The following is a 55,093-nucleotide window of genomic DNA, read 5'->3' as shown; positions in this document are numbered from 1 at the left end:
TCGGGGCGTGCCTCGAGGAATGCGAGGGCGCGCACCACGAACGCGTCGTGGAACTGGAAGATCCCGCCGTGTCCGGCGTCCGGGTAGAGGGGGACGAGTTCGCCCCGGGGCAGTCGTGCGGCGAGGTCGAGGGTGTTCTCGCTCGGCACCATCCGGTCGCTCTCGCCGTTGGCCACCAGGACCGGCTGGTGGATGCGGGACATGTCGGCCGGCGCCTGCAGGCCCCATCGGTGGATGGCCTTGAGCTGGGAGAGATAGGAGATGGGGGAGATCGCCTTGTCCCGGTGTTGCGTTCGCTCCTTCAGCCGGGCCAGGAACTCCTTGCCGGCCCGGCGTCCGTTCGCGGTACGGGTGAAGAAGAGGTACTGCTTCGGATCTTGGAGGGTGAGCAGTGCTCGGAGGGTGTCGAGGTGGGAGATCCGGGTCACGTTCTTAATACCCTTGCCACCGGCGGGTCCTGTGCCCGCGAGGATCAGCCTGCGAACGAGTTGCGGTTCGTTCTGTGCGATCACCTGGGCGACCATCCCGCCCATCGAGAAGCCGAGGATGTCCACCTGGTCGAGCTCGAGTGCCCGGATGAAGGTGACGGCGTCGTCGGCCATTTTCTCGATGGTCTTGGGTGTCGAACCGGTGGACGCGCCGACGCCCCTGTTGTCGAACGTGATCACCCGGTGCCTGGCGGCGATGCCGTCGACGACACGGGGATCCCAGTTGTCGAGTACCGCGGCAAGATGGGTGAGGAAGATCACCGGGATGCCGGACCGGGGGCCGAGGTCGCGGTAGGCGAAGGTCACTTGGTCGGCGGTGACGGTGCGGGTCGGTGCGTCCCGGTAGGACATCACCGTGCCGCCGCTACCTTCATGTGTGTCGTTCATGGGTGTGCCCTTCGGTCTCGGATCTACCGCGGCCTCGCTCCGGCCGCTTCGTCCTCGCGGGTGTGCGCAGGACGGCTTCCCGGTCTTCCGACTGCGGGCGCGGGGCCGGCGGCCGGATGAGTGGGAGGGGCGCGCGGTGCACCTCTGGTCGATTCCTGTGGTGGCGGGGAGGGGGATCCACTCGTCTGCCGAGGCCGGCCGGTCAGGTGGAGGCGGGGACCGGCCGGCAGACCTCACTCCATCGCGATGACGACTTTGCCGGCCTTCGCGTGGCCCTTCTCGGCGTACTCCATGGCGTCGCGGGTCCGGTCGAAGGGGAAGACCCGGTCGACGACGGGGTGGATCTGCCCGGCGTCGACGAACCGGGTGAGTTCGCGCAGCTGGCCGCCGTCGGCCTTCATGAACAGGAACGAGTAGGTGACGCCGTGGCGCTTGGCACGGCGCCGGGTCCTGAAGCTCAGCGCGTTCATCGCCTGCCGCAGGAGCGGGTTTGCGCCGAGCTCGCGGGCGAAGTCCGCGTCGGGCGGCCCGGCGATGCTGATGACCTTCCCGCCAGGCTTAAGGACCCGCAGCGACTTCTCCAGGGTCTCGCCGCCGAGGGTGTCCAGGACGACGTCGTAGCCGTCCAGGAGCTGCTCGAAGTCCTGGGCGCGGTAGTCGATGACCACGTCCGCGCCGAGTTCCTTGACCAGGTCGGCGTTGGCCGCGCTCGCGGTGGTGGCCACATGTGCGCCCAGGTGCCTGGCCAGCTGGAGGGCGATGGTGCCCACTCCGCCGGAGCCCGCGTGGATCAGGACTTTCTGGCCCGGCCGGACCTGCGCCTTCTCTACCAGCGCCTGCCAGGAGGTGAGGGCGACCAGCGGGAGGGAGGCGGCCTGCGCCATGGTGAGGACGGCGGGTTTGGGGGCCAGGTCGTCCTGGTGGACGGCGATGAGTTCGGCGAAGGTGCCGATGCGATCCTTGTCGGGCCGGGCGTAGACCTCGTCGCCCACCGCGAAGCGGGTGACCGACGAGCCGACCCGGACCACCACTCCGGCGAGGTCGTTGCCCAGGACGAGCGGAAGGCGGTACGGCAGGATCCTCTTGAAGGCGCCGTCGCGGATCTTGAAGTCCAGCGGGTTGACGCTCGCCGCGTGGATCTCGACCAGGACATCCTCGGGACCCGGCTGCGGATCGGGCAGCTCGGCGGCGTGCACCGCCGACTGGTCGCCGTACTTCTCGATCAGGTAGGTCTTCATCTCTCCGTCTCCGTGTCCCGTCCGTACCCGAACGCGATCTCCGCTCGCTTCCGGGCCTGCCCCGGTACGAGCCACTTTCTGCTAGTCACTGCTGGTTCACGGCGCCCCACGCCGATGCGGCGGAGTGCTTCTCACGCCGCGTTCGGCGACGTGGCCAGGCTCTGCTTGACGTACCGGGTGGTCTCGTCGGCGAGGACCTCGGGCAGGCCCGCCTCCACGGCGGACAGGGCCTGGGTGGCGACCTCGGCGGGGTTTGCCTTCTGGTCGGCGGGAACGCCGGCGGCCATGTCGGTGTCCATGTACCCGACGTGCAGCGCCGTCACCGTGATGCCCCGGGGCGCCAGTTCCTCTCGGACCGCGCCGGTCAGCGCCCATGCCGCCGCCTTCGCCGCAGCGTATGCGCCGAGGCCGGCCGGGTGCAGCCAGGACAGGACCGACAGCACGTTGAGCACGCCGCCGCCGCCGTTGGACTCGATGACCGGGGCGAAAGCCCGCGTCACGGCGAGAGGGCCGAAGAAGTTCACCTCCATTTCCAAGCGCACCGCGTCCGGGCTGCCCGCGATCAGCGGCGTTCCGGTGGAGATGCCCGCGTTGTTGACCAGCAGCGTCGCGTCGGCGGCGATGCGGGCCGCCGCCCGGATCGACTCCGCGTCGGTAACGTCCAGCCGCAGCGGGACGACGCCCGGAAGGTCCACCGTCTCGGGGCGGCGGGCCGCCGCGTACACCTTGGCCCCGCGCTCCACGAGCTGGGCGGCAAGATGCCGCCCGAGCCCCCGGTTGGCGCCAGTGACCACCGCGACCGCGTTCTTCAGTTCCATGAGCACTCCCGACGTAGTGGGCGGCAGCTGACCGCCACGATAGATTTCATCCAACATCTAAACTGGAGTCTAGAATAGATTCGACTCGACATCCAACTGAGAGGGTGACCGATGGGCCGCGTATCGCAGGCACAGGCACGGGACAACCGCCGACGGGTCGTGGAGACCGCCTCCCGACTCTTTCGGGAACAGGGCACCCACGTCAGCGTCGCCGACCTGATGAAGGCCTCCGGCCTGACCCACGGCGGCTTCTACAAGCAGTTCACCTCCAAGGAGGCACTCGTCGACGAAGCCACCGCCCACGCCTTCGCCGAACTCGCCCGCCACCACAAGGACGGCCTCGACCAGTACGCCGGACAGCGCGACGCCGCCCAGCGGGCGCTGATCGACGCCTACCTCTCCACCGAGCACCGCGACAGCGCCGCGGACGGCTGCCCCGCCGCCGCACTCGCCGGCGACATGGCCCGCGACGGCGCAGACGGCGAGGCCCGCCGCGTCTACACCCAGGGAGTCGGCGACTTCGCCGACTGGCTCGCCACCGAGGACCAGGACGGCATCACCCGGCTCTGCACCATGCTCGGCGCACTCATCCTGTCCCGCGCCACCAAGGGCTCCCCGCTCTCCGAGAAGATCCTCACCACCGCACGCGAGGCACTGACGGCCACCAACTGACCAAAGACGCGGTACAGGGCGGCACCGCGCAGGAAGGGCGCGTGCCGTCGACCTACCGTCATCCACTTCTCGCGATCGGCCTGCCTGCCTTGCCCGTTCCCTCGGCCTGCCCGATAACCCTGACCGCCTCCGAGCGGGAGCGGTTGAAGAAAATGGCCTACGGCCACAGGACCGAGCACCGGATCCGGCAGCGCGCCCACGTCGTGCTGCACGCGGCCCGGGGCCGGTCCAACGCCCGCATCGCCCGTGAGACCGGGCTGCACCTGGACACCGTCCGTACGTGGCGCGGCCGCTTCGCCGCATCTCGGCTGCCCGCCCTCGGCGACCTCAAGCGGTCCGGCCGTCCCGCCTCCTTCACGCCGCTGCAGGCTGCCCAGGTCAAGGCCCTCGCCTGCCAGTTGCCCGCCGAGAGCGGCACACCGCTCGCACGCTGGTCGGCCCCGGAACTGGCGCGCAAGGCGGTCGCCCGGGCCATCGTCGGCACAATCTCCGCCTCCACCGTGCGGCGCTTTCTCAAGCAGGACGCGCTCAAGCCCTGGCAGTACCAGTCCTGGATCTTCATCACCGACCCCGCCTTCCGCCCCAAGGCCGAGCGCCTCCTTGACCTGTACGCCCGCACCTGGCAGGGCGAGGCGCTCAGTGCGGACGAGTACGTGATCAGTGCCGACGAGAAAACCTCAGTCCAGGCCCGCTGCCGCTGTCACCCCACCCTGGCCCCCGGGCAGGCCAGGACGATGCGGGTGAACCACACCTACGGCCGCGGCGGGGCCCTGGCCTATCTCGCCGCCTACGACGTCCACCACGCGAAGGTCTTCGGCCGCTGCGAGCCAACCACTGGCATCTCCCCCTTCATGGCCCTGGTCAACCAGGTCATGAGCCAGGAGCCGTACGCTAGCGCGAAGCGCGTGTTCTGGGTCGTGGACAACGGCTCCTCCCACCGCGGCCGAAAAGCCGCCGACCGGCTGGCATCGGCCCACCCGACCGCCGTGCTCGTCCACACCCCCGTCCACGCCTCCTGGTTGAACCAGGTGGAGATCTTCTACTCCGTCGTCCAACGCAAGGTCGTCTCACCCAGCGACTTCACCGACCTGAAGCAGGTCTCGGACCGGCTCCGAGCATTCGAAGACCGCTACAACGCCACGGCACAGCCGTTCCAGTGGAAGTTCACCACCTCCGACCTGAACGATTTACTGGCCAGGCTCGACCGACATGCCGCCGATCACCCAGAAGAATCCTCCACAGCCCTCACAACCTGACCAACCCCCGAAGGAATTGCGACGCCGACCACTTAGCCAGCCCGGAAAGGCCGTCCAGTTCTCCGGCACCGCCGGCGGTCACCTCTCCCTGATGGGCGCCAGACAGGTCGACATCCCCGCGCTGTGGCCGGCCAACCTCCCCTTCCGCATCCCCTCGGACCCGAGCAGGCCCGCCGTCGCCGTCGGCTTCCTCAACGAGCAGATCACCACCGACAACCAGGGCCGGCCCACCCGGGACGAGACCGGCGCCCACGCCTACGACCCGCGCGCCACCAGCGGCTTCACCAACGCCGTACGCCTGATCGTCCTCGGCGACGAGAGGACCGAGGTGACCATCGGCCACGCCGCGGTCATCCGCACCCAGTAGGACCTCCGTTCCCCGAGCCGGGCGACCCGGCCCGGCCCGGGGATGATTCCGCGCTCCGGGTCAACCTGACCACGTTCCACGCCGGGTCATGGACCTGAGGTGCGGTCACACCGAGCCTCGCAACGTGAACGAAGCAGCGCAGCTGTGAGAGGTCGCGGGCGGGGGTAGGAGTCGAGGACCTGCGATGGCCTTCTCGAATCGGCGGGGTGGCGAGCGCCCTTGACCTCGATGAGCGTGCGGTCGGCCAGCAAGCCGGCGTCGGCAGCGAGCACAGCGGTGACGGTCACCTCGCCACCCTGGCGATCGCTGGCGTGTCCGGCATCGAGGTGCTGATCCTGCACAACGCCACCGGCACCACAACCCTCCGAGCAGCAGGCGCTTTCCCCCGGTGCACTTCGGCAAGGCTGAGAACCGGGAGCGCGGCACCGGCGGCGGTGGTGGCTGCGGCGGCTAGGAGGACATCTCATTTGGGGGCCTTTAAAGCGAGTGCGAGAGTTCCGGTCCGGGTGATACAAGGTCAGCGTGACTGAGCATCCCTACTTCCCCACCCTGCTGCGGATGATCGACGAGCGGTCCGCCGCGTTCCGCGCCGCCGTCGCCGCGGCCCCCAGCCTCGACGCCGACGTCCCGTCCTGCCCGGGCTGGACGCTGTACGACCTGGCGAACCACCTCAGTGAGGGGGACCGCTTCTGGGCCCACATCGTGCTGAACACCGCGCCGGGCGACGAGCGGCCGAGCAAGGACGGGCTGGCGGCGCCCAGGGAGCGCGAGGCCCTCACAACCTGGCTGGCCGATTCGACGGAGCAGCTGCTCATTGCTCTGCGCGAGGCCGGCCCGGACCGGGGCTGCTGGGCCTGGTGGGAGCCGCTGGCCTCGCCGCACACGGTGGCCGCCGTGGCCCGCCGCCGCGTCCCGGAGACGCTGATCCACACCTACGACGCCCAGCTGGCCTCCGGTACCCCTCAGGAGCTGCCGACGACCGAGGCGGTCGACGCCATCGATGAGTTCCTCGCCACCGTCTGCACCGGCACGGTCCCGTGGCCGGGCGAGCCCGCCACCATGGACTACCACGCAGCCGAGGCCGGCTCCTGGCGCCAGACGGTGGACGCCGCCGGTTCCCGCTTCACCCGCCTCACCGCGGCGGAGGCCGCCGAGAGCAAGCCCACTGCGGCCATCTACGGCACGGCGAGTGAGATGGCTCTGCTCATGTACATGCGCATCCCGGCCGGCTCGGCGCGGGTGGAGGGCGACGCCGAGCTGCTCCAGCAGCTGCAGAACTGGGGCTGACAGGACATCTCATTCGGAGAGTCTGCGGGTGCAGAGGATGGCTGCTGCGATGCTGGCGAAGGCGGCGAAGTGGTCGCCCGTGCGTTCGTAGCGGCGGTGGAGCCGGCGGAAGCCGCTGAGCCAGGCGACGGTGCGCTCGGTCACCCAGCGATGCCGGCCGAGGCGCTGGGAGGACTCGACGCCTCGGCGGGCGATGCGGGCTTGGAATCCGCCGACGGCGCAGGAAGGCGCGGACGAAGCGGTGGTCATAGGCTTGGTCGCCATGCAGTTTGCCGGGCCTGCGTCGCCTGGGGCCGCGCCCGGAGCCGATCGGCGGGATGGCTTCGGTGAGCGGGATCAAAGCCTGGCTGTCGTGGACGTTGGCCCCGGGAATCGCGAGCGACAGGGTTAAACCGGTGCGTTCGGTGAGCAGGTGGATCCTCGACCCGTACTTGCCCCACAGGATTCGGACCTGCCAGTTTCCCCTTTCAGGGCCCGCATGTTCACCGAGTCGACCGCGCACCTCGACCAGTCCAGCTCGCCATGCGCGCCGGTTAAGCCGGAGAGCGTCGCAGCCGACCCTCGGCGCCTATTAGGCCTACAGCAACGGTCCTTGCCGCGAGTATCTGCGGCGGCGCGGCATTCGGCACACGATCCCGGAGAAGGCAGACAGCCGGGCCGCCCGCGTGCGCAAAGCGATCACACGGCGGACGGCCACCCGGCTTCGACGAGGATCGGTGCAAGAAGCGCAACACTGTCGAGAGGGCCATCAACAAGCTGAAGAACTCCCGCGCCGTCACGACCCGCTACGACAAGCGCAGCTACGTCGTCCTCGGCACCGTCACCGCGGCCACCCTGGTCATCCGGCTGCGGGCTTGAGGCCATCTCACAGAGTGAAGGGCCGGTACTCCAGAGCCTGATCGACGACCTCGGCAGCTGTCAGCTCCCGCCCCGTGGGCCAAAAGATCAAGTTGCCCACGTAGCCGGCCGGACAGCCAAAGGCCCCGCCCAACGCCTCCACTACGCCGTACGCCTCGGCATCGTCGGCATAGTCCGCATCCATGATCTTCTGCACCAACGCAACGGCCGTTGCACGAGCCATCACCGTCACAGTGCGCCCTGGCGCGACGTTCCCATCCGCTACGGCGAGTGGGAGACCGTCTACGGCCTCTTTCGGCGCTGGCAGCGCGACGGCACCTGGAGTCGGATCCTCACCCAGTTGCAGGCCGAGGCTGACACGAAGGGCCTGATCACCTGGGATGCGAGCGTGCACTCTACGGTCGCTCGTGCGCATCAGCACGCCGCCGGAGCCCGTAAAAGGGGGATTTGCAGCGGGACAATCCGGGTGGAGTCGCAGTCGAGCCCGCCGACCACGGGCTCGGGCGCTCACGCGGTGGACTGACCACGAAGGTGCACCTGGCGGTCGAGCACGGACAGAAGCCGCTGTCGTTCCTGGTCACCCCCGGCCAGTGGCATGACAGTCCCCAGTTCCAGCCGGTCCTGGAGCGCATCCGGGTGCCCCGCGGGGGCGTCGGCAGGCCGCGCTGTCGACCGGACCGGGTGCGGGCGGACAAGGCCTACGGGTTCCCGAGCCAACCGCGACTACCTGCGCAAGCGTGGGATCCGCTGCACGATTCCGGAGAAGTCCGACCAGATCCGCAATCGCAAGAAGCTGGGCGCCCGCGGTGGTCGGCCGCCGAAGTTCCACAAGGCCGATTACCGCGAGCGCCACACGGTCGAGTGCGGGATCAATCGCCTCAAGCGGCACCGGGCCGTGGCCACGAGATACGACAAGCTCGCCGTCCGCTACGAGGCCACCATCACGATCGCCGTCATCAACGAGTGGCTCTGACCTTGCTCGCCAACCTCGGTCAGCGAGAAACGCGGTATCGCTGCAGGTAGCCAGCAACCTAACCTGTTGCGCATGCATCAGCCCCGAAGGCGCGACCGGCGCCCGGCTCGCCGTGTGCCGCCGGAGCCGGCCCAGCGCCAGGCGTCCCGACTCACGGCCGTGGGCGCCGAAGTAGTTCTGGTTGGCTACTTCTCCGCGAAGCAGAAGGACTTCGAAACACTCATGGCGTCGGCGGCGACAGAGCTGGCAGCGCGCGGCGCACGGGTCGTGGTGCAGATCGTGCAGCGACGAGGCGTCTCGGATGGCGGGGTGCAGAAGATGAGCCTGCCCTACTCCTCACGGACCCTGCTGAGCTACGGAAAGGTCCGCGAGGTAGCTCAGGCGTGCGCTCAGGCCAACGCTGACGCAGTGATCTTCGTTGCCGCCTTGACCGAGCGCCAGCAGCGCACGCTGACAGCCATGCTTGGTCGCCCCGCCGTGAGTCTTTCCGACATCCTCGCCGCCGACTGACCGCTCACTCGCAGCTGGCTTTTGAAACAGGCCATAGCTTGACTCTGTCGGGGATCTTGGGCGATCGGGCTCAAGTGCCGAGGGTTCGCCAGGACTTCGGCCGGGGAATGTCGTTCACATCCAGGTAGGTCTGGAAGGCGGTCGGCGGTCTCGATGACGGGACCTGCTCCGCGGTTGGTTGGCCGCTGAGTCGTTCGATGTTCACGGCGATGGCTGTGAGTACGTGTTGCAGGTGAGCCTTCGGTTGGCCTCGGTAGCGGCAGCGGCGCATGCCGTGTCCGTGGGCGCACTCGTTGATGGTGCTCTCGATACCGGAGCGGACCGCGTAGCGGGCCTTCCACTCGGGGGTCTGTTGCTCGGCGCGGACACGGATTTGCAGGTCGCGGAGTTCTCGCGGGGGAAAGCCCACGTTCCGGGCGTCGCTGGAGCTTGTGCAGCGGGAGCGGTCGGGACACGGCTGGCATTGGCTCTTGGTGAACCGTGCCACGATCAGGGGTGCCGCGGTGGGTGAGGAGGTCGGGTAGGGGCCGTGCCAGCCGGCGCTGACCTGGCCGTTCGGGCAGGTGACCTGGCGGCGGTCGAAGTCGATGTGGAAGTCGTCCCGGTCGAAGCCCTCGCTCCTGCGGTGCTGGCGGGTGGGGTTGCCCGGCAGCGGCCCGCTGACGGTGACCTGGTGTTCTCGGGCGGCGCGTTCCAGGTGGACCAGGGAGGTGTAGCCGCCGTCGACCAGGTGCTCGGCGGGCAGCATTGCGCGGCGTGCCAGGCGGGTGTGGATGCCGGGCAAGGCCTGGCCGTCGTTGGTGGCAGCAGAGGTGGTGGCCACGTCCGTGATCACGTTGACGCTGTCGGAGGCACACGTCTCGGTGACATGCGCGGCGAAGCCCTTCCAGCTGATGATGTGCCCGTGACGGTCGTAGCGCGCCGTCGTGTCGTAGGGGGAGACGATCGCCACCGACGAGGGCGGCAGGCCGCCGTCGTCGGCGGTGCGCGAGCGCAGTCGGCCTGCCGCGTCGCGGTAGTAGTGCTGGACGAGGATCTGCCGCAGGGCCTCGGCCTGCGGGCCGGGCCGGTAGGCCGGTCCATGCCGGTGGAGGTGCTCCAGCAGACGGCAGGCGTCGTCGCCGGCGGCGAGGATCCTGGTCTTGGGCCGAGTGGGATTCTTGCCCAGGCGGACCGGCCGGCCGTAGCGTCGCCCCCACTCCTCGCCGACCAAGCCGGTCAGCAGGTGCGAGCCGGCGCGGGCCACTTCTTCCAGCACGGCACGTACCGCCTCGGTGACCAGCTCCAGCCGGGTCAGTTCACGCACCGAGGCGAGGACGTGGGTGGAGTCGGTGCGCTGGGTGGTGCGCTCGCGTACGAGTCCGGCATCCTTCAGGCGCGCGAGTGCCAGATCGAGGAGGCGGTCGGCGCGGTCGTCCTGGGCGAGGCGCTCGCGGAAGTCGGCCAGCACGCTGTGGTGGAAGCCGGGATCGTCCAGTTCCATGGCCAGGGCGTACTTGAAATCGATACGGCACCGGATCGCCTTTGCTGCTTGCCGGTCCGACAGGCCGAGCAGGAACTGCAGCCCGCTGACGGTGGCCAGCTGGGCGGGCGAGATTCCGGGGCGTCCGTCGCGCGGGTACCAGCCCGCGAAGTCCTCGTCGCGCCACAGCCCGTCCAGCCGGTCTCTGACCCACATCGCCGTCGTACCGCACGGGTTGCTCGCCCGCGCGATCTGCGCGGTCAGAGAAGGGACCTGCTCGCCGGAACGGGGACGGAGCGACAACTGACACCTCGACAACTACACGGTCTTCGATCAGCCCGAGCATGCCCGCTGATCAGGCGGGCACACCGGGAGACTTCAAGATCCCCGACAGAGTCAAGATAGAGGCGCCGGCGCTGATTCACAGACTTGCTGCTCTCGACAGTAACCCGCGGCCTGGGGCGACGGTCGGTCATCTGAAAGCATCGCGGCCAGCAGGTGGGCGGCGGGAATCTCCGCGCACTCTCTGCCCTTCGCCACGAGCGTGTCCTGTCCGCACCCCTGGTGCACAGCCACGGCGTGGGGTAGCGCTATTCGGCGGTTCAACCGGACGAGAAGGCAATCGAGGACATGAGCTACGACTTCCACATCACCCGCGCACAGGACTGGACCCGGAGTCCGTCGAACCCGATCGAGGCAAGTGAATGGGAGGCACTCGCGGACGCCAGTCCACTCGTCGAAGAGGGCCCGCCACGGGAGTGGCTCGACATCGGTGTCCAAAAGGGCTACCCGGTTCCCGGTGAGACTGCGGTCTTCTCGTGGCGCCGCGGAAGGATCGACATCGTAGGACGCTACACGGACCACACCGAGACGGCAGCCGAAGCACTCGCGGAAGCCCTCGGGGCATTTGTGCGCGGCGACGACGACTGACGGGGCCACGAGCAACGGAACGGATGGGCACACCTACCTCTGGGACGCATCCGAACCCGGCCGGGAGTACGCCCCCCTCCCCCACTGAATCCGGCGGGCCGCTGCCGGCTCAGCGCCGCCCCGCCCCGCCCGCCCGGGCTTGAACAGGGCTGTCCCTCCGAGACGAAAACAGGGTGATCGCAGGCCGGTCGAGTGCGCACAATGGCCCATGCTCATCGACAACTGGCCCTTACTCGGACTACGACTGAACACCCCTCGGCTGGAACTGCGCCTGCCCTCCGGCGAGGAACTCGCCGAACTGGCCGACCTGGCGGCCGTGGGCGTCCACGAGCCGGACCGGATGCCCTTCTCCGTCCCCTGGACCGACCTGCCGCCCACGGAACGGGCGCGCTCGGTGGTCCAGCACCACTGGCTACGGCTCGGCAACTGGGCCCCCGACGACTGGGCGCTGAACCTCGCCGTCTTCGAACAAGGCCGGATCGTCGGTCTGCAGACGATCGCGGCCCGCAACTACGCCGCCGTGCGCGAGGTCTCCACCGGTTCCTGGCTCGGCCTTCGACACCAGGGGCGAGGCATCGGCACCGAGATGCGCGCGGCGGTCCTGCACCTGGCGTTCGCCGGGCTGGACGCGGCCGAGGCGACGTCGGGAGCCTTCATCGACAACCCTTCCTCGTTCCGGGTGTCCACCAAGCTCGGCTACGAACCCGACGGCGTCGAGCGCCTCGTCGTGCGCGACCGCGTCACCGTCCTGCGCCGCCTGCGCATCTCCCGCGCCCGGTGGGAGGCACACCGGAACACGGAGGTCTCGATCAGCAACCTCACCCCCTGCCTGCCGCTGCTCGGGCTGCCGGACAGGACACCGGATCGGTCCGGCACAGTGGGCCCTTCGCCGCTGCCGCTCGAGGGTGAGGACGGCGTCGGCTGCTGACGTCAGCCGCCGTGGTCCGCACCGGGTGTGACGGACGATCGGTCATCACTCGGGCGTGGCCCCGCCGCGTTCGACGGCCATCGGAGTCGGGCGTGGGCGCCGTCCCCGCCGGCGCCGGTACGGGCCATGGCGGCCACGGCCTCCCGGCCGGGCCCGGGTGAGGGGCCGGCCGGGGTCCGGGATCGGCAGATCGGACTTTCACACGGTGAGGTGAGTGTCTTCGCCCAGCCCCCGGATCACCGGCCGTCCGCGCCCGCGCCCGCGCCGCGATCCGGCCCCTACCGAGTGGCTGCCGACGGCCGGAACCTTCGACGGGGTCGGCGCGATCAGCGGCGGCACCGACTCCACCGACGGCGCGGAGTCGAGCTTCCAGCACACCCGGGGGCCGTCGGCTGCGGAAGCGGCTACGAGATCGACTACCTGTTGGACTGGCTCGGCTGCGCCGCCGGCCACCACCTGAGCATCGACCGTCTCGGCGGCCGGCGCGCCTTCACACGATGAGGTGAATGTCTTCGCCGGTACCGACGGTGGTTCTTGATTCTGCGGCTTTAGGGTCGTTCCACCCGGCCTAGACTCCACGCACATGTCGCTATGGCTGCTCAATCATTTCAGCACCACCACACTGGCCTTCGTCGCCGTGGGCGGAACCGTTCTGCTCGCCGTCGCCGGGAGCGTGCTGATGCGCCGCAGGTATCCGTCGCTGGCCCGTGGCGAGCACAACGACATGGTCGGTGTGACGCTGGGGATGTTCGGCGCCATCTACGGGATCATCCTCGCGTTCGTGATCGTCACCCTCTGGACGCAGTTGGAGGACACCCAGACCATCGTCGCCTCCGAGGCCACCGATGCGGCGCTCATCACGCGTGATGCCGCCGCGTTCCCGGATCCGGTGCGCGTCCGGCTCGATGCGGCCGTCAGCGGTTACATCCACGCCGTCGTCGAGGACCAGTGGCCCCGCATGCGTGCCGGCGACCCGAGCTACGGGGCGACGGAGGTCCATCTGCAGGACGCGTTCCAGGTGCTGCAGACCTATGAGCCGAAGGGCCAGGCGGAGCAGGTCTTCTACGAGCAGACCGTGGACCGGCTCAACGACGTCGCCTCCCAGCGCCGCGCCCGCATCACGATGGCACGCCAGGAACTGCCCCCGCTGCTCCAGGCGCTGGCGTTCGGCGGCGCCCTGGTCCTGATCCCGCTGACGTTCCTCTACGGCCTGCGCAAACTGCGGGCCCAGGTGCTGTTCGTCGGCTCGGTCGCCGGACTCGTCGGCTTCAGCCTGCTGCTGGTCTTCGTGCTGGACCGCCCGTTCTCCGGCGACCTCAGCGTCAGCCCTTCCCCCTACCGGGAGGGGGCCCTCGCGCAGTACTGGACCCCGTGAGATCCGATGAGGGCGGCGCTCCGGCGGGTGGCTGCTCCGGGGCCGCTACCGCGCTATCCCGCGCTGCGCGGCGGTAGCCGCTCCGTGATCCGGTCGAACAGGTCCGTCAGCGGCTCGCTGACGTCCTGCCCGAACTCGGTCAGCCCATAGGTGACCTGGGGCGGCGTGGTCGGCTCCACCTCCCGCCGGACCAGGCCGTCCTGGACCAGCGCGCGCAGGGTCTGGGAGAGCATCTTCTCGCTGACACCGCGGATGCTGTCGCGCAGTTCGTAGAACCGAAGGTCGCTGCCCCGCAAGGCGATCAGCGCCCAGACACCCCACCTGCTGGTCACGTGGTCGACCACGTCACGCGCGGGGCAGTCGGTGTGAAACACGTCATACCGGTGTCCTGCCTCGGCCTGCTTCAGCTGCGCGCCTTCCCTCATATCCGGAGCTTACCTTTAGGTATGTTCTTACGAAAAGTAAGCCCAACTCCTAGCGTCGGTCACCTCAGTGCACAACGGACGAGGAGCTGAACATGATCGTGGTGACCGGGGCTACCGGAAATGTGGGCCGGCCTCTGACGCAGGCCTTGGCCGCGGCGGGTGAGCAGGTGACGGCGGTGTCGCGGGACGCGGGGCCGGTACCGGACGGCGTCCGGCACGTGGCGGCCGACCTGGCCGAACCGACGAGCCTCGCACCCGCGTTGACCGGCGCGAAGGCGCTGTTCCTCCTGCTCTCCGGCGACCTGCACGCCCCCGGAGCCAGGCCGGCCGACATCATCGCGCTGGCCGCGGCCCGCGGGGTCGGCCGGGTGGTCCTGCTGTCCTCGCAGGGCGTGGCGACCAGGCCGCTCGGACCGTCGCGGATCGCGATGCGCGCGGTGGAGGACGCCTTGCGCGGGTCCGGCCTGGACTGGGCCGTCGTTCGCCCGGGCGGCTTCGCCTCCAACGCCCTGGCGTGGGCGGAGTCCGTCCGCACGCGAGGGACGGTCGCCGCGCCCTTCGGCGACGTGGGGGTACCGGTGGTCGACCCGGCGGACATCGCCGAGGTGGCAGCGGCCTGCCTGCTGGACGACCGGCACACCGGCCGGGTGTACGAGCTGACCGGGCCGGCGGTCATCACGCCGCGTCAGCAGGCGGAGGTGATCGCCGCCGCGCTCGGCTCGCCCGTACGGTTCCACGAGCTCACCCGCGACGAGGCCAGGGCCACGATGACCCGGTTCGTACCGGCCGAACTCGCCGACGACACCCTGGACATCATCTCCGCCCCGAACCCGCCCGAACTGCGGATCAGCCCGGACGTCGAACAGGTCCTCGGCCGCGCCCCGCACCCCTTCCACAACTGGGTCGCCCGCAACATCGCCGCCTTCCGCTGAGGGACGACACGACAGCACCTGAGCCGGGTACGGGGAGCGGGCGCGGCCCGGTCGGAGCGGCGGCCCCACTCCGACCGGGGCGGGTCAGGCCCTCGTGGCGGCCGCGCGCTCGGCGGCGCTGCGCCCGACGCAGAACTCGTTGCCCTCGGTGGCTCCGGAAACAAGCGATTAGCGGTTCTACGGCAGAGCCGAGAGCCCCGCCCGGATCGGTCCCGGACGGGGCGAGGGGGTTCTACTGCGCGCGGTGGTGCGGCACTGCCCTGCAGTCACGCAACCAGTACCGGGCAAGGCCGCCGGTCCACGGTCGGCAGTCATTCGGCGTACGGCGTGCGCGGCGGGCCGCGTAGCAGGCTCCTGCGAGGATCTGCCACCCGCCGCGCTCGCACCGCAACAGCCCCCGCGTGTTGCGCCGGCGGGTGCCGTCCGGGAGGGCCTTGACGAACGCCTTGGCCATCACGCCACCGCTCAAGCGAGGGCGTGCGCACCGGGGAAGGTGCAGCCGGGATCGGACCGCCCCTCGGCGACCGCCCGCAGGGCCTCGCGCCGCTCGTGAGAAGCACTGAGGCCCGCCCTGCCGGAGTTCACCAGCGGGACGGGGCCGAGGGGCGCAGGGTAGGCAATGGTCGTTGAGTGAATACGACGCCCGCGCCCCTGGTCGACACTACCGCGAGGCGGTCACTCCCAGGTGAGCCGTTGCCCTCCGGAGCCGACGGTCAGCCGCAACCGCTCGGCTTCCGGTTTGCCTGCGGACCACCAGCGGATCAGCTGTTCAGCGATGGCGTCCCACAGCCGGACCGGTCCACCCTGCCGGACCAGCCACCGGCCGTCATCCTCGAACACCGCCGCCCACGCTCCGGCTTCCACGTCGATGATGACGTGTTCCGTCCGGCCGTTGCGGGGCATCCGGAAGTGCTGTGCCCCCGGAGCTGCGAACTGCGCAACGAAGCGGGCCACCCATCGGTCGAGCACGTCTCCGCCGATGGCCGTGTACTCGGCCTCTCCCTGGTCGAGATCGGGGAGCATGCCGAGCGGTGGGGGCATGTGCGGGCGAGCGAGCATGAACGACACACCACCGCCGAGCACCGGACCCGTTGCGGCACCGTCCTCGGCCACCGTGAGCCGTACCAACTCGGAGGCGTTCATCCAGCCGCCGACGGTCACCAGGATCTCGCCGCCGGGGCGGGTCTGTGCGATCCACTCGGCCGGAACGCTCCGGACCCCGCACGTGGCGATGATCCGGTCATATGGCGCCCCCTTGGCGTAGCCCGCGAGACCGTCACCGGTCACCAGCTCGGGCCAGTAGCCGAGTCCGCCGAGCGCCACGGACGCCCGAGCCGACACGTCCGTGTCCACCTCGATCGACGTCACCTGGTCTTCGCCAAGGGTGTGCGTCAGCAGCGCAGTTGAGTAGCCGGTGCCGGTGCCGATCTCCAGCACTCGCATGCCGGACGACACCCGCAGGTCCTCGAGCATCCGGACGACCAGGCCGGGCAGCGTTGACGACGACGTGGGCACCTGCGACAGGCGGCCGTCGACCTGCCGCGGGACGACGCAGCCGGCGAGTTGGGTCACCAGGGTGTCATCCTCGTACACGCGGCTGATCAGCTCCGGCGACTCGGCGAGTGCAACGGGCCGGTACCAGCCGCCCCCGTCATGCTCGAACCATCCGCCCGACAGGAACGCCTCGCGGGGGACCGCCAGTACGGCTGTCTCCCACTCCGGGCTACGGAGCTTGCCGACGCTTCTGAGCTGCGCGGTCAGCACCGCCCGCAGCCCTTCCGACTCGCTCACTCGGGTACTCCGTTCTCCAGAAGATCAGCGATGGCCGACGTGATCGGCAGGCTTGCCGCGGCTTCCAGCCACGCCCATTGACCGTTGGGGTTGCACTCCAGGAACCACCATTCACCCTCGGGGGTCACGGCGAAGTCGAACGCCCCGAAGCGCAACCCGAACTCATCGAGGAACCGCAGCAGGGCGGCCCGGATCGGCTCGGGGCAGTCCACGGGTTCATAGGTCAGGTTCCGGTACTCGCTCCGCCAGTCGACCACTCCGGCCGGAGCGGTGATCAGCGCACAGAACACGCGGTCGCCCACCACGACCGCTCGAACGTCAGCGATTTTGGGGACTTGCGCTTGGAACAGGTGGGGGCACCGGCTGACAGCATCGGTGATCTCACCGGGTTCGACCAAGGCGGCCCAGATGCCCGCCGGCTCTCCGTCCACGTCGTACGACCCGGCGTGCAGAGGCTTGTAGATCGCGGGCTGTACGGCGGTGAACGCTTTCGCCTCGACGGGGTCGCTCGTGATCAGCGTCTCCGGCACCGGCAGGCCGAACCGGGCAGCCACGGAGAGCTGTTCGGGCTTGTACTCCGCGCGGGCGATTGCCTGCGGCTGGCTCAGGTACAGGCAGCCGGGCAGCGCGGCGAGCACTCCGCCGAGCCCGCGGCGCGTCTCCTGAGCGGCGAAACGGGCCGCCTGGTCGTCGGTGTCCGGCAGGTATGCGCTCGGCCTGCGGTGGTAGAGCGCGCGGACCTGCGCAAGATCCGCTGTTCGCCCTTCGGCGGTCAGCGTTCCCGACCAGCCACCAGGGGTCAGCCGAGCCGCCAGGGTGACGCGCTGCGGCAGGTCCTTCCCCGGGTCGAACCGGAGGACGGGCACCCGGCGCCGGTTCAACTTCGCTACGACCAGATCAGCGGTCGCATCCTCGTATTCGGTGGCGACCAGTACCGGGCGTCCGTCCACGGTCCTACCCCCTAGTCCTGCATCGCGTCGTGGCCGGTGTCGGGGTCGTTCTTCCCGTCCTTGCCCACCTGGGTGGGCGGGTAGGTGCCCACGCTGGTCCCATGCTTGCCCAGTTCGGCGGGCGACATCCTGCCGTCCGGGCCGAGCCACAGGCCCGTCTGCGTCGTCGGCTCGATACCGACGTACCGGAACTGCGACGGCTCGCCGTTGCGCAGCGGCGTCATGCGTCCGAGACCCCACGGGGCCACCGGGCGGAGATCGGTCGTGGTGCTCAACATGCCTCCTGTGTGTCGTTGTGCACGGACTTGCGGGTACCCGCCCCGATCGGCTCGACCTGTCCAGGGTGGGGCGGCCGGGGCGGGCGTGGTGCCCCGTCCCGGGCGGAATGGACCTCAACCACGGCCCGGCACGGAAGAGTTGGGGCCCGCTCTGGCCCACGGGGAGGGTGAGCCTCATGGATGGGACACCGGAGCGGGCGGTCTAGGTGCGGACGGGGGCGCGATGGCGTCCTTCCGCGTGTCTGCGGCGGCGAAGTGCCCGGGACCACTGCGCGACCCGGTGGGCTCGCTGGCCGGCGACGGTGCCGAGCTGGTGCCAGCGCTGTACGGCGGCGAGTCGTTGCCGGAGAGCGGCGAGGCACCAGCGGCAGGCGGACAGGGCCAGGGCGGTGCCGTCCAGTTCGGCCCCGCCAAGCGGTGTCACGTCCCGCTCGGTGAGGCAGCCCCAGCACAGTCCCGGCGACCAGGACAGCCCTGGAGGAATCTGCGGCAGCGTCCCGGACTCCATCACGGTGCCGATCACGGCGGCCCCTCTCGGTGCCCGGAAACATGTCGCACTCTGATTCGCAGCCGTCGCCGGTGGTGGACCCTCTCCGCCAGAGCGAACCCGTACGGCACGCCGAGCAGCAGCAGCGGAAGCGCTACCCCGAACCACAACGCCTGCCTGACCCCCACCGGCTCGGGGTCCACCACGAGTACAACCCCGGAAGCGATGCCGACCGACACCAGGACAATCGTCACGCACGCGGCAGCCTCGGTGCCCCTGGGCAGGCTCACGTCGGTTCCTCCCTCGGTACCGTGACCATCGGGCGGTAGGCCAAGTGCCCGTAGCTCCGGTGCTCGGGGTGCTCCGCCGTGTGCTCGAACGGCCACAGTTCGGCCGTCTCGCGGTCGATCTGTTCGCCCGAGTCCGCGCCGCACGGGATGCCGTCTTCTTCCTCGCCCTCGCGGTGGACCAAGTGGATTCGCCCCGGTCCGGGTCCGGACCCGAACTTCCACAACAGGCAACGGAAGCGTCGCCGGGTGCCGATCTCGCGGGCAAACGCATCGAGTGCCACGGTCAGCCGGCCTTCACAGGGCGATCGGTCACCATGTCCATGCGCACCCGCTCGTTGACCGTTGCCGCCCGGACGTTCTTCGGGTCCGCTGTCCACGGCTCGCCGCCCAACAACGGGGCGATCCGCCACAGCTCGCCGTCCGGCCCCGAGTAGGTGCCGACCATGCCCCTCCACATGTCCACCACCGGGTCACCGTCGCTCGGCATCCACAGCGGCGTCACCGTAGCGTCGGTTCGCTCCGCCGGACGGTCCTCGGCCGCCAGGGTGCCGACCCCGGCCCGGATGATCTCGGCGAGCCGATCAGCCATCTTCGGCTCGACCACGCCGAGATCCACCCCCGCTACCCCCGTCGCCGGGTCCACCGGGACAACGGCGAGATCCGGGAACGGACACCCGGCTTCCCTCGTGGCCACGCCAAGATCGGCGCACGCCTCCTCGGCGTGCCTCTGTCGCTCCCGGACAACTCGTGAGAGGTGAGACTCAGTCATGGGACCCCCGCTCCCGTCCTCGAGCGGGGCCAGGAACGACCCATCCGCCGTCGAGGTCCACTCATCGCCGCCGCCCTCGGGACAGAGGTGGTATGAGAACACACCTTCACCCGGCACGTTGACCGCCACGCCCGCTCGATCGTCGGCTGAGTCGCGTGCCAGATCGCCGAGTTGAGGCCAGGTACGGGCGGCCCCCCGAGGGGCACCGCGAAGGGAGCCGCCCCTGGGGGTCCTACGTCGTCCGCTCATGCGACAGAACGTATGCGGGCGGTTACAGCCGAGTATGAATCAGTGGAATGCCGCCCTATCCGTCCAGGTGGAAGCGGTCAGACATGCGCCTCAACTTCTCCCGGGTAGTGGTCCGTTCGGCGTAAACGATCTTCCTGAGCGTGGCGCGCGCGATGGGATGGTTGCGGATCAGTTGCGGAGCGATACGCTCCGCTTTTTCGAGTTCCGCCAAAGCTCGGTCCCGGTGTCCGTCCCAGAGCCAGGCCCGAGCCACGTCCATGCAATGGTGGCCGCGACGCGAGTTCGGTAGCGCCTCGATCTGCGCCGGGTCGGATCGCTCGGCGAGCGCCAAGGCTTGCGAGTGATCCCCCATTTCCACCTGTACAGAGATGGCATGGATCAGGACATTCCCGGGCGAGAAGGTCAGGGAGTGCCGATCGAAGGTCGGCTGCTCGGTGAGCCGACCCGCTGCCTCGCGGGCCTGGTGGATGTGATCTTCACAGACGGGAGGATCACCAGCGCGAGCGGCAGAGACGGCGGCCCGCAGGTGCAGTGTCCCCCATGCGCGCACGGCCAAGGGATCGCCTGCGCGGTACTGCCCCTCGATCGAGCCCAGCGCCCGATCCGACAGTACGACGGCATCGGACCAGTCCGCGCTGGCCCACATGTCCCATACCCGCATCCAGTCAGCTACGGCGGGAAGCACTGGATCACCTGAAAGCCGAGCGGCCCAGGCTGCGCGCTCACACGCCATCGTGACCAGCTCCGCGTGTCCGAGGGCGTGAGCCGACGTGTGGGCGAACTTGCAACACACCGCATAGACCGAGAACGCCTCTTCCCGCTCTCGGCCGGTGGACACCTCAGCGAGCGCGCGTGCTTCGCGGAGCATGTCCGGCAGTACCCGCAGGATGGCAACGTTCGATGCAGTATCGCGGAGCCGGTGAAGGCGTAGCGTGTCACGCCACAGCTCGGCAGACGGACGGGGCGCGCCGTCGAAAACCGGAGTCAAATCGTAGCGACGCAGCTCACGCAAGATGCCCGAGGCTGACACCTGCCACTGATTCTCGGACGACTTGCCCGCCACGTACGGACGCTCTATCAGGTCGTTGGGGTGGCAGTGCAGAGCCGCCGCAAGCTGGTTGATGATGCTTGCCCTATCAAGTTCCACCCTGCCGTTTTCGACCTTGGACACCCACCCTTGGGTTCTGCCCATCGCCGCGGCCAAGTCGGCCTGCGGCATGCCCAGCCGTAGGCGTTGGCGCTTCACGCGCTTGCCGATGGCCTCCCGTTCCTCCAGCACCGCTTACCCTCCCTCGTGACTACAGGGACCGTACCGGCACACCGGCCGGGTGTACGAGCTGACCGGGCCGGCGGTCATCACGCCGCGTCAGCAGGCGGAGGTGATCGCCGCCGCGCTCGGCTCGCCCGTACGGTTCCACGAGCTCACCCTCGACGAGGCCAAGGCCACGATGACCCGGTTCGTACCGGCCGAACTCGCCGACGACACCCTGGACATCATCTCCGCCCCGAACCCGGCCGAACTGCGGATCAGCCCGGACGTCGAACAGGTCCGCGGCCGCGCCCCGCACCCCTTCCACAACTGGGTCGCCCGCAACATCGCCGCCTTCCGCTGAGGGACGACACGACGGCACCCGAGCTGGTTGCGGGGAGCGGGCGCGGCCCGGTCGGAGCGGCGGCCCCGCTCCGACCGGGGCGGGTCAGGCCCTCGTGGCGGCCGCGCGCTCGGCGGCGCCGCGCTCGACGCAGAACTCGTTGCCCTCGATGTCGGCCATGGTGACCCAGCCGCTGCCGTCCGGGCGGCGGCGGTCGGCGACCACGGTGGCGCCGAGGGCGAGCAGCCGTTCCACCTCCTCGTCGCGGGTGCGGTCGGAGGGCTGGAGGTCGAAGTGGAGGCGGTTCTTGCCCGCCTTGTCCTCGGGGACGGCGACGAAGAGCAGGTCCATCCGCTCCCCCACGATCAGAGCCTCGGGGTCACCGGGCTTGTCGTCGTCGGCGAGCTTGGTCTCGAGGACCGCGGCCCAGAAGGACCCGAGCCGGTAGGTGTCGGCGCAGTCGATGGTCACATGATGTATGAGAGAAGCCATGGCCGACACTATGACGCCCGGTCAGAAGATCGTCCACGGGATTCGCCGGCCGGCGCCCGTCCGGCCCGTGTGGGACGGGCGGGTGCCCGGCGGTCTCAACCGGCCAGGATGCGCTGCTCCTTCTCGGCCTCGATGCCGATCGGCACTCCGGTCAGCCCCTGGGTGTAGGTGACATTGGCCGAACCGCCGTTGCGCAGCCAGGCCCAGGTGTCCCGCGCGGTCTCGGCGACCGGACGGCAGCGCAGCCCCGCCGCCACCGCCTTGGCGCTGTCGGCACGCCAGGCCCCCTGCCAGTCGGGGGTGTCCGGGGCCCACAGCGGCAGCTCGCTCCAGGGTTCGACCTGGGCGGCGAGCAGGGTGGCGTCGTCCGTCCAGACCAGCTCGGCGTCCGATCCGGTGGCGCGGACGCAGGCGTCCAGGAAGTCGCCGTACGTGGTCCGGCCGATCGGCGCGGTGGTGACGAAGCGTCCGGTGAGGCCTTGGTCGATCAGGTCGAGCCCGAAGGCGGCGAAGTCCCTGGCGTCGATCAGCTGCATCGGCCGGGCCGGGTCGCCGGGGGCGAGGACCCGGCCTCCCCGGGCGATCCGCTCCAGCCACCAGGGCAGCCGCCCGATCGGTTCGTACGGGCCGTAGAGCAGACCGCAGTTGAGGACGGACGAGTGCTCGCCGAACTGCTCGAGCAGGGCACGCTCGCAGCCCGCCTTGAGGGCAGTCGCGAACGGCTGGTCCTGCGGCGTGTCCGCCGGGCAGTCCAGCGTCCGGGACGACTCGTCGACGGGCCGGGCGGGCCAGTCGGCGAAGGCGTGGACGGAGGAGACGAAGCTGTAGTGGCCGGCGCGGCCGCGCAGCAGCCGGGCGGTCTGTGCGACGTCGTACGGCTGCTGTCCCGAGGTGTCGACGACCGCGTCCCAGCGCCGTCCGTCGACCAGGCGCTCCAGGTCCTCCGGCCGGGTCCGGTCGCCGCGTACCGCCTCCACGTGGTCGAGGTCGGCACCGCTGACCCCGCGGTTGAAGGTGGTGACCTGATGGCCTCGCGCGAGCGCGTCTGCGACATAGGCACGCCCGAGGAATTTGGAGCCGCCCAGCACGAGGATCTTCATACCTGACAGCCTGTCCACGGCCGGCCGCCCGTACACGGCCGGCGCGCTCCGCCTTCCTGGCGGGGGCTCACCGCACCCTGCTCCAGGGGACGTCCGGCGTGAGCACGTCGTGGATGCAGCGGCGCAGTCCGTTGCTGTCGGAGACCGGGGGGATCCACGGCACCTGCTGGAACCGCTCGCCGAGCCGCCACGCGGGAGCGTGTTCGTCCCGGTCCTTCGCGGGCGAGTTGGGCGGCCGGTCTGCCGTGCAGGGCGGAGGAGGTGCGCGGGATCCCGCCGGCCGCCGTCGCCAGGACGAAGGCGGTGGCGTCGCGGACCTCGGGGTCGGGAGGACACATCGTGCTGTCCTCCGTCCACCGGCACCGTCCGAACGCCGGGTCCAACGGCCGATGATCAAGAACGCCGACACCCCTGAACAGGCAGTTTGAGGCTTACCGACGGTCCCTCACCAACCGCCACGGCAGCGTGAGATGGATCACAGCCGCGGCTCGGCCGCCTGCACCCCGTTCGACTGTTCGCGATCAAGAACTCCCAGGTTGGGGCAGATTCTCACAGGAAACGTTCAGCTTCGAACTGTTCACATCAACCATCAACTTGAAGTCTGTTAATTTTTGCAGAATTGTCATGCGTTGACTGGTATTCATATGAACCAGCACGCTTCGGCGGCATGAAGAGATCACTTCTGAGCAGCTCGCTCATCCTCGCAGCCAGCACCCTCGTCATAGCCGGCGCCGGAGTCCCCGCCGTGGCCGCCGCCCCCGCCCCCCAGCCCCAGGCTCCCCAGAGCAAGGCCGTCCAGGACGCCAACGCCCAGGTCGCGGCCCACCCTGACGCCGTGAAGGCCGGCGCCGACGACCGCTTCGTCGCCACCAACGTGCAGGTCGACGCGGACGGCACTCGCCACGTCCACTTCAACCGGACCTACCGCGGCCTCCCCGTCCGCGGCGGCGACGTGGTCGTCCACTCCGCCCCCAACGGCACCCTCGACTCCGCCAGCCTGACCCAGGCCGCGCCGCTCTCGCTCTCGGTGACCCCCTCAGTCACCGATCAGCAGGCGATCGCCAAGGCCGCCACGCTCTTCAGCGGCACGCGCGGCAGCAGCACCGCCGTCCTGACCGTGGACGTCACCGGCGCCTCGCCGAAGCTGGTCTGGGAGGTCGTGCTCAACGGCACCGGCGCGGACCACTCCCCCAGCCACCTCCACGTCCTGGTCGACGCCCTCACCGGCGCCACCGGCGAGAGCTGGGACGGCTTCTCCGCGATCCTGCCCGACGGCACCAAGCGCGTCACGACCAAGGCGGCCCCCACCGCCGTGTCGGCGCCCGCCGCCGCAGCCGCCCCCGCCGCCGCCCTGGCCGCCGCGGCCTCCACCGGTACCGGCAAGGGCTACCAGGTCGGCAACGTCAGCGTCAGCACCACGCAGAACTCCGCCACCAGCTACACCCTCAAGGACCCGGTCCGCGGCAACGGCGAGACCCGCGACGCGCAGAACCAGACCACCACCGACGACTCCCCGCCGGCAGGCTGGGGCGTGGCCCTCAACGACGCCGACAACGTCTGGGGCAACAACGCCCTGACCGACCGCGCCACCGTCGCCGTCGACGCCCACTACGGCATCCAGGCCACCTGGGACTTCTACAAGAACGTCCTCGGCCGCAACGGCATCAAGAACGACGGTGTCGGCGCCCGCTCCTTCGTCCACTACGGCACCAACTACGACAACGCCGGCTGGGACGACGCGAGCTTCTCGATGATCTACGGCGACGGCGCCGTGGGCTCCAAGCCGTTCACCGAGATCGACGTCGCCGGCCACGAGATGAGCCACGGCGTCACCGCCGCCACCGCCGGCCTGATCTACAGCGGTGACGCGGGCGGCCTCAACGAGGCCACCTCGGACATCATGGGCACGATGGTCGAGTTCAACGCCAACAGCCCGGCCGACACGCCGGACTACCTCATCGGCGAGAAGATCGACATGAACGGCAACGGCACTCCGCTGCGCTGGATGGACGACCCGAGCAAGGACGGGAAGTCCGTCAAGTGCTGGTCCACCAGCACCAGGACGCTCAACCCGCACTACTCCTCGGGTGTCGGCAACCACTTCTTCTACCTGCTCGCGGTCGGCTCCGGCCAGTCCCAGTGGGGCAACAGCCCGACCTGCGACGGCTCCTCGGTCGCCGGCATCGGCAACGACGCGTCCACCAAGATCTGGTACCGCGCGCTGTCGACCTACATGACCTCCAACACCGACTACCCGGGTGCCCGCACCGCCACCGTCAAGGCCGCCAAGGACCTGTACGGCGCCGGCAGCACCCAGTGCGCCGCGGTGGAGAAGGCGTGGAGCGCGGTCTCCGTCGCCCCGACCGCCACCACCTGCGGCGGCGGCACCACCCCGCCGCCGTCCACGGGCAACCTGCTGCTCAACCCCGGCTTCGAGTCCGGCACGAGCCCCTGGACGGGCACCTCCGGCGTCATCACCAATGACGCGGGCGCGGCCCCCCGCACCGGCTCGTACTACGCCTGGCTGGACGGCTACGGCTCCGCGCACAGCGACACGCTCTCCCAGTCGGTGAGCATCCCGGCGACCGCCACCGCGCCCAAGCTGACCTTCTGGAACCGGATCACCACCGCCGAGACCGGCAGCACGGCGTACGACACCCTGAAGGTCCAGGTCGTCAACGGCACCACGACGACCACCCTGGCGACCTACTCGAACGCCGACGCCACCTCCGGCTACGTCCAGCGCACGCTCGACCTGTCGGCGTTCAAGGGCAAGACCGTCACGATCAAGTTCACCGGTACGGAGGACTCCTCCCTCCAGACCAGCTTCCTGATCGACGACACCTCGGTGACCGCCGGCTGATCCCGGCCCCCGAACCGGTGGACCCGGGCGGTGGACGCACGACGTCCCGCCCGGGTCCACCGCATTTCCGGCGACCGCCGCGGCCTCGCCGCCACGGTCGCGCCGCCCGTAGTCGCGTCAGGCCGGGGACGCGGCGTTGTAGGCGTCCGGCCAGCCGGCCGTGGTGCGGTCGGCGCGGGTGAAGACGGCGGCCCCGGTGCGTCCTGACGAGGGGTCGGCGTCCCGTGGTGCGGGGTAGCGGACCTCCGTGGTACCGCCGGTGCTGGTGTGACGTGCGAGGGCGGAGCCGTTCCAGGTGACCACGGTGGCGCCGCGCGCGGCGCGGACGCGTGCGTGGTCGGGGTGGAGGGTGACCTCGGTGCCGGTGGCGCGGGAGTTCAGCAGTGTGAGGTAGTCGGCGGGGGTGAGCCGACAGCTGGCGGGTGGCGTGGTGCCGGGCCAGTCCGGGGAGTCGATGCCGCGGGCGCGGGCGGCCTGCCACATGCCGGGGACGAGGGCGTGGGTGTGCGCGGGGGTGGCCATCTGTTCGCACATCCACAGCAGCCGGCCGGCGCCGCGGGTGGGCGCGAGGGTGCGCCAGCGGACGCGGTGGGCCAGGTCGGCGGCGGTGAGCGCGATCCAGGGATGGACGGTGGCGAGGGGGCCCTGGGCGCCGAGCCAGGCCAGGTAGCGCCGGGCCTCGTCCAGCACCGGTGCCATGGAGTCGGCGGGGATGCCGCGGATGTAGGCGGGCCGGCCGCGGAACGCGCGAGGCGCGCGGGCGACCAGCAGCAGGACCGCCCGCGCGAGATCACCGGCGACCGGCTCCCGGTCGTCCTCCTCCTGGTCGTCGGCGGGCTCGGACCCGTACGGCCCGCCGAGGGTCCGCAGGACGTTGTAGAGCTCGGTCTTGGCGCGGTCGGTGAAGGGCGCCTGTTCGAGCACGGGCAGGCGGGTGGCGAGGGTGGTGATGAGGGTGTCCTCGGCGCTGTCCGGATCGCGCGGGACCGGCAGCTGGGCGGTGGCCTCGGCTACGGTGGCGGCGAGGTCGGCGTCGACCATGAAACGGCTGGTGAGGCGGCCCAGTTCGGTGGCTCCGAGGTGGTCGTCGCCGCCGTCCGGGTCGGGGCTGCGGGTGAGGTAGGCGGCGTCGGTGAGGAAGTCGGTGGCGTCGTGGAGGGGGTCGAAGGGGTGGTGGCCCTGATGGAAGGCGAAGGTGCCCTTCCACCAGTTCTCGGCCTGCGCGGTGGTGGCAAGGCGGCTCTGGACGGCTTCGGCGAGCAGGTGGTCGGGCAGACGCTCGCGGATGCGGGAGGTGACGGTGTATCCGGCGGCGAGACGGGCCTGCCAGTGGTGGCGTTCGCCGGGGGTGGTCAGCAGGTACGCGTACCCTTCACGTTCGCCCGCGCCGATGCGGCCCGCCCGGCCGAACATCTGCTGGACCATGGACACCTCGATGCGGCTCATGCCGATCTGGGTGTCGCGGACGATGACCGCGCGGGCGGGCAGGTTCACCCCGGCGGCGACCGTGGAGGTGGCGACGAGGATGTCGGCCGCGCGGGTACGGAAGGCCTGTTCGGCCTCGCGCTTGTGCGGCCAGTCGCGGTAGTGGAGCCGGACACCGGCCTTGGTGCACAGGCGCTCCACGAGGTCGCTGTCGTCCGGGTCGGCGCCGGTGGTGTCGACGCCGCGGTCGTGGGCCAGGGCGAGGGCGGTGGTGCGCACGGAGCGTTTGCTGCCGCAGAACACCAGCACGCTGCCGCCGTCGGCGGTGTGGTGGCGGGCGAGGTCGACGGTGCGGCGGGTACGGAACTGGCTGCGGGTGGCCCAGTCGGAGGCGTCGGCCTCCGGAGGCAGAGCAGGCAGCTGCCAGGTCAGTCGGGTGGGCCGCCACGGCGAGCGGACCAGACGGGCGCCGAGCCAGGCGGCGAGCTGGTCGGCGTTGGCGACGGTCGCGGACAGCCCGACGATCCGCACCCGGGTGGCGTCGTCGCGGACCCGGGCCAGGAGGGCCTCCAGGACCGGCCCGCGGACCGGGTCGCCGAGCAGGTGGATCTCGTCCACGACCAGGCAGCCGACCTCCGCGAGCGCGGCGCGCAGCGAGCCGGCGCGGCAGATCGCCTCGAACTTCTCGGTGGTGGCCACCCACAGGTCCGCGTCCCGGATGAGGTCGGTGTCGACAGCGGCTTCGCCGGTCAGGCGGACCACCCGCAGCCCGGCCGCGCGCCAGGCGGCGAGGTCACGGTCGAGTTCGTCGGTCAGGGAGCGCTGAGGGACGAGCCAGGCGGCCTTGCGGCCGCGCCGGTGGGCGGTCAGGGCGGCGACCATGCCGATCGCGGTCTTGCCTGCGCCGGTGGGGGCGACGACCACCACGTGCTCGTCGCCGTCGGTGACGGCGGGGACGGCGGCGGCCTGGACGGGGTTGAACGCCGGGTGCGGCAGCAGCGCCCGCCAGTCCTCGGGAACCAGGTCCTCGACGGGGACGAACGCCTCGATGTCGCCGTCAGGGAGGTCGTCCAGGGCGTCCCACTGGGCGGCGAAGGCGTCCCGGGCCGCGTACGCGGCGGGGCCGGTGACCGGCGACTGCGCGCCGCCGGGCCAGGCGGCCGGCTCCACGGGCGCGCCGAGGTCGGAGAGCGTGGTCACCACCTCGTCCTCCGCCCAGTGCTCCGCGACGCGCACCCGGGCGCCGAGGCCGGTGAGGGTGCGGCGCAGGTCCTCGAACCGCTCCCCCGCCGGAACGATCACCCGTACGTCGTCGGCGGCGCGCAGCGCGGGCTCGGGCACGCTCCGGGCGGGGTCGGTGATCTTGGCCCACCACAGGGCCCGCGTCTCCTTCTGGGCGGGCAGGGGCAGGTCCTCGGGCCACGCCGGGGCGGCCGGGGGTACGGGTTCCCGGGAGGGGCGGGGCAGGCGGATCGCGGTGACCGTCACGCCGGGCCCGGCCTGGCAGGAACCCGTGTCGAGGCCGGCCACCAGCCGTGCCGCGGCGCGGACGGTAACCGTGGGAGCGGCGGGCGGAGCCGTGGGCGCGGCCCGCAGGAGCTTGTCGTAGGTCTTCGCGCCGAGGTCGGCGAGCGTGAACGCAGCCGGGCAGGCGGGGCAGACGATGGCGACGTAGCGGAGTTGGCGGCCCATGGACTCGTACGGGCGGCGCAGCGAGTGCAACGGCCCGTCGCAGCCGGGGCACGGGCGGGGCAGCTGCTCCTGGTAGGTCCAGCCCGGCTCGGCGAAGCGCGGCAGCAGGCCGTCTACCGGCAGGTCGCTCCCCCACCTGTCGCCCATGAGCTGCGGAACCGTCAGATCACCGGCCTGGTCGTGTGTTTCGTGCACGGTGCTCACTGTGTCAGCCGGGGCCCGGCCGGTGCCAGTGGGGTCGGGCCACGTGGTAGTGCGGGCCGGGAAGGGCGACCGGCGCGGGCCGCGCCTTCGCCCGCGTGGCTCTGTTAACGAGCTCACCTTCGGTGGTCGGCGACCACAGTTCACAGAGCTCGCCTCGCCGAGGCGTGATCAATAGGGTGTTTCAGGACGTGGTGGTCGGCCACGCGCACATGCGAACGCTCGGCAGGGCCTTGTCCGAGCTCGCTGAGAGGCACTACTGATGCACCCGAGTGCGGCCCGGCTGGCTGGGATTCTGCCGCCGCACCCCGGAGCCGGCGATCCCGTCGACTGGGACGAGGCTGCCGGCAGGTGGGGCACTCCGTTCCCGGCGGACTACCGCGACTTCGTCTCCACCTACGGTGGCGGGTCGATCAATTGCTCGCTGTCCATAGGGCTGCCGCTGGAGGTCGCCCAAGGCCCTCGCGGCCCCCTGAGCTTCGAGGTGCTGATCGAGTGCGGGTATGAGCTCCTCGACCTGGACCCCGGCGACGGCCCGGTCCTGCAGGGGAGGATCTCGTGGGCCATGGATTGCAGCGCCAACCAGGCGTTCTGGAACACCGCGGATCCGGATCCCGACAGCTGGACCACTCTCGTACTCACCCGAAGTGGTGACTGGGTCGAGTACGACTGCGGCATGGTCGACTTCCTCTCCGGGTTCCTGACCGAGGAGATCAGTCCTCAACCCATGGGCATGTTCTCCCCGGACCGGCCGGTCTTCCTGAACTGGCGGGAGGAACGACGTCTCAAGGAGGCGGGCATCGATCCCTGGCCTCACCTCTGAATGGCCGAAGCGGTACTCAGCCAGCCAACTTGACTCTGTCGGGGATCTTGGAGTTTTCCGGTGCGGCAGCATGGTCGACGGGCATGCTCGGGCTGTTCCGTAGACCGATGACGCTCTCGAGGTGCCCGTTGTCCCTGCGCCCCCGTTCCGGCGAGCATGTTCCACCTCTGACCGCGCAGATCGCACGGGCGAGCAACCCGGTTGGCACGACCGCGATATGGGTGCGGGACCGGCTGGACGGGCTGTGGCACGACGAGGACTTCGCTCACTGGTACCCCAGGGACGGACGTCCGGGAGACCGAGCAGGTGTGTCGGTGCCAGCGCGACGGCCACCAGGGGTCACCCGGTGCGGCGGGGTGCTGTAAGTCGGTCAGGTTGCATGCCGCGGGTCGATAGCCCGCAGAGGGTGGACTCGGCCAGGATGGGCGTGCGGGCGGCGGCCCCGGACGACGGGTGTACTCGGCGTGGCGGGCAGTCCCTCGGCCGTGAGGAGCCGTACGTTCGCCGGTCCGTCCAGCTCCAGCAGTGCGATGAGATTCAAATCCCCACCGTGGCCCGCCCCTGCACCGTGTGTGCATCCGGTCGTTGGCACGCGGGTTCACTCGGCAGGTGTGAGCCCGCCAGGCTCGACCGCACGGAAACCGCCGAGCCCGCAGCCCGTGCCCGTGCCCGTGCCCGTCCTACGGTGTCCGGCGCACTGGCTCAGATCCCAGTACCGCCCCTCGGCAACCCAGCCTGGACCGACACCCACGCCAGAACCAGCTCGTCCCGGGGCACATGTGACTACCAGCGCCGACCTCATGAAGCGAGCAGCGACAGCCCGACCAGGCCCGCCCCCTTGCCGGGGCGGGCGTCGCGAATCTCCGGGTGCGGCCGCCGATGACGGTGCGGCTCGTGTGCCGGCGCAGACGCAGAGGCACCCCGCACACGGACACGTGAGGAGCGCCCGCTCATGTGCTTGAAGGTCAGACGGGGCGGATGTGCTCGGCCTGCGGACCCTTCTGGCCCTGCACGACGTCGAAGGTCACCTTCTGGCCCTCCTGGAGTTCACGGAAGCCCTGGGCATCGATGTTCGAGAAGTGGGCGAACACGTCGGGGCCGCCGCCGTCCTGCTCGATGAAGCCGAAGCCCTTTTCCGCGTTGAACCACTTCACAGTGCCGGTAGCCATGCGCTTCTCCCTCGTGGGAACCGATCGGGTCCCGCTGGTACGGGCCCGGAGGTGATCGCCTTGGTCCGGAGAAGCGTTGAACAACAAGTACGCCCACGGCAGGTACCCGCGGGCGGGACTTCGGAACCACGACTGCTTGATTACGACGTTACACCGCAGGGGCCCCACAACCAGGCAGCTGAACCGGACACGGAGCCGCGCGGCTGTGGCGCCCGTACGCGCTTCGGTTTGGGCCGCCGGCGTCCGCGAACGCGAGCGAAACTCCCTGCTGAACAGATGCGGGAGGCCTCGCACAGGCAGACCCTGGGAGGGGAACCGACCGCGGAGGAGAGCGATGACCAGTACCAGTGGCTCGCGCGAACCGAGCGCCATGGTGCACATGTCGATCTCCGGTGCGCCACCCCTGGCGAACGTCGTCGCCGACACAGTGGGGCAGTCATTCAGGCTGATCACCGTCCCGGGTCCTGGCACAGCAGGGGACTACGTCTCACCCGCCGATCAGGTGGTCCGCACCCGGTGGCAGGTGGACACGTCGGCGACGATCGAAGACACCACCGCGCAGCCGGTTGCCCTCGCGGATGCCGGTGCCGACCCGGTGAAAGTGGAGCTCAGCGGTCGAACCGATGCCGTCGTCAGGGTCGAGGCGCTGATCCGCGCCCGTTTCCACGCCGGACCGCCGGCGGGGTTTTCACAGGCGTTCCAAGTGTGGCCAGGAAGTCCGCCGCACGCCGCAGGCCGACTGTGACCGACAGTCGCACACCGCCGTCCACCGGGCCCCTGGGCAGCTCTGCCGTCCCTCGTCACGGATCGCGTCTCGCAGCGGTGCCGGTCGGGCAGACGGAAACCTGCAAGGTGGGCTCCCTTCGCCGGCATGGTCCGGATCAGGTGGTGGAGGTCGCCTTCCGGTCTCACAGACCTTCCAGCCTCTCAGCCCGACCGTCGACAAACGCCCCGCGCGGAGCCTCCGCCCATCGCCCGAGGCCATCCGGTCGAACTCCCTCGCTCGCCCTGCAGGCCACTTCCCACAGTACTCTCGCCCCCGCCCGGCATCAGGGCCGAACGGCCCCATCGCTGCCCGGGACCAGGCTGGCTGACCGAGCCGAACAGCGGCCGATCGGCATCGTCTACCTCTTCGCCGCCATCTTCCCCGGCCTGGCAACCCGTGGCCGCGGAAAACTTTGGCTACGGACGGCACAAGAACGACCAGCCGTTGGGCGTCCGGCAGGCGTTGTGCGACTGGAGAGCAACTCGACCCCGGGCTGCCCCCTCGGCTCACCGATACGCGTGCCAGTCCGCCCTACCCACGCACCGGGTGACGGTCTACCTACTGAGGCTTTCAGGGTGGAGTCGGTGGGGTGAGTGGCAGGCCGGTGCCGGCCGGGCATCCATCGATAAGGGCGGGTCGAAGTGGGATGTGCCGCAGTCCGCGTCGGAGGGTGCGGGTGAGGTGATCCGGATCGGTGAACGCGGTGTTCGCCGTCGGGCCGCGACGCAGGAGTGACCAGATGCCCTCGACCGGATTGAGGTCCGGTGCATATGGGGGCAGTTGGAAGACGGTGAGCCAGTCGTGCTTCGCCGCGTACTGCTTCATGCCGACGGGCAGGTGAGTGTTGAGATTGTCCCAGACCAGGACGATCGGGCCGCCGAGCTGAATATGTGCCCGGACGGCGAGGTCGCGGTAATCGGTCCAGGCGAAGCTCTTGCGGGCTCCCTTGAGTGGCATGTGGAAGCGTGGCCGGTAGATCACCCTGCTCTGCCCGCCGGGCTTGTAGCAGCACAGCGCGGCCACCGAGATCCGGCGCCGGGAACGTCCCCGGACCCGGACCACGGGCGTGTGCCCGCGCCGGCCCCAGGTGCGGGCACGCGGCGGCGTCATCGCGAATGCTGCCTCGTCCTCGAAGACGACCCAGGCCCCGAGCGCCGCCGCGGTGCTTTTACCCGCGGCCACACCTCCTGCTTCCACAGCTCCACCGCGCGCTCGTCCCGCTCGAGTGCCCGGCGGGCCGGGGCCTGCCAGGACCAGCCGTGCCGCTTCAGCAACCGCCACACGGTCGCGATCGACAGCCGTATCCGGAACCGTCGGCCGATCACCGCCTGGACCCGGACCAGCGTCCAGCGCTGCTCCTCGAAGCCATGGGCGGCCGGCCCCTTGCCCGACTCCGCCGCCAACTCGGCGAACTGGGCCGCCGACAACTTCGGCACGCTCGCCGGACCCGCCGAGCGCAGGGCATCCGCACCGCCCTCACGCCAGGCCCGCCGCCAACGCTCCACCGACCGCTCGCTGAACCGCAGCTCCCGGGCGATCACCGCCGTCTTCTCACCCGCCTCGAACCGAACCCCGGCCTCCAGCCGCACCTGTTCACGAAACGCCCGCCGCTCAGCGGTCAGGCCCCCACCCTGCGCGTACCGCATACCACCGGCATACCGCAGGGATCACTACCTGTCACCACCGACAACAGAACGAAAACCTCAGTAGTCCGCCAGTACGTGGCAACCAGCAGCACCCGGTCCTCCAGACAGAGCCGCCGCGGCCGGCCGCGCTGGACGTCACCTCCGCGACGGCGGACCAGCGGCGACCAGCTTGCGGAACCGCGGCTCGCTCAACCCCGAGAACGGCTCGATCCACATCGGATCGCTCACTGGGATCACCCCACCCATGCCGTGACCAACGCCGAACCAGGCGGACAGTTGCGGGACAGCCTTTAGCAGGACCTCTTTCCGCAGGAGTTCGAAGACGAGCCAGAACCGGTTCTCATGAACGGAGCCACCGCGGGTCGTCGCATGGAGAAACCCCAGCTTTCTGGGGTACCCGGGGCCCGCGCGGCGTCGAAGACTGTGGGTATGGACACCATCGAGAAGACCCGAATCGCAGACGACCGACTCGCAGCCAACCGGGAGACCGTGCGTGCCTTCATCGACGCACTGTTCACCAAGGGTGACCTGACGGCCGTCGACACGTACCTCGCCGAGGACTTCCTCAACCACGACCCGCCCGTCGGCTCCGACACCACCCGTGAGGGCATGCGCGCGGCCGCCGCCCTGTTCCGCGGGGCGTTCCCGGACTGGCACGCCGCTCCCGACTTCATGGTCGCCGAGGACGACCTGGTCGTTGAGCACTTCAGCGCCAGCGGCACCCAGCGCGGTGAGATCTTCGGTGCGCCGGCCACCGGCCGCACCGTCACGCTCCGTGGGATCAACATCTTCCGGCTCCGGGACGGCCGCATCGTCGAGCGCTGGGGCCGGCTCGACGAGCTGGGGCTGCTGCGCCAGCTCGGGCTCGCCCAGGGGCCCGGGTAGCCCGCGGTGGTCGGGAGTAGGCTCGTATCCGTGGCAGTTGCGGCCGTGGAACGCCGGCTCGCCGACATCGAACGACGGTGCCGGGGCGGGCTGGACACCACCACGCTGGGCACGGAGATCGTCGGCCGTCTGCGCCGGGTGGTCCCGGCGGAGGCGGCCTTCTCCGCGACCGTCGATCCGGTGACCCTGCTGTTCACCTCGGCGACCGCCGAGGACCCGCTCGGTCCCGCGACGGCGATGTTCCTCGACAACGAGTTCGGGGGCCCGGACGTCAACAAGTTCGCGGGCCTCGCCCGGGCGGCGGATCCGGTCGGCTCGTTGGACCGGGCCACCGAAGGCAACCGGACGGACAGCGCCCGCTACCGCGACATCATGGCCCCGCTCGGACTCGGCGACGAACTGCGCGCCGCGCTGGTCACCGGGCACCGCTGCTGGGGCGTGCTGTGCCTGCACCGGGAGGCCTCCTCCCCGGGCTTCACCCCCGAGGAGATCGCCCTGGTCCGGCGCATCGCCCCGGTGCTGGCGGCCGGCCTGCGCACGGCGGTGACCGCCGCGCCGCCTTCACCGGTCGCCGCCGGCCCGGACGGGGTGGGTCTGATCCTGCTCGACTCCGCGCTCAGGACCGTGTCCATGAGCCCGGAAGCCGAGCAGTGGCTGAGCGACTTCCCCGACGGTGACCGGCAGGAGGCGGGCCGGCTGCCGGTCAGTGTGCTCGCGGCCGCCGCCGGCCCGGTGCCGTCGACCGTCCGCATCCGCGGGCGCTCGGGGCGGTGGCTCGCCCTGCACACCAGCCGCCTGGGTCCGCAGATCGGCGTGGTGGTGGAACCGGCCCGGCCGGCGGAGCTGGGAGCGGTCCTGCTCAGCGCCCACGGACTCACCGAGGCCCAGACCCGGGTCGCGGCCCTGGTCATCCGGGGACACTCCACCCGCCAGCTGGTCGACGAGCTCCACATCTCGGCGAACACCGTGCAGGAACACCTGACCGCGGTGTTCGACAAGTTCGGTGTCCGCAGCCGCCGCGAACTCGTCGCCGTGGTGCTGGCGGACCTGTCGGGGTTCAGGTAGCGGCAACCGGTTCGGCGTCGACCACTCCGGCGTGGACCGGTTCAGCGCCGCCCGGTTCGTCCGCGTCGGGTCAGTGGCGGACGAACGGCAGGTCCGCCGGCCGTACCTGCTCGCGCGGCCCCGCTGCACGCAGCACGACGTCCAGCACCCGCGCCGGGTCGGCGGCGTAGGCGTGCGAGAACCACGCCATGTTGGCCTCGACCACGGCCCAGCGGTGGCCCGGGACGTACGGGTCGAGGAGTTGCCCGACATCCAGGGCGACGGCGCTCGGCAGCGTGTGCCCCGCCGCGGCGACCAGCCGCTCGACGAACTCCGTGATCTGCGCGGCGACGGCCCGGTCCTCGTGCTCCGTCCCGCCGCTCCGCTCCCTCCCGCCCGGCGTGTGCGTGCCGTCCGTCCTGAGCGGGCGCGGATCGAGCCGGCCGAACACCGCGTACCGGCTCGCAGTGGCGATCCGTCCGTCCAGCAGGAACAGCCGGTACTCGGCCGCGAATGTCACGACCTCGGAGAGCAGCACCGGCTCCGCCGGGTCCAGGCCGCCGGGCAGCCGGGAACCGTCCGCGTAGACGTCCGCCGGGAAGGACTTGTCGCGAGGCGGCTTGACGAACATCGGCCGGTCCAGTGCCCTCGCGTCCGCGACGGTCGCCGACCGGACCTCCCGCCCGGTGAACTCCTCCGGCAGGTCGGCGAGCCAGCCGTCCGCCGGTTCCAGCAGCGCGAACCCGAGTCGGTCGGCCAGCCGCTCACCCGCGACCGGGCCGCCGTACCAGTACGCCGGACCCGTCTCCGGACCGAGCGCCTCCGCGGCCCGGACCGCCATCCCGCGACCCGCCGCCTCGGCGGCCAGGAGTTCCATCGTCGATGTCCGCCGCCCAGGCATGACCAGCACCGCGCCCCTCCTCCGCCTTCGTCTTCGCCGCTCTGCGAACCGCCACGCTAGCCCCGCCGCCCCCGCCACCGCAGCCGATAATCCGGCGGAGCGGGTCCGGCCTCATCCGGTCGCCGAGCGTCCGGCCCCACCGGCCCCTGTCACTGCGGCCAACGTCAGGTCGGTACCGGTCAGCTCGCAGCTGGCCGCCCACAGCCGGGCGGCGGTCGTGGTGTCGGCGAGGTGGGTCCAGAGCGGCTCGATCCTGGGCGTACCGCGCAGCCCGAACCCCCGGGGGCTCACCATCTGGCCGCCGCCGATGCCCGGGTCCAGGACGGCCCGTACGGCGGACCAGGCGGCGGAGTCCTTGCCCTGGACGAGCAGCCCGAGCGGCAGGTGGCGCAGCCGCTCTCCGGCGGTTCGGACGTGGAACGGCGGGCGCGAGGGGGTGAGGAAGTCGAGCGCTCCGCCGGGGTGGACGACCACGCTCAGCGTCATGCTGCCGACGGCCCGCAGGCGGCGGTCGAGTTCGACGGCGAAGAGCATCTGGGCCAGTTTCGACCGCGCGTAGGTGCGCTTGGGCCGGTAGTCGCGCGTGCTGTGGAGATCGTCGAGGTCGAGGCGTTCGGACTTGGCGGCGAAGCTGCCGGTGGTGACGATCCGGCTCCCCGGGGCCGCCGTGAGCAGCGGGAGCAGGTGGTGGGTGAGGGCGAAGTGCCCCAGGTGGTTGGTTGCGAACATCAGCTCGTGGCCGTTGGTGGTTTCGCGGCGCGGTGGACTGTCGAGCGCCACACCGGCGTTGTGGACGACCGCGTCGAGGCGGTCCAGCCCCAGCGCGTGCGTGGCGGCCTTCAGCGAGGCGGGATCGGCCAGGTCCAGGGGCAGGTGCTTCACCTCGGCGCCGGGGACGCGCGAGGTGATGGAGGTGATCGCGTTCTCGGCCTTGGCGCGGTCGCGGCTGCCGAGGACGACCGTGGCCCCGGTGCCGGCGAGTTGCTCGGCGACGAAGTACCCGATGCCCGCGTTGCCGCCGGTGACCAGGAAGTTCTTCCCGTCGGCGCGGGGCAGCCGGTGGACGTCCCACTGCGGGGCCTGGGCAGTGGAGGGCTCTTCGGACGCGGCAGGCGTGGCGGGCATGGCAGATGCGGCAGGCATGGCGGGCTCCCGGTGGTTCGGAGTGGTCCGGCGGCGGGCGGGCGTGCGGGCGGGCGGTCGGCCACGCCCGGGTCCGACGCTCCCAGGTGCCACTCACATCCCACCGGCAGGACGCTGTCCGCCACTGACAGCCCACCGGCATCGTCGACCCAACTGCGGTCACCCCCGCCGTCTCCTTCTGGCGACCCCACACCCCGTCGGAGGGGAGGCCGTGACCGGTCAGGCCGTCGGATCCCCTGGGGCCGGTGCGACCTGACCTCACCTCAGGTGCGGGATCCGCCCGGTGCGCCGAAGCCGTCCGCGACGAGGCGGGTGGCCCAGCGGCGGAGGGCAGGGACGAGCGGGGGGTGGGTGAGGCCGGCGGCGGTGGCGAGGCGGTCGGCGGAGGTGGTGTCGTAGCGGTCCTCGGAGAGGAAGGTGAGGGTCTCCGGGTCGGCGCCGGTAAGGGCCCGGGGCAGGCGGCGGACCAGTGCGACGGGGATCAGCCCGCGGGGTGGGCGGACGCCGAGGTGGGCGGCGAGGGTGGCGATCAGGTCGGGGAGCGGCGGGGTGTCCGGGTCGAGGACGGTGTGGGCCGCGAGGGGCGCCTCGTCGTGGGCGGGCACGGCGGTGAGGAAGCGCGCGAGGTGGTCGACGGTGACGACGGGCACGAAGGTGCCCCGGGTACCGGGGAGCAGGGGGAGGCGCCCGCGGTGCAGCTGACGGACCAGTTGGGCGAGCCCGAGGTACTGGCCGGCCTCACCGGTCTGCGAATGCCCGATGACGCTGCTGGGGTTGACGGTGGTCAGCGGCACACCGAGGCGGGGTGCGGTCACCCGGACGGCGGCGTCGCCGAGTTGCTTGGAGGCCTCGTACGCGCCGAGGCGGGCGTAGAGCTCGTCGGTGGCGCGGGGGGTGAGCGGGTGGCGGGGGTCGGGCTCGCGGCCGACGCGGTAGCCGGAGAGGTGGACGAGGCGGCGCAGGTGGGGGCGGGTGGCGCACCAGTCGAGGACGTGCAGGGCGCCGTCGACGTTGGTGGGCTCGGCCTGGGCGCGGGTGAGCCCGAACTGGTAGCGGGCGGCGAGGTTGTGGACGTCGCGGATCGCGGCGAGGCGGTCGTCGTCCTCGGGTGTGAGGCCCAGGCCGGGGCGGGTGAGGTCGGCGGTGACGGTGGTGAGGGTGGTGTCATCGGCACCGTGCTCGCGCAGCCAGCGGCGCAGCGCGGTGTCGGCGCCTCCGCGGACGGCGGCGGCCACGGGTTCGCCGTCCGTGAGGAGTTCCAGGAGCAGCCAACGGCCGAGAAAGCCGGTGGCACCGAGGACGAGGGTGCGGGGTGGCGGCGGATCGGACGGTGTGCGGGTCATGGGCGGACTCCATTTATCTATAGACCGGTCTTTATATTTTTTGGTCACGCCGAGGGCGCGCGGACGACAGCACCGCACGCCTCAGGAGGGGTCGGCAGGCTTCCGGCTGCCGATCAGGTGACGGACGGCGTACTGGGCGTCCTCCAGCGGCTCGCGGCTGCGCCGGACCGACGCGAGCATCACCGCGCCCTCGAGCAGGGCGAGCGCCTGCCCGGCGCCGGTGGCTGCTTCGGCAGGGCCGAGGCCCTCCCGTTCGAGGCACTCCGCCAGAACGCGCTGCCACCGCTCGTACACCCCGGCGCAGACGGCCCGCAGCGGCTCGTTGGTTCCGGCGACCTCCAGCGCGACGGTCGCGATCGGGCAGCCCTTGGCGTAGTCGGAACGCTCCAGCCGGTCGGCGAAGACCTGGATCAGCCGACGGGTGATCGCACCGCTGTCCGCGCCCTCGGCGACCAGGGACGCGAGCAGGTCCTCGACCTCCCGGCCGGCGTCGGCCAGGGCGGCGGCGACCAGTTCGTCCTTGCCCTGCGGGAAATGGAAGTAGAGCGAGCCGCGCGGTGCGCCGCTCTCGGCCACGATCTGGTTGAGGCCGGTGCCGACGTATCCGTGCGCCTCGATCAGCGCCCGGGTGCCAGCGATCAGCCGGGCCCGGGTCTCCTCGCCCTTGACTCCCATGCGGAAACAATAGACCGGTCTGCATATTCGTGTCCACCGAACACCGCCGACGCCCTGCCCGGAGCCGCGGCCGCCGCCGCACCGCGGCCAGCGGCCGACCCGCCGTCACTTCACCGTGGTGAGCCACTCATCGACGGTGGTGACCTCCGCCTGACGGGGGAAGACCTTGCCGGTCAGCACGCGGTGGACCTCCGGGTCCGCGTCGGCGCAGCCGTCGGAGAGCACGGTGAGGCGGTAGTCGAGGTCGGCGGCCTGGCGGACGGTGGACAGCACGACGCCGCTGGTCGCGATACCGGTGAGGACGAGGTCCTCGATCCCGGCGCCGCGCAGCACGAGGTCGAGGTCGCTGCCGGCGAAGGCGCTGATCCGCTTCTTGGTGACCACGGTGTCGCCCTCCCGGGGTGTCAGCTCGGGATGGACGGCGGCGCCGGGGTCGGCAGGGGTGAACGCGCCCGGCGGCAGGGCGCCGAAGCTCTTGGTGCGCGCGGCGATCTCGGGGTGGCCGGGCCGGAAGCCGAGGACGACGTACACGACCGGGATGTCCGCGGCCCGGGCGGCCTCGACGGCACGGGCGAGCCGGGGCAGGTAGTCGGGTTGGTCGATGCGGCTCACGATGCCGACCTGGATGTCCATCACGAGCAGGGCGGTGCCGTTCACGGCGGTGTCTCCTTTGATGCAAGGCGGTGCGGTGCGATTCGGTGCAGTGCGGTGCGAGGTGCGGAACGGGTCCTGGGACTCGCTACCGGCCGCGGCTCTGGGGGTCCCCCGCCGCGGCCGGTGCGGGCGGTGCGGCCGGTGCGGCGATGTCCGGCGGCGGGGCGCCGACCTGCCGCAGCGAGCGGTCGGCGACGGTGACCAGCAGGTACAGGACAGCGGCGGCGAGCATGAACCACGCCAGCTGGTGCAGGCCCACGGTGTCGGCGCCGTGCCCGAGGAAGGCGCCGGTGGCCGCGGCGGCGACGATCGCGCCGAGGTAGCTGAAGGTGCGCAGCAGGCCGGCCGAGGAGCCGATCCAGGCGGGGTCCGCCTGGTGGTAGACGGCGCTCTGCAGGGCGAGCCCGTTGAGGCCCTGCGGGATGCCGAAGGCGAGCGCCACCACCAGCAGCAGCCAGATCGGGGAGTGCGGGCCGAGCAGCAGAACGAGTGTGCAGGCCGCGATCTGCCCGAGCGCACCGGCGAGGAGTTTGCCGCGGATCCGGCGGCGGCGGCCGGTGACCGCGGAGACAACGATCGCCGTGCCGAAGAGCGGGAGTTGGACGAGGCCGGCCTGCGGGGCGCTCAGCCCGCGGCCCTCCTGCATCCACTGGGTGCAGCCGTAGAGGAAGGCGTAGGCGACGGTGTAGGCGAGCAGGGCGCGGGTGTAGGTGGCGAGCAGTGGCAGGTTGCCGCCGAGTACCCGCAGGTCGATGAACGGATTGGCGGCGCGGTGCTCGCGGCGGCCGAAGCAGGCGGCCGCGAGGACGGTGACGGCGGGCAGGTACCAGTCGCCGGGCGAGGGGTGCATCAGGAACAGCAGCAGCGGGACGAGTGCCGCGGCGAACAGCGCCATCCCGGCGAGGTCGAGGGTGGTGGCGAGGCTGCCGCGGGTGCGCGGCGCCGGGGCGGTGCGCGGTAGCCGGCGGGCCCCGAGGTACAGCCCGGCGAGGGCGAGCGGGATGTTGACGGCGAGGGTGGTGCGCCAGCCGCCGAGGCCGATCAGCAGGCCGCCGAGGGAGGGGCCGATGACGGCGACGGTCTGGGTGGTGACGGCGAGCGCGGTCAGTACGGCGGCGGGGCTGTCGCGGCCGGTGCGGTCGGCCTCGCTGCGCACGAGGTACATGGCGGCCGGGTAGCCGGCGCAGGTGCCGAAGCCGAGCAGGACACGGGCGGTGATCAGCACGCCGAGGTTCGGGGCGAGCATGCCGACCACCCCGGCGATTCCGGTCAGTACGGTGCCGGCCAGGATCAGCCGGCGCGGCCCGTGCAGGTCGATGAGCCGGCCGACGACGGGCTGGCCGATCGCGGTGCCAGGTAGAGCGCGGAGACCAGCCAGGCGGTGGCGGCGGGCGCCGCTCCGAAGGCGGCGCCGATCGGCACCAGGGAGACGGCGAGGATCGCCGAGTTCACCGGGTTGAGGATCGCGCCGAGCATCATCGGGGCGAGCAGCCGGCGGTCGAAGGCGTCCTTCGGTGCGCCCGTACGGCCGGGGCGCGGGGCGGAGCGGAGAGTGCGCAGGTTCATGCGTCGGACAGCCTGTCCAGCAGGGCCAGTGCCTCGACGACGGTCTGCCGCTCCTGCTCGGTGAAGTGGGCCTGCAGCGAGCGGGCCAGCCACTCCTCGCCGGCGCGTCGGCAGTCCGCGAGGAAGGCCTGGCCGGTGTCGCTGAGCGAGACCAGCTGTCGGCGGCCGTCGCCGGGGTCGGGGCGGCGCAGCACGAGTCCGCGCTCGTCGAGGACGGCGAGCGTGGCGGCCATCGACTGCGGCCGGACCCGTTCGGCGGCGGCCAGGTCGCTGGCGGAGGCCGGGCCGTCCTTGCTCAGCCGGCTGAGTACGGAGGTCTGGGTGGGGGTGAGCCCGTCCGTGTCGTACGTCTGCCGGAGGCGACGGCGCAGCCGGCTGAAGACCACGCGCAGCTCCTGCGCCGCGCGGACGGCGGAGTCGGTGGCGGGGGCGGTGGGCTGTTCCATGCTTCCCACGCTAGAACCATCAGGCTGAACTGTCCAGTTTTGCTGTATAGCTGGGCTGCCCACTGTCGGACCGGACCAGACCGGGCCGGCCGGTCCGGCCCGGTCCGGTCCGACAGTGACCCGGCGTCAGGCGAGTGCGGCTCCGCCGTCGAGGGTGAGCACGGTGCCGGTCGCATAGCCGTTGCCCAGGAGGTAGAGGTAAGCCGCCGCCGCCTCCTCGGGGCTGCCGACGCGCTGCACGGGAAGGCCGCTGCCCTGCGCCCGGAGGAAGGACTCCGGGTCGGGCACGCTGCTGTCCCAGAGCTCGGTGCGGATCGCGCCGAGGCGGACCGCGTTGACCCGCAGGGGGGCGAGTTCCAGGGCCAGGGCCCGCGTCAGTCCCTCGACGGCTGCGGTGATGCTCGCGCCGAGCGAGGCTCCGGGTGCGGGCCGGGTCGCGAAGGCGCCGGAGGTGAAGGTGATCGAGCCGCCGGGGCGGAGCTTCGGCGTCGCGTACTTCGCGGCGAGCAGGGCACCCCAGAACCGGCGCTCGAAGAACGTTCGGGACTCCGCGGCGGCGAGGTCGGCGAGCGGCTTCAGCAGCAGGGGTTCGCCCGCCGTGTAGACGAGGTGGTCGAACTCGCCGATCCGGTCGAAGAAGGCGGCGAGCGCAGCCTCGTCGGCGACGTCCAGCACGAGGCCTTCGACCCGGCCGCCGCCGAGCTTCTTCACCGCCAGGTCGACCCGGCCCTGGTTGCTGGAGGCGACGACCACGTTCGACCCCTGGGCCGCTGCGGCCTGCGCGACGGCGAATCCGACGCCGGAGGTACCACCGATGACGACGACACGCTGGGTGTCTGCTGTGTTGTTCGTGTTGTTCGTGTTGTCCATGGCGAGGACGCTACGCGTGGCGATCGAGACGCTGAATGGCCTGAAGTCTTGATTCCCTGTCCGATCGTCTCGATCGCTGCGCGCTAGGGTGAGGGGATGGACATCCTCAGCGACACGCTCGCGGCCCTGCGCACCGGGCGTCCGTCCGTTGTCCGTACCGATGCACAGGCGCCGTGGGGTGTGCGCTTCCAGCCCATCGCGGGAGCGGGATTCCACGTCGTCGTCGAAGGGCGCTGCTTCCTCCTGCCGGTCGGCGGCGATCCGGTGGCCCTGGGGCCCGGTGACGTCGTGTTCCTACGGCGCGGCACCGATCACGCCATCTGTGACGCCGTCACCAGCGAGCCGGTCGCCTTCGAACCCGACCGCGTCAACACCTCCTCGCCGATCGGGCGTTTCACCCTCGAGGGCGCAGGCGCGCGCAGCGTGCTGGTGTGCGGGGCGTACCACCTCGACATCGACCGGCCGCATCCGCTGCTCGGCGACCTCCCGGAGGTCATCCACCTCCCGGCCGGCCCCGGTCGCCATCCGGCGCTGCGCTCGGCGGTCGACCAGCTCTGCGCCGAGATCCACCGGCCCCAGCCGGGTTCGGACTCGGTGGTCACCGCGCTCGTCGATCTCCTGCTGCTCTACATCCTGCGGTCCTGGTACGCCGAGTTGCCCGGGGAGCAGACGCAGGGCTGGGCCTCGGCGCTCAGCGACCCGTTGATCGCCCCGGCGCTGAAGGCGATCCACGACGACCCGGCGCACCCGTGGACCGTCGAGTCGCTGGGGCGCCGGGCCGGGCTGTCGCGCGCCGCGTTCGCCCGGCGGTTCACCACGGTGGTCGGCGAGCCGCCGCTCGGCTACCTGACGACGTGGCGGATGGCCGTCGCGGCGCGGATGCTACGCGAGACGGCCGACCCGCTGGGCACCGTGGCCGAGAACGCCGGCTACACCTCGGAATTCGCGTTCGCGAAGGCGTTCAAGCGGCACTTCGGCGCGCCGCCGGGGGCATATCGGCGCGAGCGGCGGACGGCGTCGGCTCCGCCGTCGGTGCCGGTCTGACTATCGTGGGCGGGAGTTCACAGGTCGGTGGCCCGCTCGTCGCGGGGCTCGTACAGGCCCACCGCGCCGCCTCCCGGCAGGCGGAAGCCGGTCAGCCGTCCCCAGCGCAGATCGGTGACGGGCCGGGTGAACTCCACTCCCCTGGCAGCCAGGTCCGCCACGGTCGCGTCCACGTCGTCGCACATCAGGTAGAGCTCGTGCGACTGAGGGCCGTCCGTCGGATGGACGGCGACCTCGGTCGGCGGGAGCTTGAAGATCAGCCAGCCGCCGCCCGCGTCGACGTACGGATACTCCAGCACGTCCCGGAGGAAGGCGCGGTCCGCTTCGGCGTCACGGCTGTGGATGACGACGTGCCCACCAGTGATCATGCGGCCATGGTAGGTCCCGTGACGGGCGTCACTACGGCACGACACCGTGGCGGGGCTCCGGGCGGCGTGGCCTGCCGAACCGCCCGTCACTCCGCGGCGGAACCGTGGGCCTCCAGTACCTTGCGCACGGCCGCGTGCAGGGCGTCCCGGTCCTCGTAGAACGTCATGAAAGTGTCGTAGCGCGGGTCGATGAGCCCGCCCGCTCGTGGCGGGGCTCGTACAGGCCCACCGCGCCGCCTCCGGGCAGGCGCAAGCCGGTCAGCCGTCCCCAGCGCAGATCGGTGACGGGCCGGGTGAACTCCACTCCCCTGGCAGCCAGGTCCGCCACGGTCGCGTCCACGTCGTCGCACATCAGGTAGAGCTCGTGCGACTGAGGGCCGTCCGTCGGATGGACGGCGACCTCGGTCGGCGGGAGCTTGAAGATCAGCCAGCCGCCGCCCGCGTCGACGTACGGATACTCCAGCACGTCGGTGTCTGTTCCCGCAGTGCCGAGTCCCCCGCAGGGTGTGTCTCGACATCCTGATCGACCCGGCCGTCGAGTCGCCCTGCGACCGCTGGTCCTCGCTCGGGGTGATCCCCGGGATGCTGGACCGGATGGCCGCGGAGTACCGCGGGGTGCCGACCACCGACGTGGTGCTCTTCGAGTGTGTCGGCGCCCCCGGCATGCTCGCCCGGGTCGTCGACGGCGCACCGGCCGGCGCGAGGATCCGTGCTGGTCGGCGTCTGATGCGCCCCGACACGGTCGCCCCCGGGGTGGTGGCCGGCAAGGAGCTGGACATCCGCCGGTCGTTCGGCGGCAGCCCGGGTGAGTACCGCCAGTCGACCCCTCGCTGGTCGCCGGCTGATCGTCCGAACGACGGTGGCGTCCCCGGGATCTCCCGGGGACGCCACCGTCGTTCGCAGCACGGCCGTGCTCAGTGGACCGTGATGTCGCCGCGCGCGGTCTTCACCACCACGCTGTGCGGCGCGTCCGTAGCGGTGTTCGGCAGCGAGACGCTCGGCGACGACCAGGAGCTCTGCGCGTCGACGTGGTAGGTGGCGTCGTGAGGCACCTTGAGGTCGACCCCGCCGTAGCCCGTGGTGACCTTCAGGGAGGCAGGTGCCGCCGTGAAGGAGGCGCTGACCGCGCCGTCGGTGGTCACCTCGGCGTTCGGGGCGCTGCTGTCGGCGAGGGTCACCGCGCCGCCCGTGCTCCGCACGGCCAGCGGGCCGGACGACTGGTCCACCTCGACCCCGCCCAGCCCGGTGGTCAGATCCAGCCGGCCGGTCAGGCCCTTCGCCTGGATCCCGGCGTCCCCGGTGCTCACCTGCGCGGCCAGGCCGGCCGGCACCGTGATCTGCAGGTGCCCCGAGCACTCGTTGGAGCAGCCGGCGGTGACCGTGACGTCCGAGCCGGACCGGGTGACGGAGACCTGCGGGACATGGCCCGTGTAGCTGCCGCTCATGGCCACCATGACCTGCGAGGAGCCGTCCTGACTCAGCGTCACGCCGAGTCCGTCGGCCTGGACCGTCACCTGGCTGGCGCCGGCCGCGTCCTGCTGCCAGTTGCCGCTGTACGGGTGGTGCGCCGGAAGCGAGGAGACCACGACCCAACTGGCCACGGCGACGACCGCGACGAGGACGGCCAGCCCTATGAGGAGGCATCCGCGGCGCTTCTTCGGTGTGGTACTGATCTCAAGCTCCCAGGTAGCGCAGAACGGCGAGCACGCGGCGGTGGTCTCCCGCCTCCTGCTGCAGATCGAATTTCACGAAGATGCTGCGGATGTACTTCTCCACCGCCGCCGTGCCTATCACCAGATCGGCCGCGATCCCGGCGTTGGAACGGCCCTCCGCCATGGCCGTGAGGACCTCCCGCTCGCGCGGCGTCAGGGTGGACAGCGGATCCCGCTGCCGGCTGCCGGCCAGCAACTGCTTGACCACCTCCGGGTCGAGAACCGTCTCGCCCGCGGCGACCCGGCGCAGCGCGTCCACGAACTCCTCGGCGTCCGATACCCGGTCCTTGAGCAGGTAACCGACCCCGTTGTCATTGGTGTTGACCAGGTCGATGGCGTAGCGCTCCTCGACGTAGTGGGAGAGCACCAGGACGCCGGTCTCCGGCCAGCGGGCGCGTACTGCCAGTGCAGCGCGCAGGCCCTCGTCCAGGAAGGTGGGCGGCATCCGGACGTCCGTCACACAGGCGTCCGGCCGGTGTTCGGCCACTGCGCGCAGGAGTTGCTCCCCGTCGCCGACCGCGGCGACGACCTCGATCCCCTGTTCGCTGAGCAGCAGTTCGATGCCCTGGCGCAGCAGCGCGGAGTCCTCGGCCAGCACTACCCGCATGGCAATTCCACCTCGATCACGGTCGGTCCACCCACCGGACTGCTGAGCCGGAACCGCCCGTCCACCCCGGACACCCGGTCCGCCAGACCGGTCAGACCCGTGCCGGCCGCGAGGTCGGCTCCGCCACGCCCGTCATCGCCGACCTTAACGTCCAATCGGGCGCCCTCCCGCCGGATCTCCACCCAAGCGCGGGTCGCATGAGCATGTTTGGCCACATTGGTGAGCGCCTCGGTCACCGTGAAGTAGGCGACCGCCTCGATGGTGGAGGAGGGGCGTGGCTCCACCAGGACGTCAAGGCGCACCGGCACCGGAGCCAGCGCGGCGACGGCGGAGAGCGACCCCTCCAGGCCGCGGTCGGTCAGCACCGGCGGGTGCAGGCCACGGGCCAGGTTGCGCAACTCGGCGATGGTGCTGAGGGTTTCCCGCCGGGCGTCCTCGACCAGCTTGTTGGTCTCGTGGTCACCGGCCTTCTTCAACCGCGAGCTGGCCCGGCCCAGGGTGATCGACATCGCCACCAGCCGTTGCTGGGCACCGTCGTGCAGGTCCCGCTCGATCCGTTTGCGCTCCGCCTCGGCGGCGTCCACCACCCGGGCTCGGCTCTCCGTCAGATCGTTGACCCGCTGTTCCAGTTCCATGCCGCGGGGCCGGGAGAGCAGTGCGACGGCCAGCGCGGTGTCCAGCGCCAGCAGGAGTTTGACCATCAGTGGGGAGAGGACCGCGCCGACCAGCAGCGCCACCGCCGCGACCAGCAGCGCCCGGGGCAGGGAATCCACCACGAACGGCCCGAGCTGGGCCTGCCCGCCGGGCAGGCCCCGGTAGTAAGCCGGAAGCAGCACCAGGGTCAGCGGCACGGCCCAGATCAGCGCCACCCCGACCACGGTCACCACCGCCACCGGCATCAGCAGTACGAAGTAGGTGATCAGCCGCCAGGTGCAGGGGTTGTGGACGAGGGACTGCAGCGACTTGGCCAACCGCCACGAACCGACCGGCGCCGGCAGCTCGTCGAGTTCCAGCCCGCAGGTCACGGCGAACCGGGTGCGCTCGACGGCGGCCAGCCGGAACAGCGCCCACCCCGCCGCCACCGTGAGCGGCAGGCCCACCAGGCCTGCCGGCGCCAGGCAGACGGCGACGACCAGCACGACCAGCACGGCCAGTCCCGCCAGCGCCACCAGACCGTCAAGTGCCAGGTGGATCGACGCCCGCCACAGCACGGGGGAGGCCAGCGCGCGCAGCGGATTGCCCGGCACCACCTCGCGGGGTGGCCGGGCGTCCGTCCGGGCTCTGCCGGTGGCGCGGCCGGCGATGTACTCGGTCAACTGCTTCAGACCCGCTCTCGTGGGCAGTGCGGGCGGCGACCAGGTCACCGTCCGCGCCTCGATTCGACAAGGGGACGGTACCCAAGCCGACCACCCGTCGACAGCGAGGAGAACCCATCAGCGGGGGTAGGGTTTACCCCCCGTCCGGCCGGTGGGTTCACACTGCCGACCCGGCGCCGCCCGGTGCGACATCGTGGGGACATGACCGATCGTTCCATGAGACGCAATCCCCGTATCAGCGCTGTCGCGGTGCTGGCGCTCGCCGCCCTCGTCAGCGGAACCGGCGCCGGGTTCGCCGCCACGACCACACCGTCGGCCACACCGGCGGCCACGCACGCGTTCGACACCGCACCGGCCACGGCCACGGCCACCGCGCCCACGCGGTCCTTCCAAGGCACGCTCCCCGCGCCGACCGGCCCCTACGCCGCCGGCGAGGACGTCATCCACCTCACCGACGCGAGCCGTCTTGACCCGTGGGTGCCGTCATCCGGCCCCCGCCAGCTGACCGTCACGATGGTCTACCCGGCCGTCCCCGGGACCGGGACTCCGGCCCCTTACATGACCCTCGCCGAGGCGGCCGGAGCCATCCAGCGCAGCAAGTTGCCGGCGAGCTCCGGCATCACCCCGCAGAACCTTTCCAGCGTCACCACTCACGCCTTCGACGGTGCGCGGCCGCAGCGCGGCAAGCATCCGCTGGTGGTTCTCTCACCCGCGTACGAGAACCCGCGCATGACGCTCACCTCGCTCGCGACCGACCTGGCCAGTCACGGCTACGTCGTCGCGCTCGTCGGCCACACCTACGAGGACAACGGCGAGACGCTGGCGAACGGCCAGACGCCGCCGTGCGCGATCTGCGACGGCCCGGCGGGGCTCGACTTCAACTCCGTCGCCGCCAGCCGTGCGCTGGATGTGTCCTTCGTCATCGACCAGTTGACGCATGGCAATACCGCGTGGCCCCTGGCACACCTCATCGACAAGCACAAGATCGGCATGGCCGGACACTCCCTCGGCGGAGCGGCGGCGGCCGCCACGATGATCGCCGACCCGCGAGTACGGGCCGGAGTGAACATGGACGGCTCCTTCCACCCGGACCCGATGCCCGGCCAGATCAACCGGCCGTTCCTCATGCTGGGTGCGCCCCCCTCCGACCACTCGGCCGGCGGCGAGTGGGAGCAGACCTGGGCCGCCCTCGGCGGCTACAAGAAGTGGCTGACGGTCGCCGACGCCGACCACTTCAGCTTCTCCGACCTGGAGGTGCTTCTGGAGGAGGCCGGGTTCCCGGCGCCGCACCTCTCCCCGGAACGCGGGGTGGCGATCACCCGCGAGTACGTGACAGCGTTCTTCGACCAGACACTGAAGGGGAACCACAGTCCGCTGCTGGACGGCCCCTCGCCGAACAATCCGGAGGTACTCTTCCAGTACTAGCCAGGCGCTAGCAGCGAGGCCTGCTCGTATCGGGTCCCCCGGCGTTGTCGCTTTCCTGTCGCCTCGGGGTCGCTGCTGACGTTCCGCGCCAGCTCCCGGCCCTTGAACAGCGGGCCGCCGGTCCGGTCCAGCCCGGCCAGCCCCAGCAGGAACAGCTCCGCGAAGTCGTCCGCGAGGTACTTGACCGTCACATGTTCCTTCGGCTGCCGCCGCCGTGCCAGGTTCACCCTGACCTGCTGCGGCACCCCGGAGAAGAAGGTCGTGGCTTGCCGGTAGGTGAACGGCTCCGCCGTGGCGTAGCCCTCGTCCACCGCCCACCGGTTGAAGCCCGACAGGATGCTGACGCTCTGGTTCCACGTCGACGCCGCGAACCGCGCTTCCAACGGGCCGGACGGCCGGTGGACCGCGTACGCGCTCAGCGCGGCCTTCAACTGCAGCCGGCCGTCGAACAGCCCGACCCCGAAGCTGGCCGCGAAGTCCGTCACTCCGCGGCGGAGCCGTGGGCCTCCAGTACCTCGCGCACGGCCGCGTGCAGGGCGTCCCGGTCCTCGTAGAACGTCATGAAGGTGTCGTAGCGCGAGTCGATCAGCCGCAGCGCGGCCGCCTTGGTCAGCTCCACGTTCTCCGGGTCGGCGCCGATCGGGGCGCGCAGGACGTCGAGCATGACCGGCCGCAGCGCCGGGTGGTCCTGGTCCTGGACCAGCTGCACCAGGGCGATCCGCTGCGGCCAGCCGTCCAGGGTCCGGTAGAACTCCACGAGGGCGTCCACGTGCCCGGGCCGGACCTCGGGGCGCGCGAACTCGATCTCGGTCCAGGACAGCGACCTGACCAGGGACCGGAACCGCTCCACCGCGTGCATGCGGGGCATCCTAGCCGTCCGCGGGCCCGCGGGCCCGCGGGTCGCGGCCCCGCCGTGCGGGGGCCGCGGCGTCAGGCCGGGTGGATGAGGCGGCTCTCGTACGCGAACACCACGGCCTGGATCCGGTCGCGGAGTTCGAGCTTGTGCAGGATGCGTCCCAGATGGGACTTGACGGTCGCCTCGGCCAGGTACAGGGTGGCCGCGATCTCGGAGTTGGACAGGCCGCGGCCCACCTGGACGAGGACCTCGTGTTCGCGGGCGCTGAGCCGGCCCAGCCGTTCGTCGCGGGCGGCGCTGCGGCCTGCGGGGATGTGCGGGCGGAGGTCCTCCAGCAGGCGCCGGGTGATCCGCGGGGAGAGGACCGCGTCGCCCGCGGCGACGTTGCGGATCGCGGTGAGGAGCTCCTCGGGCCTGGTGTTCTTCAGGAGGAAGCCCGAGGCTCCGGCGTTGAGTCCGGCGAAGGCGTACTCGTCCAGGTCGAAGGTGGTGAGGATCAGCACCCTGCTCTGCGGGGAGCCCTCGACGACCTGCCGGGTCGCCTCGATCCCGTCGGTCCCGGGCATCCGGACGTCCATGAGGACGACGTCGGGGCGCAGTTCGCGGGCGAGGTGGACGGCCTGGAGGCCGTCCGCGGCCTCGCCGACCGATGCCATGTCGGGCTGGGCGTCCAGGACGGTGCCGAAGGCCATCCGGAGCAGCGCTTCGTCGTCGGCGATCAGGATGCGGATCGTCATGCGGACGCCGCCCCGCTGCTGCCCAGGCGCAGGCGGGTGTGGACTCCCCAGCCGCCGCCCGGGAGCGGCCCGGCCTGCAAGGTCCCCCCGTAGGCGGCCGCGCGCTCGCGCATGCCGGGGATGCCGTGGCCGGAGGGCGCGGCGGCGGGAGGGGGCGGGCAGGGGCCGCTGTCGGTGACGTCGACGGTGACGGTCTCGGCCGCGCACCGGATCCGGACGTCCGCGCGGGTGCCGGCGGGTGTGTGCTTGAGGGTGTTGGTCAAGGCTTCCTGTACCAGGCGGTAGACGGTGAGTTGTGCGGTGGCGGGCACGTGTGTGTGGCTGCCGTCGACCTCGAGGCGGGTCGGCAGCCCGGCCGCGCACATCTGGTCGGCGAGGGCCTCGAGTTGGGTGATGCCGGGGAGCGGGTGGCGCTGCGCGTCGGGTTCGTCGGTCCGCAGGACGCCGAGCGAGCGCCGCATGTCGGTCAGGGCCTGCCGGCCCGTCTCGGCGACCTGGCGCATCGCGGTGGTGGTCCGGTCGGGCGAGCGGTGCTGGGCGTAGAGGGCGGCGTCGGTGAGGGCGACCATGACGGAGAGGTTGTGGGTGACGATGTCGTGCATCTCGCGGGTGATGCGTGTCCGCTCCTCGGCGACGGCCAGTCGTGCCCGCTGCTCGCGTTCCTGTTCCAGGCGTGCGGCCCGTTCCTCGATGGCCGCGAGGTAGGCGCGGGTGGTCCGGACGTTGACACCGAGGACGGCGGCGGCGACCGCCATCGCGGTGACCGCGACGAACGGCGTCAGGAATGCGCCGTCCGGCGCCCAGCGCAGGCAGGCCAGCAGGACCCCCGCCTCCACGACGGCACCGGCGACGAGCGTGGCCCGTCGGCCCGCGTGCGCGGCCGCCGTGTACAGTGCCACCAACACTGCGATGTCCGCGGGCAGTTGGACGTCCATCAGCCACTGGACGAAGGCGGCGGCCACCACCGCCGCGAACACCGTGAGCGGCGCCCGGCGGCGCCACAGCAGCGGCAGCGCGAGGGCGGCGGTCAGGACCGCGGCCACCGGCAGCTCGTGCGGCGGGTGGGTGGTCAGGACGTTGAGGAGCAGCAGCGCCGCGAGCAGCGCGTCCACCACCACGGGCGGCAGCCTGCGCCCGGCAGGGGTCACCGATCGGGCCGTTCGCGCGGCGGCCGGGCCGGCCGGCCTCGCCAGCCATGGCGCTTTTGCCCACCGCACCTGACCCTGTGCCCGGTTCTGCGGCCGGCCCCCGGGGCGCACCCGGTGGGCACGGCCGGGTCCTGCGGCCGCCTCGGTCATCCCACGTCCCCATCGCTCCGGCATCACGGTGGCCCCGGCCGGGGCCACCCCCGCCGGCACGCACCCGCGGCCCTGTCACGCTAGGCCACGGGCCGCGCGCCGCGCATGAGTCCACCGTCTGAGGAAACCGTGCCGGGATACGACCGCAGGAGGAGGACGGGCACCGACCGTGGTCGCAACGCGGCCGCCGATGCGGCGGGCACGGTTGCCACTCGGGTTGCACCGGGACCGCCGCGGATTGCCACCCCGGTCGCCTGCGGCGGCGAGCCGGGACCGATGTGGCGGCGGACACCCGGCGCCGACGATGGGCGGGTGACCGAGATCATCCCGGGACTGTCCATGTCCCCCCTGGAAATACTTGCCCTGCTGGGCGCCGTCGCCCTGGTGCTGGCGCGCTGGCTTCCCCCCGCGGCCCGCCCGCGCGTCACGATCGCGGCGGGCGCGGTGCTCGTCCTGTCCGCGCTCCTGTTGGGCGTCGTCGGGATCCGCTGGCAGCTGCTGCCGGTCCTGGCCGGCGCCGCCTTCGCGTTGCCGTTCGCCGTGCTGCCCGTGCTGCGACGCCGGGCCGGCCGGCCGGCGTGGCGGGCCCGCTGGTGGCTGGCGCTGCCGGGATCGGTGGCCTGCGTCGGCCTGATCGCCACCGGTCCGGCGGCCGCCTGGGCCTTTCCGGTCCCCGTGTTCCCCGAACCGACGGGCGGCTTCGCGGTCGGCACCCGCGTGGTGCAGTGGACCGACCCGCACCGGCCCGAGACCTTCACCGCCGATCCGGACGACCTGCGCACGGTCGTCGTCCAGCTCTGGTACCCCGCGCAGAAGAGCCCGGCGGGCACGCAGCGGGCCCAGTACCTCGGGCGCACGGCGCAGGAGGCACGCACCGTCTCCGACGCCCTCGCCCGCGGAGTCGGCCTGCCGGGGTTCCTCGTCGACGGTCCTGCGCGCGCCCGCAGCCGTTCGGTCTTCGACGCCCCGGTGGACACCGGCGGGGGCCGATTCCCCGTCGTCCTGTTCTCACCCGGGTCGGGCGGGGTGCGCACCCAGAACACCGCCTGGGCGGAGGAACTGGCCAGCCACGGCTACGTGGTCGCCGCCCTCGACCACCCCTACGACTCCGCCGCCGTCGTCCTCGCCGACGGCCGGACGGTCACCACCGAGACCACCTCCAGCGGCGACCCGGACCAGGACGAGAAGCTGGCGGCCGGCTGGACGGCGATCCGGGCCGCCGACCTCAGCTTCGTCCTCACCCGGCTGGACGCTCTGGACCGGGGTGAGCCGGCGGATCCGCTGACCGGACGTCTGGACACCGGCCGGGCCGCGGTGACCGGCCACTCCATGGGCGGCGCCGCCGCCCTGCAGGCGGCCCGCCAGGACCACCGGTTCGCCGCGGTCGTCGACCTCGACGGTTACCCCCACGGCCCCGCCTCCCCCGCCCTCGACCGGCCGGCGCTCGCGCTCACCCAGTCCATCACCCCGGCCACCGACCCGCGCTACCTCCCCCGCCTCACCGAGGCGCTCGACCACGGCACCGCGACGAGTTACCGGCTCACCATCCCCGGCGCCGGCCACCTGACCTTCATGGACGGGCCCCTGTACCTGCCGCCCGTGCCCTCCGTCGTCGGCTCCCTCGGCCGTACCAGGAGCCCCCGCGTCGTCGCCGGGGCCACCCTCGCCTTCCTCGACGCCGTTCTGCGGGACACGCCCGGCGACCCGGCCGGCGCGCTGCCGGCCTACGGCGACCTCACCGTCCACCATCCGGGCACCAACCCCTGATCAGCCGTCCGGGGACGTCCGGCTGCCGGCCGAGGGCGTCGGCGGCGGGGCCGGCGCGGACCGTGTCGTCCGGACCGCGCCGGGCCCCGCCGCCGGTACCGCCGCGGTGCCGGGCCGGGGCGCGTCGCACAGGGCCTACGGACGGCGGGCCAGCAGGTGGGCGTCGAGGAAGCCCCGTTCGGAGGCCGGGTCGTGGATGAGCCGGGCGAAGGGGACGAGACCGGCGTCGGCCAGCAGGGCGGCGAGGAGGTCCACCGGCCAGCTGTAGGCGGGCGTCACCTTGTGGTCGAACCGGACCGGCTCCGGTCCGTCGGTCCCGAAGAAGGAGACCAGGAGCAGCCCGCCCGCTGCCAGGACGCGTACCTGCTCGGCGAGCAGCTCCGGCAGCTCCTCCGGCGGAGTGTGGATCATCGAGTAGTGGGCCAGGACGCCGCCGAGCGCGCCGTCCCCGACCGGTAGTGCCTCCATGCGCGCCTCTTGGAAGCGCAGCGCCGGATGGGCCCGCCGGGCGTGGTCGACCATGCCCGGGGAGAGGTCGAATCCGGAGGCGTCCAGGCCCAGTTCGTGCAGCATGGCCGTCAGATGTCCGGGCCCGCACCCGACGTCCGCCGCCCGCGGGTTGCCCGTCGCCCGCACCAGTTCGGCGAAGGTGCCGATCATGGCGCGGGCGAACGGCTGTCCCTCCAGCCGGTCCGCGAACAGCGATGCGTAGAGCGCGACGACGCCGTCGTAGGCCGCCCTGGTCTCGTTCTGATGATCCGTCACGGGAGGCACTCCGGAGCCGGTCCGGCCACAGTGCCGTGGCGGGCCGAGGTAAGGGGACGGGTGGTCGTGTGTCGCACGTGCCCTAGTTGTATTGATCACGAGCGTTGTTGACAGTGGTCGGGCTTGATCAAAGTGAAGACCTCCGGTGTGGTGGAGCTGTCTAGGACTGCACCGCACCGGAG

At 71.4% G+C, this 55,093-nt stretch carries 54 protein-coding genes and 7 pseudogenes (1 of these 61 cut by a window edge); 22 read left to right on the top strand and 39 right to left on the bottom strand.

Annotation, left to right across the window (positions count from 1 at the left end; all coding sequences use genetic code 11):
- The 3 genes from AB0D08_RS20270 to AB0D08_RS20260 all read right to left on the bottom strand — a co-directional run.
- Positions 1–875, bottom strand: partial view of an alpha/beta hydrolase gene (locus AB0D08_RS20270; protein WP_033824403.1) — the 5' portion only. The gene continues 7 nt to the left of window position 1, outside the view; the window shows 875 of its 882 coding nt (coding positions 1–875); the start codon lies at positions 873–875; its stop codon lies off the left edge, out of view.
- 233 nt (positions 876–1,108) lie between these two features.
- Entirely contained in the window at positions 1,109–2,113 is a 1,005-nt protein-coding gene (locus AB0D08_RS20265) for an NADP-dependent oxidoreductase (protein WP_359890362.1), read from the bottom strand.
- Between the two features lie 131 nt (positions 2,114–2,244).
- On the bottom strand, positions 2,245–2,931 hold the full coding sequence (locus AB0D08_RS20260) for an SDR family oxidoreductase (protein ID WP_033824401.1): 687 nt from the start codon (positions 2,929–2,931) through the stop codon (positions 2,245–2,247).
- Positions 2,932–3,042: 111 nt separating this feature from the next.
- On the opposite strand from AB0D08_RS20260, the gene AB0D08_RS20255 reads away from it, so the two are divergent.
- From AB0D08_RS20255 to AB0D08_RS20240, 4 genes are all read left to right on the top strand, one after another.
- Positions 3,043–3,603: a TetR/AcrR family transcriptional regulator gene (locus AB0D08_RS20255; RefSeq protein ID WP_033824400.1), complete on the top strand. Its 561-nt coding sequence runs from the start codon at positions 3,043–3,045 to the stop codon at positions 3,601–3,603.
- A 152-nt stretch (positions 3,604–3,755) separates the two neighbouring features.
- Positions 3,756–4,859, top strand: coding sequence for an IS630 family transposase (locus AB0D08_RS20250; RefSeq protein ID WP_359890357.1), 1,104 nt, complete (start codon positions 3,756–3,758; stop codon positions 4,857–4,859).
- 91 nt (positions 4,860–4,950) lie between these two features.
- Positions 4,951–5,226, top strand: coding sequence for a hypothetical protein (locus tag AB0D08_RS20245; protein WP_359890355.1), 276 nt, complete (start codon positions 4,951–4,953; stop codon positions 5,224–5,226).
- A 522-nt stretch (positions 5,227–5,748) separates the two neighbouring features.
- On the top strand, positions 5,749–6,513 hold the full coding sequence (locus AB0D08_RS20240) for a maleylpyruvate isomerase family mycothiol-dependent enzyme (RefSeq protein WP_033824398.1): 765 nt from the start codon (positions 5,749–5,751) through the stop codon (positions 6,511–6,513).
- Between the two features lie 9 nt (positions 6,514–6,522).
- Here the strand turns inward: AB0D08_RS20240 and AB0D08_RS20235 are convergent.
- A pseudogene (locus AB0D08_RS20235) lies at positions 6,523–7,050 on the bottom strand (IS5 family transposase); the annotation flags it as partial.
- A 38-nt stretch (positions 7,051–7,088) separates the two neighbouring features.
- Between AB0D08_RS20235 and AB0D08_RS20230 the strand changes: the two are divergent.
- Positions 7,089–7,371: pseudogene (locus AB0D08_RS20230) on the top strand (IS5/IS1182 family transposase); the annotation flags it as partial.
- A 7-nt stretch (positions 7,372–7,378) separates the two neighbouring features.
- Here the strand turns inward: AB0D08_RS20230 and AB0D08_RS20225 are convergent.
- Positions 7,379–7,567 carry an e9imm peptide gene (locus AB0D08_RS20225; RefSeq protein WP_359890352.1) on the bottom strand — a complete coding sequence of 63 codons (189 nt, stop codon included), beginning with the start codon at positions 7,565–7,567 and terminating at the stop codon, positions 7,379–7,381.
- Between AB0D08_RS20225 and AB0D08_RS20220 the strand changes: the two are divergent.
- From AB0D08_RS20220 to AB0D08_RS20205, 4 genes and pseudogenes are all read left to right on the top strand, one after another.
- Positions 7,532–7,651 (top strand): annotated as a pseudogene (locus tag AB0D08_RS20220) (hypothetical protein); the annotation flags it as partial. The gene AB0D08_RS20225 and the pseudogene AB0D08_RS20220 overlap by 36 nt on opposite strands.
- 108 nt (positions 7,652–7,759) lie before the next feature.
- Positions 7,760–8,016 (top strand): annotated as a pseudogene (locus AB0D08_RS20215) (transposase); the annotation flags it as partial.
- Positions 7,967–8,344, top strand: coding sequence for a transposase (locus AB0D08_RS20210; protein ID WP_359890350.1), 378 nt, complete (start codon positions 7,967–7,969; stop codon positions 8,342–8,344). The pseudogene AB0D08_RS20215 and the gene AB0D08_RS20210, both read left to right, overlap by 50 nt.
- A 159-nt stretch (positions 8,345–8,503) precedes the next feature.
- On the top strand, positions 8,504–8,854 hold the full coding sequence (locus tag AB0D08_RS20205; RefSeq protein WP_233289460.1) for a hypothetical protein: 351 nt from the start codon (positions 8,504–8,506) through the stop codon (positions 8,852–8,854).
- A 70-nt stretch (positions 8,855–8,924) separates the two neighbouring features.
- On the opposite strand, the gene AB0D08_RS20200 is transcribed toward AB0D08_RS20205, so the two are convergent.
- Complete coding sequence (locus tag AB0D08_RS20200) at positions 8,925–10,532, bottom strand: IS1182 family transposase (protein WP_359890348.1); 1,608 nt, start codon at positions 10,530–10,532, stop codon at positions 8,925–8,927.
- Positions 10,533–10,946: 414 nt separating this feature from the next.
- On the opposite strand from AB0D08_RS20200, the gene AB0D08_RS20195 reads away from it, so the two are divergent.
- The 3 genes from AB0D08_RS20195 (at position 10,947) to AB0D08_RS20185 (ending at position 13,549) form a co-directional block, all read left to right on the top strand.
- Entirely contained in the window at positions 10,947–11,246 is a 300-nt protein-coding gene (locus tag AB0D08_RS20195; RefSeq protein WP_033826092.1) for a hypothetical protein, read from the top strand.
- 208 nt (positions 11,247–11,454) lie between these two features.
- Entirely contained in the window at positions 11,455–12,174 is a 720-nt protein-coding gene (locus tag AB0D08_RS20190; protein WP_359890346.1) for a GNAT family N-acetyltransferase, read from the top strand.
- Between the two features lie 583 nt (positions 12,175–12,757).
- On the top strand, positions 12,758–13,549 hold the full coding sequence (locus tag AB0D08_RS20185) for a DUF4239 domain-containing protein (RefSeq protein WP_033822679.1): 792 nt from the start codon (positions 12,758–12,760) through the stop codon (positions 13,547–13,549).
- Positions 13,550–13,602: 53 nt separating this feature from the next.
- Here AB0D08_RS20185 and AB0D08_RS20180 read toward each other — a convergent pair whose 3' ends face one another.
- On the bottom strand, positions 13,603–13,974 hold the full coding sequence (locus AB0D08_RS20180; RefSeq protein ID WP_359890343.1) for a helix-turn-helix domain-containing protein: 372 nt from the start codon (positions 13,972–13,974) through the stop codon (positions 13,603–13,605).
- 92 nt (positions 13,975–14,066) lie between these two features.
- Between AB0D08_RS20180 and AB0D08_RS20175 the strand changes: the two genes are divergently transcribed.
- Positions 14,067–14,906, top strand: a complete 840-nt coding sequence (locus AB0D08_RS20175; protein WP_359890340.1) for an NAD(P)H-binding protein — start codon at positions 14,067–14,069, stop codon at positions 14,904–14,906.
- A 675-nt stretch (positions 14,907–15,581) separates the two neighbouring features.
- Here AB0D08_RS20175 and tgmC read toward each other — a convergent pair.
- The 7 genes from tgmC to AB0D08_RS20140 form a co-directional block, all read right to left on the bottom strand.
- On the bottom strand, positions 15,582–16,697 hold the full coding sequence (gene tgmC / locus AB0D08_RS20170) for an ATP-grasp peptide maturase system methyltransferase (RefSeq protein ID WP_033822681.1): 1,116 nt from the start codon (positions 16,695–16,697) through the stop codon (positions 15,582–15,584).
- The gene (tgmB, locus tag AB0D08_RS20165; protein ID WP_359890337.1) at positions 16,694–17,647 is read right to left on the bottom strand and encodes an ATP-grasp ribosomal peptide maturase; all 954 of its coding nucleotides are present in this window, start codon (positions 17,645–17,647) and stop codon (positions 16,694–16,696) included. The genes tgmC and tgmB overlap by 4 nt, the downstream gene beginning before the upstream one ends.
- Before the next feature lie 11 nt (positions 17,648–17,658).
- Complete coding sequence (gene tgmA / locus AB0D08_RS20160) at positions 17,659–17,925, bottom strand: putative ATP-grasp-modified RiPP (protein ID WP_033822683.1); 267 nt, start codon at positions 17,923–17,925, stop codon at positions 17,659–17,661.
- A 202-nt stretch (positions 17,926–18,127) separates the two neighbouring features.
- On the bottom strand, positions 18,128–18,448 hold the full coding sequence (locus AB0D08_RS20155) for a hypothetical protein (RefSeq protein ID WP_033822684.1): 321 nt from the start codon (positions 18,446–18,448) through the stop codon (positions 18,128–18,130).
- A 250-nt stretch (positions 18,449–18,698) separates the two neighbouring features.
- Positions 18,699–18,983, bottom strand: a complete 285-nt coding sequence (locus AB0D08_RS20150; protein WP_033822686.1) for a hypothetical protein — start codon at positions 18,981–18,983, stop codon at positions 18,699–18,701.
- A gap of 2 nt (positions 18,984–18,985) precedes the next feature.
- Entirely contained in the window at positions 18,986–19,600 is a 615-nt protein-coding gene (locus tag AB0D08_RS20145) for a hypothetical protein (RefSeq protein ID WP_149038381.1), read from the bottom strand.
- Between the two features lie 175 nt (positions 19,601–19,775).
- Positions 19,776–20,999: a helix-turn-helix domain-containing protein gene (locus AB0D08_RS20140; RefSeq protein ID WP_359890333.1), complete on the bottom strand. Its 1,224-nt coding sequence runs from the start codon at positions 20,997–20,999 to the stop codon at positions 19,776–19,778.
- 34 nt (positions 21,000–21,033) lie between these two features.
- Between AB0D08_RS20140 and AB0D08_RS20135 the strand changes: the two are divergent.
- Positions 21,034–21,333: pseudogene (locus AB0D08_RS20135) on the top strand (NmrA family transcriptional regulator); the annotation flags it as partial.
- An 84-nt stretch (positions 21,334–21,417) separates the two neighbouring features.
- On the opposite strand, the gene AB0D08_RS20130 reads toward AB0D08_RS20135, so the two are convergent.
- Positions 21,418–21,804, bottom strand: coding sequence for a VOC family protein (locus tag AB0D08_RS20130; RefSeq protein ID WP_359890330.1), 387 nt, complete (start codon positions 21,802–21,804; stop codon positions 21,418–21,420).
- Between the two features lie 95 nt (positions 21,805–21,899).
- Positions 21,900–22,904 (bottom strand): NAD-dependent epimerase/dehydratase family protein, encoded by a 1,005-nt coding sequence (locus AB0D08_RS20125; RefSeq protein WP_359890328.1) that lies wholly within the window; start codon positions 22,902–22,904, stop codon positions 21,900–21,902.
- Positions 22,905–23,571: 667 nt separating this feature from the next.
- Here AB0D08_RS20125 and AB0D08_RS20120 point away from each other — a divergent pair.
- Positions 23,572–25,767: a M4 family metallopeptidase gene (locus AB0D08_RS20120; protein ID WP_359890325.1), complete on the top strand. Its 2,196-nt coding sequence runs from the start codon at positions 23,572–23,574 to the stop codon at positions 25,765–25,767.
- A gap of 117 nt (positions 25,768–25,884) precedes the next feature.
- Here the strand turns inward: AB0D08_RS20120 and AB0D08_RS20115 are convergent, their stop codons facing one another.
- Positions 25,885–29,079, bottom strand: coding sequence for a DEAD/DEAH box helicase (locus tag AB0D08_RS20115; RefSeq protein ID WP_359890322.1), 3,195 nt, complete (start codon positions 29,077–29,079; stop codon positions 25,885–25,887).
- A 268-nt stretch (positions 29,080–29,347) separates the two neighbouring features.
- On the opposite strand from AB0D08_RS20115, the gene AB0D08_RS20110 reads away from it, so the two are divergent.
- Positions 29,348–29,908 carry an SMI1/KNR4 family protein gene (locus AB0D08_RS20110; protein ID WP_359890320.1) on the top strand — a complete coding sequence of 187 codons (561 nt, stop codon included), beginning with the start codon at positions 29,348–29,350 and terminating at the stop codon, positions 29,906–29,908.
- Between the two features lie 965 nt (positions 29,909–30,873).
- Here AB0D08_RS20110 and AB0D08_RS20105 read toward each other — a convergent pair.
- Positions 30,874–31,077 carry a cold-shock protein gene (locus tag AB0D08_RS20105; protein WP_033826120.1) on the bottom strand — a complete coding sequence of 68 codons (204 nt, stop codon included), beginning with the start codon at positions 31,075–31,077 and terminating at the stop codon, positions 30,874–30,876.
- Between the two features lie 334 nt (positions 31,078–31,411).
- Between AB0D08_RS20105 and AB0D08_RS20100 the strand changes: the two genes are divergently transcribed.
- Complete coding sequence (locus AB0D08_RS20100) at positions 31,412–31,822, top strand: hypothetical protein (protein ID WP_359890317.1); 411 nt, start codon at positions 31,412–31,414, stop codon at positions 31,820–31,822.
- A gap of 591 nt (positions 31,823–32,413) precedes the next feature.
- Here AB0D08_RS20100 and AB0D08_RS20095 read toward each other — a convergent pair.
- The 3 genes and pseudogenes from AB0D08_RS20095 to AB0D08_RS20085 form a co-directional block, all read right to left on the bottom strand.
- A complete protein-coding gene (locus tag AB0D08_RS20095; RefSeq protein WP_359890366.1) occupies positions 32,414–32,953 on the bottom strand; it encodes a transposase in 540 nt (179 codons plus the stop codon).
- The gene (locus tag AB0D08_RS20090) at positions 32,950–33,489 is read right to left on the bottom strand and encodes a winged helix-turn-helix domain-containing protein (RefSeq protein WP_359890314.1); all 540 of its coding nucleotides are present in this window, start codon (positions 33,487–33,489) and stop codon (positions 32,950–32,952) included. Before AB0D08_RS20090 ends, AB0D08_RS20095 begins: the two co-directional genes overlap by 4 nt.
- A gap of 62 nt (positions 33,490–33,551) precedes the next feature.
- Positions 33,552–33,735: pseudogene (locus AB0D08_RS20085) on the bottom strand (IS5/IS1182 family transposase); the annotation flags it as partial.
- Positions 33,736–33,918: 183 nt separating this feature from the next.
- Here AB0D08_RS20085 and AB0D08_RS20080 point away from each other — a divergent pair.
- Together AB0D08_RS20080 and AB0D08_RS20075 are read left to right on the top strand one after the other, a co-directional pair.
- Entirely contained in the window at positions 33,919–34,374 is a 456-nt protein-coding gene (locus AB0D08_RS20080) for an ester cyclase (protein WP_033826114.1), read from the top strand.
- Positions 34,375–34,404: 30 nt separating this feature from the next.
- The gene (locus AB0D08_RS20075) at positions 34,405–35,439 is read left to right on the top strand and encodes a LuxR C-terminal-related transcriptional regulator (protein WP_359890311.1); all 1,035 of its coding nucleotides are present in this window, start codon (positions 34,405–34,407) and stop codon (positions 35,437–35,439) included.
- Between the two features lie 70 nt (positions 35,440–35,509).
- Here the strand turns inward: AB0D08_RS20075 and AB0D08_RS20070 are convergent, their stop codons facing one another.
- The 8 genes and pseudogenes from AB0D08_RS20070 to AB0D08_RS20035 form a co-directional block, all read right to left on the bottom strand.
- Positions 35,510–36,295, bottom strand: coding sequence for an ATP-grasp domain-containing protein (locus tag AB0D08_RS20070; RefSeq protein ID WP_359890364.1), 786 nt, complete (start codon positions 36,293–36,295; stop codon positions 35,510–35,512).
- 135 nt (positions 36,296–36,430) lie between these two features.
- Positions 36,431–37,462, bottom strand: a complete 1,032-nt coding sequence (locus AB0D08_RS20065) for an SDR family NAD(P)-dependent oxidoreductase (RefSeq protein ID WP_359890309.1) — start codon at positions 37,460–37,462, stop codon at positions 36,431–36,433.
- 263 nt (positions 37,463–37,725) lie between these two features.
- Positions 37,726–38,805 carry an SDR family oxidoreductase gene (locus tag AB0D08_RS20060; RefSeq protein ID WP_359890306.1) on the bottom strand — a complete coding sequence of 360 codons (1,080 nt, stop codon included), beginning with the start codon at positions 38,803–38,805 and terminating at the stop codon, positions 37,726–37,728.
- 81 nt (positions 38,806–38,886) lie between these two features.
- Positions 38,887–39,480, bottom strand: coding sequence for a TetR/AcrR family transcriptional regulator (locus AB0D08_RS20055; protein ID WP_033826112.1), 594 nt, complete (start codon positions 39,478–39,480; stop codon positions 38,887–38,889).
- 105 nt (positions 39,481–39,585) lie between these two features.
- Positions 39,586–40,137, bottom strand: coding sequence for an isochorismatase family cysteine hydrolase (locus tag AB0D08_RS20050; protein ID WP_359890303.1), 552 nt, complete (start codon positions 40,135–40,137; stop codon positions 39,586–39,588).
- 82 nt (positions 40,138–40,219) lie between these two features.
- A pseudogene (locus AB0D08_RS20045) lies at positions 40,220–41,700 on the bottom strand (MFS transporter).
- The gene (locus tag AB0D08_RS20040) at positions 41,697–42,146 is read right to left on the bottom strand and encodes a MarR family transcriptional regulator (protein ID WP_033826111.1); all 450 of its coding nucleotides are present in this window, start codon (positions 42,144–42,146) and stop codon (positions 41,697–41,699) included. The pseudogene AB0D08_RS20045 and the gene AB0D08_RS20040 overlap by 4 nt, the downstream one beginning before the upstream one ends.
- A gap of 126 nt (positions 42,147–42,272) precedes the next feature.
- Positions 42,273–43,016: an SDR family oxidoreductase gene (locus AB0D08_RS20035; protein ID WP_033826110.1), complete on the bottom strand. Its 744-nt coding sequence runs from the start codon at positions 43,014–43,016 to the stop codon at positions 42,273–42,275.
- Positions 43,017–43,112: 96 nt separating this feature from the next.
- Here AB0D08_RS20035 and AB0D08_RS20030 point away from each other — a divergent pair, with 96 nt between their 5' ends.
- Positions 43,113–44,060, top strand: coding sequence for an AraC family transcriptional regulator (locus AB0D08_RS20030; protein WP_033826109.1), 948 nt, complete (start codon positions 43,113–43,115; stop codon positions 44,058–44,060).
- 17 nt (positions 44,061–44,077) lie between these two features.
- On the opposite strand, the gene AB0D08_RS20025 is transcribed toward AB0D08_RS20030, so the two are convergent.
- The 5 genes from AB0D08_RS20025 to AB0D08_RS20005 all read right to left on the bottom strand — a co-directional run bounded on the left by AB0D08_RS20025 (position 44,078) and on the right by AB0D08_RS20005 (position 48,111).
- Positions 44,078–44,428 carry a VOC family protein gene (locus AB0D08_RS20025; protein ID WP_359890300.1) on the bottom strand — a complete coding sequence of 117 codons (351 nt, stop codon included), beginning with the start codon at positions 44,426–44,428 and terminating at the stop codon, positions 44,078–44,080.
- Positions 44,429–44,591: 163 nt separating this feature from the next.
- Positions 44,592–44,894, bottom strand: coding sequence for a VOC family protein (locus AB0D08_RS20020; protein ID WP_359890298.1), 303 nt, complete (start codon positions 44,892–44,894; stop codon positions 44,592–44,594).
- Between the two features lie 448 nt (positions 44,895–45,342).
- Positions 45,343–46,029, bottom strand: a complete 687-nt coding sequence (locus AB0D08_RS20015) for a DUF4097 family beta strand repeat-containing protein (protein ID WP_033826107.1) — start codon at positions 46,027–46,029, stop codon at positions 45,343–45,345.
- 73 nt (positions 46,030–46,102) lie between these two features.
- A complete protein-coding gene (locus AB0D08_RS20010; protein ID WP_033826106.1) occupies positions 46,103–46,747 on the bottom strand; it encodes a response regulator transcription factor in 645 nt (214 codons plus the stop codon).
- Positions 46,738–48,111, bottom strand: a complete 1,374-nt coding sequence (locus AB0D08_RS20005; RefSeq protein WP_359890294.1) for a sensor domain-containing protein — start codon at positions 48,109–48,111, stop codon at positions 46,738–46,740. The genes AB0D08_RS20010 and AB0D08_RS20005 overlap by 10 nt, the downstream gene beginning before the upstream one ends.
- Positions 48,112–48,264: 153 nt before the next feature.
- Between AB0D08_RS20005 and AB0D08_RS20000 the strand changes: the two genes are divergently transcribed.
- On the top strand, positions 48,265–49,488 hold the full coding sequence (locus tag AB0D08_RS20000) for an alpha/beta hydrolase (protein ID WP_359890292.1): 1,224 nt from the start codon (positions 48,265–48,267) through the stop codon (positions 49,486–49,488).
- Here the strand turns inward: AB0D08_RS20000 and AB0D08_RS19995 are convergent.
- The 4 genes from AB0D08_RS19995 to AB0D08_RS19980 form a co-directional block, all read right to left on the bottom strand.
- Positions 49,485–49,973, bottom strand: coding sequence for a hypothetical protein (locus AB0D08_RS19995; RefSeq protein WP_359890290.1), 489 nt, complete (start codon positions 49,971–49,973; stop codon positions 49,485–49,487). The two genes, AB0D08_RS20000 and AB0D08_RS19995, sit on opposite strands and share 4 nt — an antisense overlap.
- Entirely contained in the window at positions 49,970–50,347 is a 378-nt protein-coding gene (locus AB0D08_RS19990; protein WP_359890287.1) for a hypothetical protein, read from the bottom strand. Before AB0D08_RS19990 ends, AB0D08_RS19995 begins: the two co-directional genes overlap by 4 nt.
- A 71-nt stretch (positions 50,348–50,418) precedes the next feature.
- Positions 50,419–51,081, bottom strand: a complete 663-nt coding sequence (locus AB0D08_RS19985; RefSeq protein ID WP_033826102.1) for a response regulator transcription factor — start codon at positions 51,079–51,081, stop codon at positions 50,419–50,421.
- A complete protein-coding gene (locus AB0D08_RS19980) occupies positions 51,078–52,229 on the bottom strand; it encodes a histidine kinase (RefSeq protein ID WP_359890284.1) in 1,152 nt (383 codons plus the stop codon). Before AB0D08_RS19980 ends, AB0D08_RS19985 begins: the two co-directional genes overlap by 4 nt.
- A 426-nt stretch (positions 52,230–52,655) precedes the next feature.
- Between AB0D08_RS19980 and AB0D08_RS19975 the strand changes: the two genes are divergently transcribed.
- A complete protein-coding gene (locus AB0D08_RS19975) occupies positions 52,656–54,146 on the top strand; it encodes a hypothetical protein (RefSeq protein WP_359890282.1) in 1,491 nt (496 codons plus the stop codon).
- Positions 54,147–54,281: 135 nt separating this feature from the next.
- On the opposite strand, the gene AB0D08_RS19970 is transcribed toward AB0D08_RS19975, so the two are convergent.
- Entirely contained in the window at positions 54,282–54,911 is a 630-nt protein-coding gene (locus AB0D08_RS19970; protein WP_359890281.1) for a class I SAM-dependent methyltransferase, read from the bottom strand.
- Between the last annotated feature and the right edge of the window lie 182 nt (positions 54,912–55,093).

Origin of the sequence: Kitasatospora sp. NPDC048540, assembly GCF_040651175.1 — a bacterium.
Taxonomy (GTDB): Bacteria; Actinomycetota; Actinomycetes; order Streptomycetales; family Streptomycetaceae; genus Kitasatospora.
The sequence above is the reverse complement of the archived record's forward strand: the minus strand, read 5'-3'. Positions and strand labels throughout refer to the sequence as shown.

Excerpts from the sequence above, each read along its gene's own strand:
- AB0D08_RS20175 (WP_359890340.1), top strand. The coding sequence starts at position 14,067 with ATGATCGTGGTGACCGGGGCTACCGGAAATGTGGGCCGGCCTCTGACG.
- AB0D08_RS20125 (WP_359890328.1), bottom strand. The coding sequence starts at position 22,904 with ATGAAGATCCTCGTGCTGGGCGGCTCCAAATTCCTCGGGCGTGCCTAT.
- AB0D08_RS20030 (WP_033826109.1), top strand. The coding sequence starts at position 43,113 with ATGGACATCCTCAGCGACACGCTCGCGGCCCTGCGCACCGGGCGTCCG.
- AB0D08_RS20070 (WP_359890364.1), bottom strand. The coding sequence starts at position 36,295 with ATGGAACTCCTGGCCGCCGAGGCGGCGGGTCGCGGGATGGCGGTCCGG.
- AB0D08_RS20245 (WP_359890355.1), top strand. The coding sequence starts at position 4,951 with ATGGGCGCCAGACAGGTCGACATCCCCGCGCTGTGGCCGGCCAACCTC.
- AB0D08_RS20210 (WP_359890350.1), top strand. The coding sequence starts at position 7,967 with ATGACAGTCCCCAGTTCCAGCCGGTCCTGGAGCGCATCCGGGTGCCCC.
- AB0D08_RS20100 (WP_359890317.1), top strand. The coding sequence starts at position 31,412 with ATGACCAGTACCAGTGGCTCGCGCGAACCGAGCGCCATGGTGCACATG.
- AB0D08_RS20255 (WP_033824400.1), top strand. The coding sequence starts at position 3,043 with ATGGGCCGCGTATCGCAGGCACAGGCACGGGACAACCGCCGACGGGTC.
- AB0D08_RS20120 (WP_359890325.1), top strand. The coding sequence starts at position 23,572 with ATGAAGAGATCACTTCTGAGCAGCTCGCTCATCCTCGCAGCCAGCACC.
- AB0D08_RS20025 (WP_359890300.1), bottom strand. The coding sequence starts at position 44,428 with ATGATCACTGGTGGGCACGTCGTCATCCACAGCCGTGACGCCGAAGCG.
- AB0D08_RS20095 (WP_359890366.1), bottom strand. The coding sequence starts at position 32,953 with ATGACGCCGCCGCGTGCCCGCACCTGGGGCCGGCGCGGGCACACGCCC.
- AB0D08_RS20060 (WP_359890306.1), bottom strand. The coding sequence starts at position 38,805 with ATGACCCGCACACCGTCCGATCCGCCGCCACCCCGCACCCTCGTCCTC.
- AB0D08_RS20130 (WP_359890330.1), bottom strand. The coding sequence starts at position 21,804 with ATGGCTTCTCTCATACATCATGTGACCATCGACTGCGCCGACACCTAC.
- AB0D08_RS20065 (WP_359890309.1), bottom strand. The coding sequence starts at position 37,462 with ATGCCTGCCGCATCTGCCATGCCCGCCACGCCTGCCGCGTCCGAAGAG.
- AB0D08_RS20195 (WP_033826092.1), top strand. The coding sequence starts at position 10,947 with ATGAGCTACGACTTCCACATCACCCGCGCACAGGACTGGACCCGGAGT.
- AB0D08_RS20010 (WP_033826106.1), bottom strand. The coding sequence starts at position 46,747 with ATGCGGGTAGTGCTGGCCGAGGACTCCGCGCTGCTGCGCCAGGGCATC.
- AB0D08_RS20105 (WP_033826120.1), bottom strand. The coding sequence starts at position 31,077 with ATGGCTACCGGCACTGTGAAGTGGTTCAACGCGGAAAAGGGCTTCGGC.
- AB0D08_RS19985 (WP_033826102.1), bottom strand. The coding sequence starts at position 51,081 with ATGACGATCCGCATCCTGATCGCCGACGACGAAGCGCTGCTCCGGATG.
- AB0D08_RS20090 (WP_359890314.1), bottom strand. The coding sequence starts at position 33,489 with ATGCGGTACGCGCAGGGTGGGGGCCTGACCGCTGAGCGGCGGGCGTTT.
- AB0D08_RS19975 (WP_359890282.1), top strand. The coding sequence starts at position 52,656 with ATGTGGCGGCGGACACCCGGCGCCGACGATGGGCGGGTGACCGAGATC.
- AB0D08_RS20250 (WP_359890357.1), top strand. The coding sequence starts at position 3,756 with ATGGCCTACGGCCACAGGACCGAGCACCGGATCCGGCAGCGCGCCCAC.
- AB0D08_RS20260 (WP_033824401.1), bottom strand. The coding sequence starts at position 2,931 with ATGGAACTGAAGAACGCGGTCGCGGTGGTCACTGGCGCCAACCGGGGG.
- AB0D08_RS20180 (WP_359890343.1), bottom strand. The coding sequence starts at position 13,974 with ATGAGGGAAGGCGCGCAGCTGAAGCAGGCCGAGGCAGGACACCGGTAT.
- AB0D08_RS20110 (WP_359890320.1), top strand. The coding sequence starts at position 29,348 with ATGCACCCGAGTGCGGCCCGGCTGGCTGGGATTCTGCCGCCGCACCCC.
- tgmA (WP_033822683.1), bottom strand. The coding sequence starts at position 17,925 with ATGTTGAGCACCACGACCGATCTCCGCCCGGTGGCCCCGTGGGGTCTC.
- AB0D08_RS20200 (WP_359890348.1), bottom strand. The coding sequence starts at position 10,532 with ATGTGGGTCAGAGACCGGCTGGACGGGCTGTGGCGCGACGAGGACTTC.
- AB0D08_RS20000 (WP_359890292.1), top strand. The coding sequence starts at position 48,265 with ATGACCGATCGTTCCATGAGACGCAATCCCCGTATCAGCGCTGTCGCG.
- AB0D08_RS20080 (WP_033826114.1), top strand. The coding sequence starts at position 33,919 with ATGGACACCATCGAGAAGACCCGAATCGCAGACGACCGACTCGCAGCC.
- AB0D08_RS19990 (WP_359890287.1), bottom strand. The coding sequence starts at position 50,347 with ATGCACGCGGTGGAGCGGTTCCGGTCCCTGGTCAGGTCGCTGTCCTGG.
- AB0D08_RS20265 (WP_359890362.1), bottom strand. The coding sequence starts at position 2,113 with ATGAAGACCTACCTGATCGAGAAGTACGGCGACCAGTCGGCGGTGCAC.
- AB0D08_RS20055 (WP_033826112.1), bottom strand. The coding sequence starts at position 39,480 with ATGGGAGTCAAGGGCGAGGAGACCCGGGCCCGGCTGATCGCTGGCACC.
- AB0D08_RS20035 (WP_033826110.1), bottom strand. The coding sequence starts at position 43,016 with ATGGACAACACGAACAACACGAACAACACAGCAGACACCCAGCGTGTC.
- AB0D08_RS20185 (WP_033822679.1), top strand. The coding sequence starts at position 12,758 with ATGTCGCTATGGCTGCTCAATCATTTCAGCACCACCACACTGGCCTTC.
- AB0D08_RS20190 (WP_359890346.1), top strand. The coding sequence starts at position 11,455 with ATGCTCATCGACAACTGGCCCTTACTCGGACTACGACTGAACACCCCT.
- AB0D08_RS20040 (WP_033826111.1), bottom strand. The coding sequence starts at position 42,146 with ATGGAACAGCCCACCGCCCCCGCCACCGACTCCGCCGTCCGCGCGGCG.